Genomic DNA, 57,671 nt, shown 5'->3' with positions numbered 1-57,671 from the left:
CATCGCCACCAGAATCAAACCGGAAGCCGTAAACCTCAGGCCCATAAACAGCAACGGGGTCAACCCAGCAAGAGACTCTTTCGAAAAGATCCAGCCAGCGCCGGCCAGCAGTGTGGTCAGCAGCAGCAAAAGGTCCGCCTTAACAGGGTTCGACAGGGGCATACGGGGCGCTCATACAGTTTCGGGCTGCAAACTATGACTGATTTTGTATCTAGATCAAAGGGATGGCGCTCGTTTTTGCAAATCTGCAACGGTCTTACTGACACCTTTTGTAAAACCAGCTTTACTAAGGATAGAAATCAACGTCCGAAGGAAAAGGAGCAAGCCGATGAGCAAAGTCAGAATCGCCATCAACGGTATGGGCCGGATTGGCCGCAATATGGTCCGGGCGCTCTACGAGGGGGGCTATAGCGATCAGATCGAAGTGGTGGCTATCAACGACCTCGGTGACGTGAACATCAACGCCCATCTGCTCAAATATGATACGGCCCACGGTCGTTTCGGTGCCGATGTCAGTGTCGAGGACGACTGTCTGGTTATCAACGGCGACCGTATTCGGGACTTCACGGAACGCGACCCCTCCAAACTTCCCTGGGGCGAGCTGGGTATCGATGTGGTCTGCGAATGCACCGGCCAGTTTAACAGCCGCGACAAAGCCGCCGTTCATCTGAATGCCGGAGCAGATAAGGTTCTGTTATCGGCGCCCGGAAAGGATGTGGATGCGACCATCGTCTTTGGCATTAACAGCGAAGTGCTGAAACCCGAACACCGCATCGTCTCCAACGCTTCGTGCACCACCAACTGCCTCGCGCCTGTGGCCAAGCCACTGAACGATAGCATCGGCATCAGCCATGGTCTGATGACCACAATCCACGCCTATACCAACGATCAGCGTCTGAGCGATGTTTACCACTCCGACCTCTATCGAGCCCGGTCGGCCACCCACTCCATGATACCCACCAAAACCGGGGCTGCCGCCGCTGTCGGACTGGTACTGCCGGAGCTTAACGGTAAACTCGACGGGCTTGCCGTGCGCGTCCCTACGATCAACGTCTCCATGGTCGATCTGACGTTCACCGCCAAACGCCCGACCAGTATTGAAGAGGTGAACGGTATCATGAGCCAAGCGGCGGCCGGGCCGTTAAGCGGTATTCTCGAGGTCAACGAACTGCCTCTGGTATCGATCGATTTCAATCACAATCCCGCTTCCTCGATCTTTGACGCCAACCATACCCGAGTGAACGGCGACCTGGTTAAGGTCATGGCCTGGTACGATAACGAATGGGGCTTCTCCAACCGTATGCTGGATAATGTCATCGCCCTGGCCCGGTGCAAGTAGCCTGAAACTACGCGGGCCTGGCCTGGATCAAGAATTGGGACTCTTGCGATGTACCCTGTTAAATTAGCGCTCCATAATACAGTTATCGATGGACAGGTTAGACAAATTCGCAGGTCATCGATGCAGTAACGGCCCCGGCCGTCAAGGAGCGAGACTGTGAAAGACTGGGATATCGAGCGAAGTCGGTTACGGGTAATGGCCCTCGCTGTTATCGGTATTCTTATCACCGGCGCCGTAGTCGGGCTGGGTACGGCGCTGCCCCATTACGTCTCCATGCGTTCGAGTCTTGAACATCTCAATGCGGTGCATGTGCAAGCGCAACGCGAATCAGTCGATAACCTACTGGTCGGCTATGAAAATATCACCCGCCAGATGACCAGCCGGTCGGAGATCCGCAAACGGCTGGCCGCATTTGTGCGGGGAGAAATAACGCTTGAACAGGCATCGCAGTACAGCCAGCCCCGTCTATTTGACGCCTGGAGTAAAGCTCCGGACCTGGAGGCCGCTCAGCGCCTTGGGCCTCAAGGCGAAGTGATCGCCACGTTCGGCACCCCACCAGCACCGCCCCTCGAGCCGGGGCTGGCACTGAGAACCGCTGAGGATTCCGGCAAAGTATGGATAGAGGCCAGCGCCGCGATTCATGATCAGGAGACCGTTGTTGGCACCGATATCCTCTATTTTGATGCCGACGCCCTGGCCCAGAAATTAAGCGATAGCAAACGGTTTAATCGCGACACTCAACTTGCGCTTTACAGCGCCGACAATCAGCTCTATATGCTCAGCGCAGGGGGTGAACTCATGCCCTCGCCATTGCCAAACGACCTGGCCCGGTTGTTGGGCGACCTGCAACCCGGTGACGCCGGTCTGAAACAGCTGGGCGATGATAGCCGGGTGTTCTATCAACCCATCGCCGCTCTGCATAATACCTACTTGCTGGTAATCATCCCGAGCCGGGTCCTTTACGGCCCCGCGTCTCAGGACCTGACCTGGGTACTGGTCAGTATTCTCGTGATGATGGGCTTGGCGGCCCTCAGTGCCTATTGGGTGCTGAAACCCATGGTGGATCGGATTACTCGCCAATCCCGGCAGATCGAAACCGCCAATGCAGAAATGCTGCTGGCGGCAAGCGTATTTGAAAGCTCCCAGGAGGCGATGGTTGTCACCGATGAGCACTGCCGCATACTCAGGATCAACGACGCTTTCACCGACGTCACCGGATATGAGTCAGGCCCCGTAACCGGCAAAAACCTGTCGGACTTACTCAGCCGCAGGCAGTCTCCAACCTCGCTGATGGCAACAATTTGGGATACCCTCGACCGGGAAGATGTCTGGCAGGGAGAGATCTGGTATCGCTGTGCCGACAGTTCCGCATTGCCGGCCCTGCAAACGATCAGCGCCGTCCGCGATGACCGCAAACGCATCACCCGCCTGATCCATATTTTCAACGACATCAGCGACCACAAAGCGAGCCAGGAACGGCTGGAGAAGCTGGCGCACTACGACCCGCTGACAAGCCTGCGTAACAGGGCTACCGTCCTTCATGAGATCGACAACAGCATCCAGAGATCCAAGGAGCACTCACGCCAATCACTGGCACTTCTGTTTATTGATCTGGACAAATTCAAGCAGGTCAATGATACGCTGGGACACAGCGTTGGCGATGAAGTGCTTAAAGCGGTGGCTCGGCGACTGTCCAATACCGTTCGGCAAAAAGATCTGACTGGGCGGCTCGGCGGCGATGAGTTCGTCGTTTTGCTTGATGTACCGGATACGAAGCGATACGCGGTGCAGATTGGCGAAAAGATCGTCCATGCGTTGTGTGAACCGTTTAGGGTCGCCGACCACGAAATCCATATCGGTGCTTCTTTGGGCATCGCGCTGTTCCCGGATGATGCCGGCTGTGCCAGCGACTTGATTGAACAGGCGGACCGCGCCATGTATAACGCCAAACGACGGGGTGGCAACACCGTGGCTCAAACCAGCGACCACGAATACCCCTCAACGCTAAACTAGGTTACTGGAGATTCGATTGAAACTGTTCAGTTGTACCGCCTGCGGGCATCTGGCGTATTTCGAAAACACACGCTGTACTCATTGCGGCAAAACCCTGGGCTTCTTGCCGGGGCAGCTACGCCTGGTTGCCCTGGAGCCCGATAACAACCTGTGGCGTATCAGCCATAGCGATGATCCTCGCCGCTGGCGGACGTGCCAGAACCAGCTTCAGCACAACGTCTGCAACTGGATGCTGGACTCGGAGGAGAACGATGCCTTCTGCCTGGCCTGTCGACTCAACCGTACAATCCCGGATCTCAGTATCGCCGGTAACTTACAGCTCTGGCGCAAGCTGGAAACAGAGAAGCGCCGCCTGGTCTACTCCCTGCTCCGTTTGAATCTGAAAATTCAACCGCTGGGCGAATCACCCGAGGGACTCGCGTTCGATTTTCTGGCAGACCAACCCACGTTCAACGAACGCGGCCGTGTCCTGACTGGTCATGCTCAGGGCGTTATCACTCTCAATATCTCCGAGGCTGATCCGGTATTGAGAGAAAAGATGCGCTCTGAGATGGCCGAACCCTACCGCACGGTTTTAGGCCACTTTCGCCACGAGTCCGGCCACTTTTACTGGGACCGGCTGATCAGGGACAGTAACGCCCTGGAGTCATGGCGTTCACTCTTCGGTGACGAACGTCTGGATTACAGCCAAGCGCTTAACAACCACTACACTCAGGGCCCACCCGGCGATTGGCCCGAGCGCTTTGTCAGCGCCTATGCCGCAAGCCACCCGTGGGAAGACTGGGCCGAGACCTGGGCTCACTTTCTACATATCGTGGACACACTGGAAACGGCTCACCAGTTCGGGCTGCGCACGGCACCACCCAATGGCGATGAGGAAAACCTGAGCCTGGATGAGCCTTTGAATGCCTATCATGAACCGGACTTCAATAAAGTGTTCGACCATTGGCTGGCACTCACCATCGCCCTGAACAGCCTGAACCGCAGCATGGGACATGACCACGCCTACCCGTTCGTGCTGACCGAGACAATCAAACAGAAACTGGCATTTGTGCATGCCCAGGTCCGTTACGCCGGTAGCGAGTGAACCACCGCTTTAGAGGCCCGGTTGACCTCCCATAACCCGAGTGTTGCATCGATCAGCGCCGCCAATGCAGGTTCATCGCGGCGCTGTTTACGCAGTACCAGATTGAGGGATACGTCAGGCACCTGCCCCTCCCAAACAACACCATAGCCCTCCTTGCACGCCCTGTCCGCATCCGCGGCTTTAACCAGGGACAAACCGACACCCGATCGGATAAGAGCACGGATCGCATCCTCGTTGTCACACCAGACGATCTCCGTAGGCGGCTGTTCACCGGTCTCAAACAGCTGCTCAAACAGCAGAAAAAACGGACAGCTCGGTGTGGTGTAAACCCAGGGTAGACGCGCCAACTCAGACAACGAACGCCCCCGGATACGATCCACCCAGTCGCTCGGCCCCACAACCCGCATGGGTACCTGAGCCAGATGAAACTGCGTCATATCGTCAGCCCGGCAGGGACCGAACATAAACCCCGCATCCAACTGATCATCACGCAGCTCACGCAGCACCGTGGCGCTGCTGCTTTGCAGAAAATGGGACACCAGTGCCGGGTACTGCTGAGAAATCAACCGGTACAGCTCACCCAACCGCAGATAATCGTAGTCAGTGTGCATTCCGATACGAAGCTCACCAATCAGCTCGTTCTGGAGCGATTGCGCCTGACGCTTAATCTGATCGGCAGCGTCCAGCGTAACCCGCGCCTGCTGATACAACTTGCGACCGGCCGGCGTAAGCAGCATTCCCTTTGAATTACGCACAAACAGCTGTATGCCCAGCGCCTCTTCCAGCGCTTTGATCTGTCCACTGATGGCCGGCTGGCTGGTGTACAATGCCTCGGAAGCCCGGGTCAAATTACCCTCGTCCGCCACTTTGACGAAGGTCTTCAGCTGGTATAGCTCCATCTCCCCCTCCTGAATCGCTCACTGAGACCATTAAACCACACACAATCCGATTGGGCTTATCGGAATCGCTGAAGGCTGCCTTTCAAAAATACGATTGGATCGAATATCGGCGCTCACCCTAGCCTGTGCCTACAGTCACAGGAGGAAGGATCATGAAATCGCTGGCAGTCACTCGGATCGTCCACGACCGGAAAAGCGCGGTACGCGCCTATGATCTCTGGCCGCGGGTACGCAAGACACTCTGGCTCTGGTATCAGCGCTATCGGCAGCGCCGCCAGCTCGCCCGGCTCGCACCGGAAATGCTGAAAGATATCGGCATAAGCCGAAGCGATGCGCTGCAGGAGTCAAAAAAGCCGTTCTGGCAGCGATAAAGCCAGAGCACTGGCGTTGCAGCGCAGCATCTCCTAGTCTTTTACAAAAAGGAGACAGCCGGGGGGCTGGTATGGCAGAGGTAATTCCCCAGATTCGCAATGCAGTCAGGGCGTTGATCATCGAGGATGATCACGTCCTGCTGTTAAAGAAAGATGGTTACGAAACGGGGGGCGTGCGCTACGCGCTGCCGGGCGGTGGTCAGGACGCCGGTGAATGCCTGGAAGATACGCTGCAACGGGAGTGTCTGGAGGAGATAGGCACAGCGATCAGGATTGGCGATCTGATCGCCGTTGCCGACTTTCTGAAGCTGCGAGACACCACACCGGTGACTCGACGCCACGTCATGGAGTTCCTGTTCCTATGCCAGGTACCCGAATCCTACCGGGCGCGGAGCGGCCCAGAGCCCGATAAACACCAGGTGGACGTGGTCTGGATGCCGATGGACAACCTTCCGACAATCCAACTGTTCCCGCAGTACCTCTCCAGTTGCATCCCCAACTACCGCAACCCCGAGCGTCCGATCTATCTGGGGTGCTTCAAGGACGAGGGGTTCCCGGCTTGAACAGCGACATATTCTCCTCCATTGCCCGAGCCGCCAGATCCAGCTCAAGCGCAGCCAGGGGGTGAGAGTGTAGCCGCCGGGCGGCAACCTTAAGCGCGCGGGCCACTTTCACCGGGTCATGTTCAAGCCGGGCGATACGCCGCAATACCATTTTCAGCGCGCGCTGTTCAGCCAGATTCAGGTAAGGCAGAAGCGCGTGAACCTGTTCACAGACCAGCGATAGGCGCAGGACTCCCACGCCCCATTCTGCGGCCGGGAAGCGTCGGTCGCCTACCAGGTCTGACCAGCGAACCAGTAGCAGCATCCGGTTGTAAATCCGCTGCCGCCAGACTATCCGTGTTTTTGCATCCAGCGGTTTCTCGGCCATATCCTGAACCTCGTGCAGGATCAGGCGCCGCATCGTCTCAATCCGGGCTCGCGCATTGACCGGATACACAAAGCGATACCCCACCATGGCGATCAGCGGTGCGACCACCACCGCTGCACTGAGCAGCAATGAATGTGCAAAGTCATCAGACAACCCCGGTATCGGCTGCAGCAGAAGCAGCAGAACCATGTTGTAGTCAAAGCCCAACGTCGCTGTGCGCCGATGGCCCAGCACCAGAACGCCGATCAGGATAAACGGAACCATCAGCAACACGCGCCCGCCCGCCCCATCGGCCAGTGGCCAAACCAACCAATGGCACACAAGCGCGCCCGTCGCGCCAGCTACCTGCCCCAGAAAAACCGATCGCATCAATAATGCAGGGCTATCAAACGTCGAAAAGAGCGACGCCATAACCGAAGTTCCCAGCAGCATATAGCCACCCACTTCAGCCTGAGTATAGACCCAGACCAACCCGACGCTGACCATTAGCGTCATTGCCCGCAGCGCCGCCTGCCGCGCGCCGACCCAGTCACGATGGAGAATCAGCTTGCTGGACCCTCTGACCGTTTCCGTGGATTGCGAGTCAATCAACACCCGCTGAAGGTTGGCCTTGAGCTCACGCAGTTTGGGCGTCAAATAGGAAAGCGATGCCAGGGTTTCGGACGTCAGGTTTATATGCTCAAGCTCGCGGTCCAACTCATCGAACCGCGCATTCGTCTCAAGCAACGTCGCGCAGCGCTCAAGCGCATCTCGCATGCGCTCAACGGCATCTTCATCACCGGCTCTGCGCCGCCAGACCAGAACCGACACAATAGCGGGTACCAGCTGTCGAACCCGTTTGGCCCGGGCGTGATCCTGTGCTGAGCTGATCCCCCGCGTCTCAAGCCGAGCATCCAGCCGCGACAACCGCGATAACAGCTCATGACGATACTGTGCGAGCGAAGCCTCCTCGCCGCCTAACGCCTGTGATAAATGACGGAGAACCCCGGCAGTAATTGATCTGAGCTCGGTAAAACTCACCTTGTCGGTGTTGCGCTGCGCAAAATACCAGCTGATACCGATCGCAAGTACGACCCCAACCAGGGCCGTCAGCATGCGGTCTATGCCCAGATCGAGAATATGATCATGTTGCGAGGTATCGACCAACGCGACCAGCGATGCCGAGTAGCCGGCCAGGATCGAGCCGTAGGTTAAAAAGCTCTTGAACAGATGACCCGTGCAGACACAGAAGCCCACCCAGACGGTCAAGCCGACCACCAGCCAGGCGATCTGCCCCTGCGACAGATAAACAATCAGCACGCCCACCAGCGCGCCCAGGATCGTTCCGCCCAAACGCGCACCGGCTTTTGCCAGCAGTTCACCGCGGGTTGGCAGCGAGGCGGCCCATACCGTCATCCCCGCCCACTGGGGATGCTCCAGTCCCATGAGCCAGGCCACGATCACCGCAAGCGCGACGGTAAACCCGGTCCGCGCCAGGAAAGGCAAGCGCGCTGTATCAAATCCCAGCCGAGCAAGATTAGCCTGTTTAGTCACGATGGCGACTCACTCCGCAGGGGTTTCAACCGGCCTTCGACGCGATCCAACGCATCCATCACCTGAGTGATATCCGCATCGGACCGGAGGGGCGATATTGACTAAGAAGGAACGAGATAACGAGGATAACGAGACAACAACTAGTTTTTGGCGTTGCGAGCCGCTTCACTGATTGCTTCGCCCGCTTTTTCAATATCCTTGCCCGCCCCCTCAATCGTGGCGCAGCCGACACCGAACAGACCGACGGCCAGAAAAAGAAGACTCCCCAGTACTCCTGAGCGCAGACGCTTTTCCATTTGGACTTGTTCTCCAAGACTACAAACTTTGGAGAATAATACCGCTGAACAGGACCGACCGCCACGAAACGACACTATTTAGCGTCTTCTGCAGCATCCTCTATGGCGTCACCGGCTTTTTCAATATCCTGACCCGCACCCTCAATCGTATTGCAGCCAGAGATTCCCAGTGAAATGACCATCACCAGAGAACTCAGTGCCGCCATCATTAACTTGCTCATCGCTCATCTCCCTGCTTCATACGTGATACAGAGAGCCTAGTTGATATCCGGGGCCCTAACCAGCCGCCGTTCAAGCAACAACCTGGTTGCGCCCCATACGCTTTGCCGAATAGAGGTTGTCGTCAGCCTGTTCAATCAGCTTCACCGACGCATCACCCTGATCCGGTATCTGAGTCGACACACCGATACTGATCGTCACCCGGTCATTGACCTTTGAAGCCGCATGATGCATGTCCAGCGACTCAATACGGGCACGGCACCGTTCGGCAATCTGCGCCGCAGCCGACGCATCGGTCTCAGGCAGCAGCATGACAAACTCTTCGCCGCCAAAACGACCGAAGAAGTCCGCCGGGCGCCCCGCCATCTTCTCCAGCTCACGCGCGACGCGGATCAGACAGTCATCGCCCTTGATATGACCGTAACAATCGTTGTAATCCTTGAAATGATCGATATCGAAAATGGCCAGAGAGACCGGCTGGCCATTGCGTTGCGCGCGCGCCCACTCTTTCTCCAGCGTCTGGTCGAACAGGCGTCGGTTCGAAACGCCGGTAAGGCCATCCTGGAAGGAAAGCGCCTCCAGCTGCCGATTCAAGCGAACCAGCTCGTCCTCCATCTGCTTACGCTCGGAGATATCGAATATAAAACCCACCAACTCCTTGGTTTTCCCGTCTTCACGGATGACATGGACCACATCGCGAACCCAGGTGTAACTGCCATCGGGCCGGATCGCCCGGTAATCGGCCTCGTGATCCTCCCCCTTCTCGCACAGCTGGATGCAGTAGTTGGCGGTACTTTCGCGTTCCTCGGCATGAAACCGGTCAATCCAGTCCTGAGCCGTTTTCCAACTCTCCTGGGTCCAGCCCAAAAGAGGCTCTATCTGGGGACCGATATATTCAAACTCTTTCGTCTCCCAGTTGATCCGCCAGGGAATCGCCTTGGTTGACTCCAGCAACGCCTTGTAAAAGTTCTCATCATCCGCCTTGGACATACCAGCTCCCGCCCTGAACAACGCACGCTTAAAAACAAACCGCTAAATTAGCACTCTATTCATAGCAAATGTCGCCTGTTCAATACAACGTTTAATCGACCGGTACCACGCCCTCAGCCATGCTCAGGGTGTCGCTGTTATAGACCAGTACGGTGTCCGCCTTTGCCAGCGCACCATCGGCGACGGTGATGCCATAATGCCCGACCAAGGTGCCATCGCCGTGGATCGTACCGGCCGGCGTATACAGCCCCATACCGTATGGAATTTTGAACGCCGTAAAGCAGAACGCTCCATCGTTCAGCGGTTTTCCGATCAGAATGTAGCCGTGACAATCGGGAGAGAGCGGAATATGGATATGGGGGAAGTCGTGAGTTTCAACAAATATTCCACCGCCACCATACTTTTGCATTAAGAAATCATCACGATAATCGGGACTGTAATCGTAATCCATCATCACAGTCTGATACTTCGGTGAACTGACCGCAAAATCAGCACCTGTCTCAAACAGAGTCAACCCGTAAAAGCGCACATTACTCGGGGTCGCGATGACACCCGGCACCTTGAATCCGGGGGGCACCAGTAGCGTCCCCATACTGCCAAAGGTGTTTGCAGAGCCGCCGTGAAACACCTCGATGCCCTGCTCCAGAGCGGCCTGGGCACTCAGCCAACGCGCATCCACCCGGGTATGGGGTGTATCCGGCGTTCCGGGGCTCAGGGTATCGGCGCTGCTCAAATCGAAATGCCAAACCGAAACACCTTTTTCCACGAATGCGATCTCGCGCCCTGTGGTCAGTACCGGATGGGATTTATCCGGCGCCTCACCTTCAACCGCATACCGGGTAATCCGGGCACTTTCCTCGATGGTGCGTTCCAGCAAACTCTTGTTATTGTCCGTCATCATCCTTTTCCTTTTCTCACCGCTTACGATGGAGTAAACCATCTATAGATTGCAGATAATCGTAAGATCAATGAACACCGGTCTTAGAAAACAGGTTCAGCGTCAGCACGCCGGTCAGAATCAATCCCATCCCGATGGCACCCGGCAGATCGATCTTCTGCTCATATACCAGCCAGGCTATTGCCGTTACCAGTACAACGCCCAGCCCGGACCAAACGGCATACGCCACACCCACAGGAATGGTCTTCAGTGTCAGAGCGAGAAAGTAGAAGGATAAGCCGTAGCCGACCACCACAACCACAGAGGGCCACAGCCGCGAAAAGCCATCGCTCGCCTTGAGCGATGTGGTCGCAACCACCTCTGCCGTGATAGCAATAACAAGAAACATCCAGCTTTTCATAGTGCTCCCGATTCTCCGTACCCGTTCGCTTCAACCCAGAGCAGACTACCACGGAAAGATCGAGAAAGGAGAGCGAGGCTGCACACCGGCAGCCTCACGAGAGGAGAAGCCTGAACCGAGCGATCAGGCCTTTTTAACAAACTCCGACTTCAACATCATAGGGCCAATACCGTCCACTTTGCAGTCGATATTGTGATCGCCATCCACCAGGCGATTAATACGCACCTTGGTGCCCACTTTAATGGTTGAAGAGGATCCCTTCACCTTGAGGTCCTTGATCAGCGTAACATTATCGCCATCGGCCAGCTGATTACCGTTGGCATCGCGTACGACAAAGCTATCTTCCTGCTCTACAGGCTCATTGGCTGCCCATTCATGACCGCAGGACGGACAGACATATAAGCCCTGATCTTCATAGGTATAGTCGGCAGCACATTGGGGACATGCAGGCATATCAGCCATGAGAATACTCCATCAAAAACACAAAAAGCCCGGAAACAACCGGGTAACGGGCGGCCATTTTACACTAAAAACCAACCTCACTCGGGTGAGCGGCGCTTTTTGTATCATCCCGTAACGCTCAATGGCGCTTCTGACCTGTTAAAGCCGATGCTCAACCAGCCCCTCAGCTCCCATCATTCAGAGCCTCGCACTCGGCGATCGGCTCATCACTCATCAGCTCACTGCAACTCGAAGAGAGGATACGGTCTTCGCATTTATCGAGCTGCTGGCCGGTCGCGCCGGGCAGACTGTATACCCGGTTCAGAGACTGACACATGCCATCAATCTGCGCCTGCATCATTTGCTGGATATTAGGTGGAATATCCTCGCCGGCCATTTCCTCCTTCATAACCTGAGTGATGCAAGCCTGAACCTTCTTACAGACGGCCTCTTCATCCCAGGCAACAGCGTCCATAGAAAACGCCAAAGGCGCCAAGAGTGCGACAAAACTGAGTTTTTCCTTCACGATATTCTCCCTGATAGTGTTCATTCTGGCGTATGGCACACAGCCTCAATACTGTTCCAATCCGGATCGATCACGAACGCGCCTTCAACCAGTTGGCGCGATGCCGCGTCTTAACTGATAGCGATAAACAGGCGACGTATACAGATCATCAATCTTGATGACATTGTCAGCCTCAAAAGATGGTAACGCAAAAAAATTACTGATTAAGAAGCCATCCCGGGATCGTTCTGCACTCAGCTTATGGGAAATCGCCCGCATATTTCCGGTATCTAGAAAGCATACAAAAACATCGGCGGCAGATAGGTCGGCCAGCAGAAAATTCCGTCTATAGATCACCAGGTTACCCAACCCCAGTACTCGTTTAACAACAACCGAAACCAACCATGGGAAGAAAGAAACCTCATACCCGACTATCTGTCGATTGGGGTATTTCTTTGCCAACCCGATTGCGAGGCCTCCCCAGCCACTGCCCAGCTCATACACCGGGCCGCTCCCTGTATCCGCAAGCAGCTCGGCCATTGCATTGCGGGCCTGCCTGGAACTTGGCATAGGCGATATCCCACATTTATAGGTACTCCAGACAATAGAGCCGCCTATAAGTAAGGTACCCACGACTAACGCGATCTCTACGATAAACAAAAGAACTCTCTCACCGGTGACTTAAAAACCGACAGCGCTAGCAGTTCCTGAGCTTTAGGTTTGAGGCCACTGCAGGCCAACTTCTCTGCATCTTTCTGGGTCTGCTTGGTGTAAACCAACGTCCATGTCACCAGTCCAGCTCCTCATCGCATTCATCCACCGGGGTATCCATCCCCTTACGAATAGACTCCCGCATACCCGGTACGGAGAGCAGGTAAAGTGTTTCCTGAATTGCAGACCAGTCTTCCTCGTATACCAGAACAGCTTTGTTCCGCTTACCCATGATAATGATCGGTTGGCGGGACTCGGCGGTCACGTCAATCAACCGATAAAGGTTACTGCGCGCCTCAGTTGCTGTGATTCCGGTCATGACGCACCTTTTGCGTGTTCAACATTGCATCAATTGTACGCTTTTAGGTACGTACCTAAAGACGAGCGTCTACGTGACGCCGCCAACACGCGAAGCTTTGTAGTGAAGCCGAAGGCGCTAAGAAAAAGATGTCGCCGTGCTTGGCCTTGTTTGGGCCTCTAGTGTATATTTGTACGGCATTCCCGTACACAAAGGTGGCCTCATGGACACAATCAGCGTGAACAAATTTAGAGACAACCTTAAAAGCGTCGTAGAACAGGTAGTTAGCAGGCACGAACCGCTCAAGGTGACTCGGCGTGCCGGTGAGGATTTTGTTGTAATGAGCGCTGACGACTGGGAGCGAGAGCAGGAAACCCTGCACGTTCTCCAAAGCAAGAACCTCATGCAACAAATTGCCGATTCCCTTGATACGCATACCCGTGGTCAAGGCTACACGCCGACTGACGAGCAGATGAATGAGATCACTGGTATTTGAGGGCAATACTTGGGAAGCGTATGAAAGCATGCGCGAAAAGGACAAGCGGCTGCACAAGGCGCTCTGTAAATTACTCAAGGAAATCCTCAGATCCGATGATCCGTCATCCGGCCTAGGCAAGCCTGAACAACTCAAGCACAATCTCTCTGGCCTTTGGTCAAAACGAATCTCGCAGAAAGACCGTTTGATATATCGTTTCGATGATAAGTCCATTTATATCTTCGCTATTGGTGGGCACTACGATCAGCCCTAATCGGGATAGGGAGGCGCCTCACAGTGCCCCTCCTCCCACACCACCGGGCATACGGGTCACGTACCACGGCGGTTCATCCCCTCATCGTTCAGTCACGCTGCCAGTGACGGCAGCCCCAAGCCAGTAAAATATCGGTTCGGCAATGCCCTGTAGAGTGCAGGACTCTGGCTCAGGCGCCAAGGCCCGTGCGCGGATTTCGCCGTATTCCAGGCGGTCCATCTATCTACGCCCAACCGGCGCAGTTTCCGGTAGCCGCTACGACCCCATTGCTTCCAGATATAACACCGCAACGTCCGTCTGATCCATTTGTCGATGTCGCGCAGCGGGCTCTGCACCTCGGCTGTGCCAAAGTACGCTTTCCAACCAAGCAGGTATTTTCTTAACTCTGCAACAACATGCGCCAATTGATGGCCTCTTGTGCGACGGCTCAGTTCCCGCACGCGCTGCTTCAGTTTCGTCAGTGCCTTGTCGGACACCTTGATCCTGTTGCCGCGTCGCGGGCTGAAGGTAAACCCCAGGAAGCTCCTGTTCCAGGGGCGGTCTACCGCGCTCTTGTCGTCATTCACCTTGAGCCGGAGGTGACGTTCGATGTAGCGCTGGATACCGTTTTTGATGCGCTCGGCCGCGCGACGACTGCTGGCGAAGATCAGGCAGTCGTCGGCGTAGCGGCTGAAGCGATGGCCTCGTCGTTCCAGCTCCCAGTCCAGCTCGTCCAACACGATGTTGGCCAGTACCGGCGACAGCGGGCCGCCTTGCGGTACGCCCTCGCGACTGGCGGTTCTTTGACCACCATTCTGTATCGGGCTTGTCAGGGATCGCCTGATCAGCTTCAGCAGTGTCGGATCTTGGATGCGGGTGCTCAGTCGTTCCATCAACCTATCGTGATTGACGGTATCGAAGAACGCCTGCAGGTCCAGGTCGATCACCCAGCGCTGCCCGTTCAGGATGATCTCCTGTGCATTCCGGACGGCCTGCTGCGCGTTGCGCCGGGGCCTGAAGCCGTAGCTGTTGGGGTGGAAGGTCGGTTCCCAGAGGCCGCTGATGACTTGGGCTATCGCCTGCTGGACAAAGCGGTCTATGACCGTCGGGATACCCAGTTTGCGCATTTTGCCATCAGCTTTGGGGATCTCGACCCGCCTGACCGGCTGCGGTCGATAGTGACCGGTGATCAGGCTCTCCTTGAGTGTCGGCCAGTGGGCATGCAGGTAGAACGACTGTTGTTCTGTCGTCATACCGTCAACGCCCGCTGCGCCTTTGTTGCGTCTGACTTGTTTCAGCGCGCGTACCAGGTTTTCCTTGTCCAGTACTTGCGCCATCAGTGATGGTTCGATAATTGGCAGTTGGATCGGAGTGTCGGCAACATGGGCTTCACCCATCGCCGGTGGCGATGCCTCGTCCGAGGGTCGGTCAGGTGCCATGTCCATGTTCTTATCCTCTATCCATGCCGGTGATGTTCGGGCCTTCGGTACCAAGAGCCGTACCTACTATGCCCTCTGCTGACTTCTGCACTGCGATCACGCTGAATTGCTTCCGCGTCAGTTGCTCCCTCAACACAGTGCAGACCTCCCAGGGTAAGACATTTAACTGTCTTCGCGCAGGCGCCGAATTTATAAAACGTGAGCCAGTCACAGATGGAAGGCTTCATCGTCACGTGCCGACTCGCCTCACTCACGTCACACCTCATATCCGGTTCTTGTTCATCGCCCCGCGAATTTGCCTTGGGCTTCCTCCAGCCAGCCCCTCGCGGGACTAACCTTGCCCTTTGGCTAACCTTCGGCTCTGCGAATACCTGGTACGAGGACTTTCACCTCGCTAGTTAAATGCCATGCCTGGCACACACGCTTTGCACACCGGACGAAATAAGCGTAGCTTATTTAGGTCCGAGCCGCGTAGCGGCTGAAGTGCTGCAATTTGTTATGATAATGAATACATTTCTGAAGCGGTTTCTGAAAATTTTGACAAAAAACGTTGAATACATAAACCTTCTTCTATCATTGCTTTTAAAAAGACTTCAACATTTTCTTTTAATACATCTTGAATTTTCCATACCTTGCCGGTTTTTTTATCTTTAAAAGCAACTCCAATCTCTGCTGAACCCAAAACAAAATTCATATCAAAATGACCTTTCCCAGACCATCCTGGATGCCCATGAACCATCGAATTTCTTATATCAACTGAGGCATCGAAAATGACTGAGAAAGCTTCCCTTGCCCCCTTAATTTCTGCTTTTTCAATTTTTCCAAGTTTATTAAGACCGCTAAGAAACTGATTTAAAATATCTCTTAATCTATAGACTTCATTGAAAAACGTTTTTATCAATAAATAGAAACGAACTCTTGGTGGACCACGAAAGGCAAGATAATTTTCACCTAGCTGAGACAAGTCAGCCAGAACTATATTCATATTATCAATTGAACTATTTGTACTATTAATCCAGAAAAAGAACAAATAGACAAGTTTTTCATTTTCATTCAGTCCACCTATGTCTATTGCCCCTGTTTCGATGGGAGGCCCGTCTCGCTCTACAGCTTCCACTATCTTGCTACTGAAGGTTTTAAGTATCGGCATATAGGATATTGGGAATTCAACATTTGGAATCTCCCAAAAATCTTTGTATTGCGATTCAAAGTCCATATCGTTACTCATAACGCTCCGCTAAACGGCGAGCGTTAGCGAGTCCGGTGGAGGCCATGCTTTTTGTGGCCGGAACGAATTTGAGCGGCTTGTTATATGCTTTTATCGAAGAGTTTTTTACCATGCAATTTAATAAAATTTAACAGCTTCTCAAACTTAGGGTCTGTATATTTGTTTACACTACGAAAACAGCCGTTTAGTTCCTTCACAAGAAACGGCAGGTCGTTGTCGTTGTGGCATAAATAAATAGTTGGAAGAGTCTTCCGGAATGCATAACCGGCTTCAAAAATTGCACTGGTAGGGATTTTTCTGGGCATATATAAGATGAGTCGTTTGCTTTTCTTAAGAGCTTTTAAATCATCAATAGCCGCATGGTTGGCGGCTGTGAAGGACTCTTTGGTCTCTTTGTCATGCGCAGCGTAATATATTTTTTCAAAAGGTGTATGCTCTTTCAAGCTATCAATAATTTGCAGGCAGCAATTTCTTACCGCTTGATACTCTTCTTCGGTATCAAATGACATCGGTGCCGACAAGAAAATATCATACGTTTTAAACTTGGATAAAAATAAGACAATCAACATTACCGAGACAAGAAATATGACTAGAGAAATAACAATAAATGAATTCAGCTCTATTGATGAGCTTATTAGTAGGCTAGAGAAACTCTGACCTTCAGAGCCAGTTGTGGACCAGTATTTATAAGCCGCCGTTGCAGACAAACTAATACCGCCCAAAATTAATCCCGCGATTACTTTACTTCCTACAGGGTCATTCCATATTCTTTTCACCTGATTCTCCTTTAATTCTACGCACTCACTTCCTGCATATAACGCCGTGGTTTGGGGCCGCAGTGGAGCGCCAGCGGAACGGAGGTCCCAGCCGCAGGCGACAACACCACCTTGTTATGAGTTCGCATGCAGCACCAATGTTTTAACTATAACAGCAAGGAGTGGTGATAAAAGCATGGCTGCGCCTACTTTAAAAGGCAGAGCTTCGGAAGATGACATTTCTTTAAACATGCTTTTTGTTGGAACTACTAACCCAATGATTCCTTCGTTTTTGAACATAAAACGTATCTGACTTACAGCAAGCGTAATGGCACCCGTGACTGCAAACACAACAGACAACTTAGGGCTAACAACGAACAATAATACGCCTACTATAAAAACTATTACTGGCACTTTGCTTTTCACTTGATTACTCATAACGCTTCACATCAGCCGACCCAAAAGCAGAGCGAAGCGGCGCTTTTGAGGGTCGGCTGGATGTGATTGTTATGTGTATTACAACGCGCCATCTTCTAGTGCTGCAATTTCCTTATCGCATGCTTCCTTGTTTGAAAACGAATATTCAATTGACAGATACCCTTTATCCCGCCCACCGGGGTTAGCTAGAAGACCTACACTGTCAAGATTGTCGCTGAGAGTAGATCCTTTCTCTCCATCCCATATAGCCATCAAGAACCTTTGTTTCTTGATCATTGCCATCATAAACTCATCAGGTTCATTCCATATGCTACCAGGCAGCAAGACATCTGTTGTTTCGTGTTTTCCGTAAGCCTTCTCCAACTTTCCCTTCATTGCATTGAACTCTGATTTAAGCTCTATGCCATATGCGCTGGTACCAATATCTTTTCCTATTGCCTTAACCCAACACAATCCACTCTTTGGGCCTATTTTTAGCGCATATAACTCAAAAGCAGAATGCGGTTTGGGTACTTTGGAGGTTGTGTAGACATTTGGCGCCGCTTGTTTTGCATCTTTATCAATCTGTGTTAGTGATTGCCCCATTTCAAGACCAAATGGCCCCGCATTGGCGGCTGTAAAGCTCATTACCGAAGCAATCCCGATGGCTGCAATAAATAATTTTCTCATCATTTTCCCTCTCTGGTTTTACACATAACGCCAGCCAACATGCGCGCCTGCGAAATGGAGGCGAAGCCGCAATGTAGTAGGCGTTGATCTTCCCCCGAAAAAACGGACACCTTCGCTGCTCACACCGTCGTTGCTTCATATTCGACCGGACTCAGGTAGTTTAAACTTGAGTGCAATCGAACGCGATTATAGAAGTGCTGGATATAGCCAGCCAATTTATCTCTGAGATGCATTTCGCCATAGAAACTACTGCCCTTGATTAATTCGCCTTTCAAAGTGTGAAAGAAGGACTCCATCTCAGCGTTGTCAGTGCACATTCCCGGTCGGTTCGCGCTTGCGCGGATACCGTGCTGTTTCAGCACGGACTGGATCTCGTGCGCCCGATACTCCACTCCCCGATCCGTATGGAAGATAAGTCCCGGCTTTGGCCGACGGTTTCTCAACGCCATCTGCAATGATGACCGCGTCAACGATACTGTCTTTTGCTTACCTAAAGACCATCCCACGATGCGCCGGGAATAGAGATCAATAACAGCTGCCAGATACAACCAACGCTTGCCAACCCGGATGTATGTCAGGTCTGCTGCCCAGTGCTGGTTTGGCGCTGTCGGTTTTGGAAGGTCCTTTCGGATGTTGGGCGCGCGCTGATAGAAACGGTGCAGCCCCGCCAGTTTTCGATAGACACGGGCAACCCGGGCTTTCAATCCCGCTTCCCGCATTAGCCTCTCCACTCGCTTCTTCCCCACATGGACTCCTTGTCGCTTCAGGGCTTGATGGATCCTGGGACTACCATAGGTTTCACGGCTCCCCTCAAAGATCTGTGTGATCTGCTCTGTTAGTACCGCATCACTGCGAACACGCTGACTCACTCCTCGTTTCAGCCAGGCATAAAAGCCACTGGCCGACACATCCAGGAACCGACACAACCGCTGTACACCATAGCGCACACGGTGTTGATCTATGAATCGGAACCTTTCTTGCGTTCCTCCGCGAGAAACCGTTGCCACTTTTTTAGCAGGTCATTCTCCTCTTTCAGGTTCGCTACCTGCTTTTCCAGCTTCCGAATCCGCTCGCTCTCACTCAGGCTCTTTGGCTTACTGATCACTTTCTTGCGCTTATCAGTCACGATTTTGCCTTCCCGGTACTCCTTACGCCAACGTGACAGCATGAAAGGGTGGATATCCAGCGCTTCCGCTACACCCTTCACACTCGCCCCGCTCAGATGGGTCAGCTTAACAGCCCTGGCTTTGAATTCGTTCGTATACTGTCGCGTCTTCTTCTGGTTCTTGTAAGCTGGCATGTTCCACCTCGTCTGAATTAGATCGAGGTATCCACTAAACCGGGGGAACTACACGTCGCCGTGATTGGCCTTGTTATGAACTTTCGGTGTCTCGACAAATAGATATTCCTACCGCCTCGTACCTAGCAAACGGATTTTTTCTATCCCAATCTTCTGGCATATTGATGTTGAGGCCATTCCGCTTCAATCTTTGATCTTCTTCGGAAGTTATTTTTGTAACCACATGAAACTTTTCCAAAACATTTGAGACTGATTCAAAGTTAACATTTTCGAGATTCATCAATTTATCACGAAGCAATCTAAACGGAAATGTATGCTCATGAATAGTTTTTTCACCCGGATTTTTAATCACAGCCTTTGAGACCAACAATGAATCTTTTTCCAACTCATTTAAAGCGTATCGAAAGTATGTAGACCAAACTCTGCTTGGTGTTCCCATTTGTTTGTGTTCTTGGCAGTCTTTGATGACTTTAATCATCATATTGACATTCTTTTCATTTTTGCTCACTACACCCACCAAAGATAATCCTATTTCATAACAGTGTATTAGACCGCATGCCGTATAGGTCGTAACTAGGCGGCGTGCCGTATAGTTCTTACTTGGGTTATTACGCTCTGCGCCCAACTTGTTGAAAATACACGGGGCCTGAACGGGGCGGTCTGAATGATCCGATCTATACGGCAACGGCAAACCCGCAGAGGTAAAACGATGTCGTGGTAAAAGCTGGGTGGGGCTGACTGTTACGGTCATCGTGGGAACGATCTCCATATCGTTTTAGCGGCTGACTTCCTGCCTGTAATAGGTAAAGACTGCCGCAGTGCGGCGCGGTTGGCAAGGTGATGTGAAGTGTTATCCGGTTGGTATAAAGAAAAACGCCGCCCCTCCTGAAGAAGGGCGGCGTTCTCGATCAGCCGACGCGACTCGTCATCAAAGACTTTCAGTCAAAGGAGACGGGACGGTCGCCCTCTTCGTCCTTGATACGGGTCGGCAGGCCGATTTTGTTCAGCACGTTGATGAACGGGCGCGGGTCCAGCTCTTCCACGTTGACCATGGTTTTGGCATCCCACTCGCCTGTGGCCACAAGCATGGCGGCAGCAACCGGGGGAACACCTGCGGTGTAGGAGATGCCCTGGCTGCCCACTTCGTTGTAGGCGTCTTTGTGGTCGGCCACGTTGTAGATGAAGACCTCTTTCTCTTTACCGTCTTTGGTGCCCTTCACGAAGTCACCGATGCAGGTTTTACCGGTGTAGTTCGGGGCGAGAGATGACGGATCGGGCAGTACGGCCTTGACCACTTTAAGCGGCACCACTTCCTGGCCTTCGGCGGTCATCACCGGCTGCTCGGAGAGCAGACCCAGGCTTTTCAACACAGTGAAGACGTTGATGTAGTGCTCGCCAAAGCCCATCCAGAAGCGCACGTTGGGCACGCCCAGGTTCTGGGACAGGGAGTGTACTTCATCGTGGCCGCTCATGTAGGTGGTCTGCTCGCCTACGATCGGCAGCTCATCGGTCCGGCTCACTTCGAACATCTTGTTGGACTGCCAGGCGTTGTTCTGCCAGGAGTACACGGTGCCGGTGAACTCGCGGAAGTTGATCTCCGGATCGAAGTTGGTGGCGAAGTACTTGCCGTGGTTACCGGCGTTCACGTCGACGATATCAACGGACTCAACGGTATCGAGCATGTCGCAGCCCAGACGCGCGTATGCGTTGACCACGCCCGGGTCGAAGCCAACGCCAAGAATGGCGGTCAGGCCCTTGGCCTTGAACTCGTCGCGACGCTTCCACTCGTAGTTGGCGTACCAGGGCGGCTGCTCGCAGATCTTGTCCGGTTCTTCGTGGATCGCGGTATCCAGGTAGGTCACTTCCGCTTCGAGACAGGCGCTCATTACGGACATGTTCAGGAACGCGGTACCCACGTTGATCACGATCTCGGAACCGGTTTCGCGGATCAGCTCAACAGTGGCTTTTACATCCAGGGCATTCAGCTCATGAGCGGTGAGCTTGCCGTCCACCTTCATGGCGCCCTTTTCTTTGACACTGGCAACAATCTCTTCGCACTTGGACAGCGTGCGCGATGCGATTGCGATATTCCCCAGTACGTCGTTGTTCTGGGCACATTTATGGGCGACAACCTGTGCTACGCCCCCGGCCCCGATAATCAACACGTTTTTGCTCATCGCGTTCCTCAACTTCTTCAATCGCTGGGTGAATCCTCAAGAGAGGTTAGATACAAAGTCCTGATAATCAAAATCCCGTACCAGACGCACGCTGCCATCAAGCTCGCGCACGGCAATCGCCGGCATCTTGACTCCGTTAAACCAGTTTTTCTTTACCATCGTGTAACCGGCGGCATCTTTAAAGGAGAGACGGTCGCCGATCTTGAGTTCATTCGGGAAGTTAAACTCCCCGAAAATATCGCCTGCCAGGCAGGATTTGCCGCACACCTCGTAGGTATGCGGGCCTTCGTTGGGTTCCATCTTGGCGGTTTCGCGGTAGATCAGAAGATCCAGCATATGCGCTTCAATGGACGCATCCACCACCGCCAGGTTCTTGCCGTTGAACAGGGTATCCAGCACCGTGACTTCCAGTGAGGTGGTCTTGGTGATGGCTGCTTCGCCCGGCTCCAGATACACCTGGACGCCGTAAGTTTCGGAGAAACTGCGCAGTCGGTCGCAGAACCGATCCACCGGGTAACCTTCGCCGGTGAAGTGGATGCCGCCGCCGAGGCTGACCCAATCCACCTTCTGGAGAAGGTGACCGAAGCGCTCTTCGATCTGACAGAGCATCTCATCAAAGCGCTCGAAGCTGTCGTTCTCACAGTTGTTGTGGAACATAAAGCCGGAGACCTTGTCGATCACTTGCTCGATCTTCTCCGGGTCCCACTCGCCCAAACGGCTGAACGGACGGGCCGGATCGGCGATGATGAAGTCGGAGGTGCTGACCTTGGGGTTGACGCGCAAGCCACGGATCACGCTTGCCGACTGTTCGCTGAAGCGCTCCAGCTGGCTGATGGAGTTGAAGATGATCTTGTCGCAGTTGGCGATCACCTCTTCGATCTCGTCATCGGCGTAGGCGACACTGTAGGCGTGGGTTTCACCGGCGAACTTTTCCCGGCCCAGCTTCACCTCAAACAGGGAGGATGAGGTGGTGCCGTCCATGTACTCCTGCATCAGGTCGAACACGGACCAGGTCGCAAAGCACTTAAGCGCCAGCAACGCCTTGGCACCGGAGCGTTCGCGCACGTAGGCGATCTTCTCCATGTTGGCTTTGAGGCTGGCCTTGTCGATCAGGTAGTAAGGTGTCTTGAGCATCTCGATCCGGGCTGAATTTTAAAAAGCGTGCATTGTAGTTAAGCACCGACGCCGGGGCCATGCTTTCCGCGACAATTTTGTCGTTTTCAGGCTATTCGTTGAGCTTAGCCGATTCCGGGTGGCCTTGGGAAACACGCCAACCGCTGTCAGCCTAAGCCATCGCCTTCAGGGCATCAGATCGGCTGGCAGATGGATCAGGTCGGTAGGTTCATCGATATCATGCATCACTTCAAGCTCATGAAACTGCCAACCCAACTCGCGCAAGCGCTTTCGAGTCAGTTCAGCAACCCGTTCAGTACTCCAGGGAATAGCCTGGAAGACCTCGGACGCATAGGCATTCAAGCCCAGTGCCACGTAACCGCCATCGTGCGCGGGCGCCAAAACGGCATCCCGCCCCTGTAGCTGCTGTGCGATCTCCCGTAGCCGGTAACGATCCAGTGCCGGGCAGTCAGTCCCTATCAGTATGACCGGCCGTGGCTCTGCCGTTACTCGGTGAGCGATACGCGCCATGCGCTCGCCCAGGTCACCGTCGCCCTGTCCGGTGAGTACGTCACTCGGCAGGTCTTGCCAATAGCTGTCATCAGAATCCGGCGTAACGCTGAGCTCCACCGGGCCTATGTCGGCGGCTCTCGCTTCGTTCAGGGTATGGAGCAACATGCGTTCTGCCACGCGGGCAGCGCCCTCGGCTCCCAGCGCAGGGATAAGACGGGTTTTCGCATAACCCGGCAGCGGTGCTTTCGCCAGAATCACGATCTTCGGCGTCATCGGTATCGCCTCGCCAAGGTTTCGGCAGTGGTTCCTCGCCAGTAGGCCCAGCGCAGCTGCCACATCAGGAATATGGTTTTCCAGGCGCCGTTCCGATCCCAGCGTCTCCCGGAGGTGAACACCGGCCCCGGTAAACAGGTGGGCGGCGCCAGCTTTCGCAGCCGCGATGATATCTCTATATCTTCCATCAGCGGCTGATCAGGAAAGCCACCCACCTGATCAAACGCAACGCGACTGATGAAGATCGCCTGATCGCCGGTGGCGATACCGCTCAGTCGAGAACGCAGGTTCATCAGTCTGGCGATAATCGGGAGCATCACTGAGCGGCCGCTTATTCGTACATTGAAGCGCCCCCATACAACGGGCGTCAGGTTGAGGTGGTGTTTCAGTTGTTCCAGGCACTGATCAGAGAGCCGGGTATCGGCATGCAGAAACAGCAACAGTTCTCCGGTGCTCTGCGTAGCACCTGCATTCATCTGCCGGGCCCGGCCCCTGGGAGCCGCAACAACCTTGAACCCACGGGCGTGAACCAAGGCTACCGAGCCGTCGTCGCTGCCGCCATCCACCAGCACCACTTCACAACCCTGGTTCTGCAAACGGGAGCACTGATCCAATAGCCCCGGCAGCGCTTCAGCCTCATTCAATATCGGTACGATGATCGAAAGACGCACCGGCTATCCTCGCCGCCAGTCATGGTAGCGTTCGATCCACTTGAGTACTGTGCCCGGCGCGTGAGCACGCTTCCACTCTCCCGCTGCGTATTTATTGGCTTCGGTCCAGGTGGGGTAAGCGTGGATGGTGCCCAGGATCTTGTTCAGCCCCAGGTTATGTTTCATGGCCAGCACAAATTCCGCCAGCAACTCGCCCGCATGTTCACCCACAATAGTGACGCCCAATATGCGATCTTTACCCGGGGGTGTCAGCACCTTCACAAAACCCTCTGCCCGGCTCTCGGTAAGGGCACGATCCAGCTCTGCCAGTTCAAAGCGTGTCACCTCGTATCGCACACCCTGCTCTAACGCCTCGCGCTCGGTTAAACCGACGGCGGCCACTTCAGGATCGATAAAGGTGGTACGCGGTATGACCCGGTAATCGGTCGCAAACCGCTTCAGATTGCCAAACAGCGCATTGACGGCCGCGGACCACGCCTGATGGGCCGCCACATGGGTAAACTGGTAAGGGCCCGCCACATCACCCACCGCATAGATATGCGGAAAGCGGGTTTCCTGAAACTCATTGGTGGTAATGGTTTGAGTGGTATCGATGCCCAACTGCTCCAACCCGTAACCGCTCAGTCGTGCGCTGCGCCCGACGGCGACGATCAGATAATCGAACGCCAGTGGTTGCTCTGAACCCTCACGCTCCACAACCAGAGTTTCACCACCACTATCCTGCTCGCAACGCACGGCTCGGGTATTGAGCAGCACCTCGACACCGCTGTTTTCAAGCCCTTTCAAGGCGAGTGCCGAAACATCATCATCTTCACGGGGCAGCACGCGTTCTGCGCGTTGTACCACAGTGACCCTGGAGCCTAGCCTTGCGAAAGCCTGGGCCAGTTCACAACCGATGGGGCCGCCCCCCAGCACCACCAAACGCTCAGGTGGTGTATCCAACTCGGCGAATCTGTCCCAGAGGGTATCGCTGGTGACATAGCTGGCCTGCTCCAGGCCCGGCAGTGGCGGAATGGTGGGGCCTGCCCCGGTGGCCAGAACAATACTGCGCCCGGTTAACCGTTTTGTGGCGCCGGCAACATCACGGACTTCCACCGTCCAGGGATCGACCAGAGTGGCATAGCCCTGAACCACATCAACACCGAGCCCGCTATAGCGCTCCACACTATCGTGAGGTTCCACCGAGGCCACCACCGCCCTCACCCGTGCCATGATTTGTCGAAATGAGAACGCAGGCTCACCGGCTTCCAGGCCCAGACTAGGCGCGTTGCGGATATCGGCAGCCAGGCGCGCGCTGCGAAGCAACGCCTTGCTGGGCACGCATCCGGTATTCAGGCAATCGCCGCCCATCCGGTTCGCTTCAATCAGGGTGACTTTTGCTTTAACCGCTGCAGCGATATAGGCACTGACCAACCCTCCGGCTCCTGCGCCAACCACAATCAGGTTTCTGTCGTAGCGATCGGGACGCGTCCATCCGGCATAAACCCGGCGTTTCTGGACCCCGCGCACCAGCTTGCGGGCGATCAACGGAAACACCCCAAGCAGCGCAAACGAAAGAATCAGGTCGGTCGAAAATATGCCCGACAGACTCTCTATCTGGCCCAGTTGAGTCCCCGCATTCACGTAGACCAGTGTTCCGGCCAGCATCCCGACCTGAGACACCCAGTAAAAGGTTCGCGCCCGAATTGGCGTCAGGCCCATCAGCAGGTTAATCAGAAAGAAGGGGAACAACGGCACCAGACGCAGCGTGAACAGGTAAAACGCACCGTCTTTCTCGACGCCCCGGTTAAGTGCCTTCAGGCGGTCGCCGAAACGGGTCTGGACCCAGTCATGCAAGAGATAGCGCGAGACCAGAAACGCCAGCGTGGCGCCGATGGTGCTCGCGAAGGAGATCAGCACCAGGCCCCACAACAAACCAAACAGCGCACCGCCCGCCAGAGTCATCGCTGCAGCGCCCGGAAGTGACAATGCGGTCACCAGCACGTAGAGAATGAAGAAGCCGCCGGAAACCAACACCGGATGGCTATCGCGCCAGCCATGAAACGTATCCAGGCTGGATTTCAGCGTATCCAGCGTCAGCAACGACTGACCGCCGGATAGAAAAAACGCGCTGATCAAAACAATAATCAGCGTCAATAACAGCAGTTTGTTTTTCATTGACCGTCCCTGTAGCGCCCCACTAAAGCGCTCCGCCACAACTGGAACCCTGACCTGCCGTGCAGCCGTAACAGTGTTCGGCAACACGGATCGAGTCCCCTGCCCGATCCGTTTCCAACAGCGTTGTCAGCGTGTTAGGACCAGGCGTCACCATTCCTAAACCCAACTGCTGATTGAAGTCGCAGTCATAGAGCTTCCCCTGCCAATCCACGCTGATCAGAGAGCGGCACATAACGCCCGGCAGATTAGACGCTTGATAGTTGGCTTTGAGCAGGTCCATGTAAGGTTCAAACTGGCCTTTGGAGAGCAGTGTGGAGCCAAAGCGTTGAATCGGCATGTTGGCCAGGGCGTATAGCTCGTTGAAGACGATACCAAAGTGCGCCAGCAGCTCGCGCTTATAATCCGCCTCCAGCTTCTGCTGATCCGGCGGCAATGAGGGCCCCTGGGGGTTATAAACCAGATTAAGATGCAAGGCGCTGTCAGCGTGACCATAGCCCAGGGAGTTCAGGCGCTGAAGGCCCTGAATACTCTTATCAAACACGCCCTTGCCCCGCTGGCGATCCACATTTTCCAACGAATAGCAGGGTAAGGATGCAACCACGTCTACGCCCTGATCGGCGAGAAACTCCGCCAGTCCCTCCTGGCCGGGCTCAAACAGAATTGTCAGGTTGCAGCGGTCGATCACCTTAACGCCGAGCGCCCGCGCCTGGGTAACCAGCTTGCGAAACTCTGGGTGCAGCTCGGGCGCACCACCGGTCAGGTCCAGCGTCGTAATATCCCGCTGCTTGAGCACTTCAATGACCTGATCGATCAACTCAGACGCCATCATCTCCGTACGATTGGGGCCTGCGTTCACATGACAGTGCAGGCAGGTCTGATTACAGCGATATCCCAGATTAACCTGGAGTGTTTCGGTTGTGCCGCGTTCAATGGATGGAAAGTCGGTCACATCCAGCAGGGGCAGTGTTTCCAGCATGTTCGCTTCACTCCGGTTTCGAATGGTGCAGCAGGTGGTTGAGCGGCAGTAAGTCCACCATCTGCTCAATCGTTCTTTCTATCAATGCATGATCCGCCTCTGGCTCCAGGTCAGCGGGCGTCCCGGCCTCACCGGTGGGTATCGCAATGAGACGCGCCTCGTCGAGCTTGAGCTCAAACGCTCCGCCGCAATTCCGACAAAAGACCGCCTCGCCCTTTTTCTGTTCTCGCCGGACCACCAGTGTGGGGCCGCACATGGGACAGTTCTGCAGGGGGATACCTTCATCGCTATGCCCCACCACCTCTTCAAGTACGCCCTCCTTGCCAAGGTCCACAAACCTCAGCGCCAGGGCCTCGTCGAACTGCTTGCCCGCTTCTGCCCTGATGATACCCAGTGCCTTCTCAATCGGCATGCCCGCGCGGTAAGGGCGGTGGCTGGTCATGGCATCAAAAGCGTCACAAATCCCAACAATACGGGCTTCCAACGGGATCTTGTCCGCAGACAGCCCGGACGGGTAACCCTTGCCATCCGGCCGTTCATGGTGCATGCCCACCGCATATTCGGCCAGCGGCTTCAACGGATGCCCTGCCAGCATTCTTAATCCGATACGAGGATGGGTTTTAATGTGATCATACTCCTCATCGGTCAGCTTTCCGGGCTTGCGCAGAATCTCATCCGGCACCCCGACCTTCCCCAGGTCATGCAGAAAGCCCCCCAGGCTGATCTGCGCACTTTCTGCCGCCGACATCCCCGCCGCATCGGCCAAGAGGCGCGACAGGCGCGCTACACGCCAGAGATGACCTCCGGTGTATGGGTCTCTTGCTTCTACGAACCAGGCCATGGCGAGCAGGCTTTGCATCAGCTTGCGGGCATAGACTGAATCATCATTGGTTTGCTTACGTTTCCAGAACACGCTTTCTCCCTAGCCGCTGAAGCGGTCGATAAATGCCCGATCAATTCGATCTTTCCAATGCCACACCCAGCCGCCGGATGCATACAGGGGGCCCCAACTGGCAACCGCTCGCCGATCACCGCAGGAGATCAGATAGAGCACGTTACGCCGCGGCCTGAACACCTTTAATGGATCCCCATTGCGTGCTGCAAGCAGATTATGCGCCAGTATCGGACCTACCCGAACCGAATGAACCCCCGACTTCATCAAGGGCGTGCCGGGCCTGGCGCTGATATCACCCACGGCATAGATATCCGGATGCGAGCAGCTACGGTGATACTGATCCACCCGCACAAACCCCGCATGATCCAGTTCCAAATCGCTGCCTGCCAGCCACCGGGGGGCTTTCGCCCCGCTGGTGGCGATAATCAGATCGGCCTGAAGCTCCGTCCCATCATCCAGCTTCACACGTCCGCCCTCGGCCTGCGCTTTGCCGTGATAGGCCCTGACATCCAGACGTTCCAGTTCACGTTCCACCCGCTTACGCACCGCCGGAGGGAAATCGGCAACCACGCCGTTGGATGCGATCAATGTCACCGGCAGGCTGAAGCCGGACTTTCGCAGTGATGTCCGTGCGGCCATGGCCAGCTCCACGCCAGCGGCTCCTCCCCCAACGACGACCATGCGCCCCTCGCGACGGCGTCGGGCGGTATCGCTGAACGCCTGCCAATCGGCCAGAAAACGATCCATGGGCTTCACACTGATCAGATGATTACCCGGTTTACGAATCCAGCTCAGATCGGTCTGGCTGCCAATATCCAGTGACAGCTGCTCGAAGCCGAGCGTTCGACCGCTTGCCAGCTGGAGTGACTTGCGGTCGGCTTCGAGCCCACAGGAACTATCGATAATCATCACAATGCCTGCCTGCTCACAGAGCGCTTCCAAGTCGATGCGGCACTGCTCAGCGCGGTAATGACCTGCCACCAGTCCCGGCAACATCCCGGAGTAGTATTGCCAGCGCGATGGCGATACCAGGGCCACCCCGTCTGAGGGCAATCTGCCCTGAATGATCGCTTCCAGTACAAACAGATGGGCATGACCTCCCCCGACCAATAACAGCCTGAATAACTCCGCCTGCTCGCTCATATCCATTTCAACCTCCCCACATCCATGGGTAGCAGTATGGTTTGTGTATCTGTCGAGAGACAAATCGAAACCTTACACTTCAAATGAAAATTTTTTGTCCTGATCATTTATTCTGTGCGACTCTGACACGGAACTGGCTCAGGAGACAGGCATGACACAGGCATTAATCGGCATCATCGGTGGCAGTGGGCTTTATCGGATGGAAGCACTGCAGAACGCACGTCAGCTCGATCTAGTTACGCCCTATGGCGCTCCCTCCTCACCGCTGACACTGGGCGACGTTAACGGAACACCGGTTGCGTTTCTGGCACGCCACGGCAGCCGCCACAGCCTGTTGCCGGGAGAGGTCCCCTACCGTGCCAATATCCACGCGATGAAACAGCTGGGTGTGCGCTACCTGCTCTCTTTTTCAGCCGTGGGTTCACTCAAGGAGGAGATCGCACCGCTGGATATGGTGATTCCCGATCAATACATCGATATGACACGCCAGCGACCCAACACCTTCTTCGGTGAGGGCGCGGTGGCTCATGTATCGCTTGCTCAACCGGTTTGCCCAGCGCTCTGCGACCTGCTGGCACAGGCAGTGAAACAGCTGCCGGCAGAACGTTCAGTTAACCTGCATAACAATGGAACCTATCTGTGCATGGAGGGCCCCCAGTTCTCCACCCTGGCCGAATCCAACTTTTACCGCAGCCTGGATGCCTCGGTCATCGGCATGACCAATATGCCCGAGGCCCGGCTCGCCCGGGAGGCGCAGATCGCCTATGCATCGTTGGCCATGGTGACCGATTACGACTGCTGGCACCCGCGCGAGGCGCAGGTAACAGCAGAGCTTGCTATCCGTAATCTGATGGAGAATGCCGAAAAAGCTCAGCTCATCGCTCAAAACGCAATAACGCTGATTTCGAAAGCCTCACCGAGCTCAGCTGCCCATGACGCCTTAAAGCAGGGCCTGGTTACACCGCTGTCTGACCTGACCAGCGAGCGGCGGGCACTGGTTGAACTGCTGTTGAGCTGATCACAGGGATGAAACAACTTAACTTTCGCCATCTCTACTATTTCTGGCTGACAGCACGCGAAGGCTCCATGGCACGCGCCAGTGAGTTACTTGATCTGGCACCCCAGACCCTCAGTGGACAGATCGGGGAGCTGGAGAGTCAATGCGGCGGCCTGCTGTTCCGCCGACGGGGTCGCGGACTGGAGCTATCGGAGCTGGGCCGCACCGTGATGCGCTACGCCGACGATATGTTCACCATCGCCGAGTCACTGGACCGCGTCCTGCAGCTGGCACCCTATGACCGACCGGTGTCGCTGGCAGTCGGATTATCAACCAGCATCCATAAACTGATCGCCTACCAGCTGCTGGAACCCGCTTTTGGCATCGGCCGCGAAATCGAACTGGACTGCCGTAGCGGGCAACCCGACAACTTGGTACGCCAGCTCAAAAAACAGCAGCTGGATCTGGTGCTGACCGACCGTATTCCCCCGGAAGACGCAGAAAGCCGCCTGCATCTGCATCGGCTGCAATCGTCCCCCATCGCGATTTTCGCGGCCCCGCCACTAGCCGAGCAGTTGCGCATGGATTTTCCCGCCAGCCTGCACGGCCAGCCTTTCCTTGCCAATGCCACCGACACTCCCTATTTCAACCGGCTACGCCAGTGGTTTGAGGAACAAAAAATCCGTATTGAGATTCGGGCTCGAATCGATGACAGCGCTTTGATCAAGGTGTTCGCCAATCACGGTCATGGGATATTTGCAGCGCCCCTGTCGATCCGGGATGAGGTGTGTCGTCAATACCGGGTCGAGATGGTCGGTGAGATTGCTGCAGTCATGGATGACCTTTACGCCATCACACGGGGTAAGGATCTGATTCACCCGGCCGTGGCTTCGATCTGCCAATCATCGGATTAAACGATGAATAAAACCGCTTTAATCTGTTTTTATATGTGACTTCTTCGGCCAATCTTTATCAGACCCAACAATGGAGGCCGAACCATGAAAGCGATCCTGAAATACCGGCTTGAAATCAGTGATAAGCCCATCAGCTTGTCGTTGGCTCAGGGCTTTCGTCCTGTCCGTTTTGAATATGTGGTATCGGAAAAAGCGCTGTTCCTCTGGACCGAGGAGAGCCTGCGCGCGGACATATCGCGCCAGAACGTACAATTCCGGATTACCCGGACCGGTGAGCCGATACAGGAGGGTGCACAGCACCTGATGACCGCGCTGGATGCGTTCGGCCCCGAGGCCTATCACCTGTTCCTGCTTGAAGGTGAGCCCTGCACCATGGAACCGCGGCCGGTCAAAAACCTGGATATCCGGGCGGCTTAACACTCACAACATTCAACACGGTTACGGCCCCTCGCCTTGGCACGGTAGAGGGCGCCGTCCGCCTGACGCAGAATATCGGTCACCTCCCGATGCTCGGCGCGTAGCGGACACAGGCCTATCGACAGCGTCATGTCCACGGTAAACCCATCGCCGACCGTCGGGCTTGCAGCCACCGCCTGGCGCAGGCGCTCAGCCATCACCTGCCCGCCCTCAACATCCGTGTCCGGAAGCAGCACCGCGAACTCCTCCCCACCCAAACGACCGATGGTATCGGTATCGCGCAGACAGCGCTCTGCAATCTCGGCGAAGTGCTTCAGAACCTGGTCACCGGCATCATGGCCATAGGTGTCGTTGATCTGTTTAAAGTGATCAAAATCCACCATCATCAGCACACCATGGCTGGAGCCCCGGTGAACCAGAGCCAGCTGGTGAGCCAATGCCTCAAGAAATGCACGGCGGTTCAAAAGCTCGGTCAATTCGTCGGTCCGGGCCAGATGCACCAACCGATTCTCCATCCGCTTGCGCTCGGTAATATCCCGGAACACGGACACGACGCCCACCACCGAATCATCTTCAAACAGCGGCCGGCTCGCCAACAATACGGGGATATGCGCGCCATCCCGGTGAATCAATGTCTCCTCGCCATCATAGGGTTGCGCGCTACGCAACGTTGCCATGATCGGACACTGAGCTTCAGGAACGTCCACAAGCCGCCGGATATCGAACCCCATCAACGCCTGCCGGCTGTAACCGGTGATCTCAACCGCTCCCGAATTCACGTAGATTGTCTTGCCTGCACTGTTGCTGACTACAATGCCCTCACCCACCGCATCACTGATCGCATCGAGGCGATTCATCTGCAGTTCCATAATCGCGTGCTTGCTGATCAGCGTCATGATCAGCCCGCCAATGATGAAAAAACCGAGCAGTACGATCACAAAGTCGTTGTAAAAGTCCTCGTTGATACTCCGCAGCAGGGGTGCGTAGCTATATGACACCAGATAGGCCGCCAGGGAACCGTCGATGGCCTGAATAGGGACGAAACTCGCCGCAAAGTGCCGCTGATGAGCCACTATCGCCAGCGAAAATGGCTGACGCGACGCCAGCTTCTGATCCAGCGCCGGGTGAATCTGCAAGGCCGACTCCAGCGAGGACAGCGTTGCCATCTGGACTTCAGGCTCTGCATCCATAGACTCTGACAGCACCAGATAATCAGCGCCGAGCCGCGAGGGCTGCATATCAAACTCTCGCCGATATTGATCCAGTGTTACGGTTTCTATCGGCCCGCGCCGCAACAGAAACTGGTAGATGCGACTGTCATCACCCCGTCTGAGTACTTCTCTCAGGCGCTGGACCGACACCGCTGTCTCGACACTACCGACAAACTCGGCCCCATAGTAGATTGGGTGCAGTTGACGAAAACCGATAAAGGTACGCCCTGCCTCAAACACATCAAATACCCGAGGCTCCTGGCGCATGCTGATCAATGAGGGGCGATAGGGAAGCAGGAAGTCACCATAGCGGTCCGGCGCATGAAAACGCAGAAAGCTGTAACCATCGGCGCTGTGAAACTGCCACTGATCAATGCCGTGAGCACGCAACGTATCGTAAGCACTGCTTAAGCGCTTATGCATCAGCTCACGCAGACGCTGGCGCTCCATTCCTGTAGCCACCACGCCCTGTGCAAACAGACTCGCTTCATGATGGCCCACGCTCTGTTCCAGAAACAGGTCCATACCGAGCGAGAACTGCTCAAGTGCTGCATTCAGCGCAAGACGGTGTAGCTCGGTCTCATGCGCCAGATACTGTTGTACATTGACATCTCGCAGCCGCTCCAGATAGGCGAGAGTTCCTGCGATAAGCGCCAATATGATGGAGAAAAAGACAAGCTTGCGCATGCGCCATCCAATAGCCGCGAACTTTTTTCAGTCTAGTCAGCCTTTGGGGAATGCGCACACAAACAGTAACGTTTTTATCGCTGTCGATGGTCCAAACTAAAGAGCCCCTGCGTAAGGCGACAGGCGTCTGCCGGAAGCGCTTAGCGAGTTGCTGATGCAAGCCTGGCCCTGGGATGGAGCTGTCATTATTATTGAGCAGCCGGGTACCGGTCAGGATACAGAATACTGTTACGCTTTATGAATAACCCGTCGCTTCAACGGCGTCATAACCTCATGATCGAGCCGCTTTGAACACGCTTCCCCCATCAACAGCAGTACCCGTTCCAAGGGCCAGTCTGGAAGACCCACTCTACTACCTGCAGAACTTTACGACGGTTCTGGAGTGGGTGGTGTGTTACCACCACGATCTTCTGACGGCGATGGAGCGAGTCCGTCTGCAAAACTGGCACCAGCTCTCAGAGCCGGCCCGAGCGCTCCTGGTCCGCATGATCATGCGTAAGGGCGAGCTTTTTTGGCGCCGTCAGCTGAATTATGCCGAGCTCGGCGATCCAGCCCCTTACTTCGACGAACTGATTCAACACGGCTGGGTCCTGAACGATCCTCCGATCACCGTTAGCACCCTGGGGCAGCTATTAACGGCTAAAGCGCTAAGAGCCCATTTTTCGTCGTGCCAGCCACTTCCATCAGCAGACTCCAAAGGTGCGTTGATCGACAGTCTCAACAGGCATTACAACGATCAGTTACGACCCGCTTCACACTGGTGCCCCGACATGCCCGACGAATTGGTCGCGCTGTGCGACGCTGATCTTTTTGTCCGCATTCGATTGATGTTTTTCGGTACCCTGAGCCAGGACTGGAGCAGCTTCGTGGTCGCGGAGCTGGGCCACCGTCGGTTCGAAACGGTTCCGCTCTCGCCACAGTCACGCGCCTTTACCGAGCGCGCGGAGGTAGACCTGTGGCTTACCATGGACCGTGTCAGGGAAGCACTGGAAAACGACCCTCAGCAGTGTGACCTCCACGCCGAACAGATCCCGGCCTCAACGTTACCCACACCCTGGCTGGAACACCGGCGCGCCCGACTCTTATTCGAAGCAGGGCGTGCGGCCGAACGTTTCGAAAAGCCCGAACTGGCCATGCGGCTGTATCAGGAATCGACTCATCGAGAAGCACTTATTCGCCGCTTCCGTGTGATGGAGCGCACCATGCCGGCCGCCGAAACCTTAGCCACACTGCACACTCATCGACAACATAAAGACCTGATGAATACCCAGCTGACCGCACTGAGCAGGATAGAGAAGCGACTGGCTAAACAGTGTGGACTGCCGATTAAACCTCAGGCTAGGCAACCTATTAAAACGCTAGAGCTCCACCTCCCCTATCATCAATCGGTTGAACAGGCGGTGGCGGATCATCTGGCTACACCGGACGCGCCGGTTTTTCATCTGGAGAACAGCCTGTTCAACGGGTTGTTGGCACTGCTGTGCTGGCCTGCATTCTACGCCCCCTTGCCCGGCGCTTTTTTTCATCCGTTCCAGGCCGGCCCCAGGGATCTCATCCATGAAAACTTTGTCTCCCGCCGTCATGGGCTGTTCGAGGCGTGTCTTGCACAGCTCGGTACCCGGGAATGGACACACACTGTGCGGCAACGCTTCCATGAGAAACGCGGGTTGGCCTCTCCCCTGGTGGATTGGCAGCGCCTGACGGAAGAGGTTCTGGAACTCACACTGGCCTGTATCCCGGCTACCATGATTGAGGCTGCTTGCCGCCGTATATTGACGGATATCGCTGTTCACCGGGCCGGACAGCCTGATCTGGTTCAGTTCTACAGAGAGCAGGCGAGCTTCAGGCTGATAGAAGTGAAAGGCCCTGGCGACCGGCTACAGGATCACCAGCGGGAATGGCAGCATTTCTGGACTCAGCAGGGTATCGATATCAGTGTCTGTCACACCGTTTGGCAAACGCCGCCCGCCTCAAAGCGATAGGCCTGCTCTCTGACCGCCCTTTCAAACGCCTCTGGTGAGATAGCCCGGCTAAACAGATACCCCTGCAACTCGTCACAGCCTTTCTCTGCCAGCCAGCTCTGCTGCACCGGGGTCTCAACACCTTCCGCGACCACTTCGATGCCCATGGAATGCGCCATACTGATGACATGGCGGACTAATTCACTTTGCGCCCGATCTTCGGACAGGGCATCCACGAAACTTTTATCGATTTTAAGCGTATCCACGGGGATGTGGCTCAAGTAACTCAGCGACGAGTAACCGGTACCGAAGTCATCCAGCGCGACAGAGATGCCCTTTCGGCGCAGACCTTCTACAAGCATGCTGCTACGGTGAATATCTTCAACCAGGAACGTTTCGGTGATCTCCACCTGCAGATCAGACACATGCAAGCCGTTACTGGAAATCAGCAGCAGAATGCGCTCCAGCAGCGTCTCGTCCTGGAGTTGATAACCGGAAATATTAACGGCCACGGGTACAGCGGGCATGCCAGCAGCGCGCCAACTGGCGATCTGTTCGCACACTGAGCTGAGTACCCAGTCACCGATCAGCTCAATTAAACCGATCGATTCCGCCATCGGTATAAACAGATCCGGGCTGACCAGACCCAGCTCCGGATGCCGCCATCGTAACAGCGCCTCCGCCCCACGAACTTCACCGCTTATAGCCGATACTTTGGGCTGGTACTCAATGAAAAACTGTTCTTTCTCAAGCGCCTGGTAGAGCTCCGACCGGAGCATCAGCTGCTGTTCCGCCTTCGCGTTCAGCGATGCGAAATAGCTCTGCGGCATCAGACACCCCTTCAACTTGGCATAATCGGCGGCGGCCTGAGCGTTACGCAGTAGATGCTGGGCGTCGCTCCCCTGTTCAGGGCCCCGAGCAAACCCCATTTTGACCTGCAACCGAATTTCGCGATCTCCCAGCTTGAAGGGCTTTCGGGTAGCATCCATGACCGGCGCCAAAAGATCAGGAATCGTCTCCAGCCCAGGAGGATCAGGGATTACCAAGACCAGCTCATCGCCACTCATGTGTCCGACCCAACTGCCTTCAGGCCTGTTGCCAACCACCCGACGTGCCAGCTTCTCCAGCAGCAGATCGCCCAGCTCATAGCCCAGGGAGTCATTGATCGTCCTGAACCGAAGTACATCCAGATACACGACCAGCAAGCGCTCGCCCTGGCTGAGCGACGACGATATATGCTTGAGCAGTGCCTTTCGTCCGATAACTTCGGTCATCCGCAAGCTGTCAGGCTCAAAGGTCCGATGTCGAATCGAGATCGACCAGCTTTCTGCATCCTGTTTATGGGACACAAGCTGAAACTCCTCTCCGGTCGAGCCATCGCAGAGCACCATCCGCCTGGGGACGTCGGCGAACAGCAGCGCCATCCGATCCTTTTGCAGCAGCGGCAACAGTTTGGTAAGCGGGACACCTACGCCTTCGTGCGCCCGGATATCCAGAACAGCCGCGGCTGATTCATTAATACTGCACACAACGCCATCAGCTTTAACGTCAATCACAGCACTGCTCTCCAGCGCACCGCGCATTCTGAGCAGCGCCTCCGTCGTCGTTCTTGCCGCCAACTCGAAAGCGCGCTCAATCTGTTCGAGTAAGAAACCGTCATCCCAGGGCTTGGTCAGAAACTTAAAAACGGAGCCGTTGTTCAGGGCGTCTACAACACACTCCAGATCCGCCTGACCGCTAATCAACAGAGAGATCAAACCGGGTCGAATCTGGCGAGCCTGTTCAATCAGCTGCGTCCCGTTTTTGCCGGGCATCCGAAAGTCGCACAGCATCACCTGAATAGCTTCATTCCGGCACAGCAGATCCAGCGCCTGATCGGCATCATCGGCCTGAAGGACCTGATAGCCGCGACGGACGAGCAAGCGACGCATAGTACGGAGAATCAGTGGCTCATCGTCCACTAGCAGCAGGGTTTTATTCACAAGTCTACCGAGCAAAGTGAGGGCACTCGCCCTCTTGGCCACAACGTCCCGCTGCAGCGGGACACGCGTTAATTGACCAACTCTTTCACGGCAGTGAGCAGTTGCTCGTTACTGAAGGGTTTACGAAGCACTTTGTCAGCGCCTCTTGCCAGCGCCTTGTCCAGCGCGTTCTCGTCCAGTGCCGATACAACGATCACTTTCGTGTGAGCGATCTCGGCCGTGTTTCGAATAAAATCCAGCACCTCATACCCATCCATGCCAGGCATACTGAGATCCAGGGTCACCAGGATCGGGCGCTCCTGCAAAAGCAGCGTTCCGCTCTGAAAACCGTCGTTCGCGATGGATACTTCGTAGCCTTCCGCCCGCAGTACCCGGCGAATCACCCGCGTTATCGCCGGCTCGTCATCGATAACCAGAACACGCCGGTTACCTTCACCCGCCAGATCCGGCGGGACAGGCATCCCGTTCTCGTTCAGAAAGGCGATAAAGTCTTCGATCATGACACGGTTGTTGCCGCGCCCGGGAAGTTTAAACCCCTTAAGCGCCCCACGATCGATCCAACGAATCACCGTTCTCAGGTTAACGTCGCAAAGCTTGGCAATATCACCGGTGGTTAACGTTTTCATTGCGTCCCAGTCCGAAACATCATGCCAGTTTTATATCATAACCTGCGATTAATGTAATTGCGACCTTTTTGACTTACGTGACACTTATGACAAACCTAATGAAGAATTGGTCGTTTATCCGCTACGGAGGCGTTTAAAAACACTTTTTCCATATGGCTTTACTTGTGGGCGGGCTTTGCGATAATGCGGACTTACGTTTTCGAGCCGACCCTAAGAAAAATCTGATGACGGACACGAACAAAGCGGGCAACAACACGCTGCTTGCGGCCCAGCCGATTTATGATCGGGACAGCCAGGTGGCGGCGTTTGAGTTGCTCTACCGGAATGACCTGGATCAGTCAGCCATGGAAATCGGCGATGCCCAGGCCACCAGCGAATTGTTGGTTAATCTCTGTACCGGCATCACCGATCAGGTTGAGCACTACCGAAAACCCGCTTTCATTAATGTTTCCGCAGATTTCCTGCTATCGCGCGCGTTTCTTCCCATTGATCCAAGCAAGGTGGTTATCGAACTGGTAGAGCGCATTGCGCCCACCCGCGAAATCATCGATGCCGTCGCCGCATGGCATGCCAAAGGTTTCCGCTTTGCGTTGGATGATTTCGAGTTCGGCGACGACTGGCGCCCGCTGCTCGAGTTTGCATCGGTCATCAAAGTGGATGTGATGGTTACGCCCATTGAACAGGCTCTGGAGTATCGTGAACGCCTCAGGCTTGAACACCTCCAGTGGCTGGCCGAACGGGTTGAAGATCAGGCAACCCATGACGCCTATTTCGATGCGGGCTTTCAACTTTACCAGGGCTACTTTCTGGCGCGTCCCAACAAGATCTACGGTAAAAAACTGAATCCGGCAGCACTGCAGCTGACCCGTGTGATCGGCGAGCTCTATAGCGCAGAACCGGATATGACCAAGGTCGTGGAGATGATTAATGGCGACCCGGGCCTGGCCATGAGTCTTCTCAAAGTGGTGAACAGTCCACTTTACCGGGCGAAAGAGCCCATCAGTTCAGTTCAGGGCGTGGTAACCCGGCTTGGCCTGGAAAACCTGCGTCGCTGGTTGACCCTGATCGCCGCCGTGCAGGCCAGCTCACCGGAGGTTGCCCGTCTGGTGCTGGTGCGCGCACAGTTCTGTATGGAACTTTGTCAGTTCAAGCAGTTTAAAGAGGTCGACAAAGACCAGGCCTTCCTGGCCGGCCTGCTGTCAGGCTCCGGCATCCTGCTTTCAGTTGAGCCTGAAAACTTTTTGGCTGAAATCGATATCGAACCGGCGGTCAAGAACGCCGTCCTCCAGCGCGAAGGCGTGATGGGCTCACTGCTTGGCAACGTGCTGAAAATCGAGCGATCGGTGGCAATGAAGAGCAACATGGACAAGATCCCGCCGATCCTGCTCAGCCTGTATCAGGGCGTATCGCAAAAGATTCAGATACTGTTATCTGACGCCGGTTAACCACCGTCTCCTCGTTTTGGCAAACCACCGCTGGCTTGTGCAAAACAAGCCATTATTGTCTACGCTGATCCTCAGTGCTTACAGGTATGTACCTGCGATTGATATCGTAGGCCTCGACCCGGGAACTCAGGTTATGCGTGCAAATCACGATAAACTGGAAACGGGCGAGCGAATTGAGCAGGATCGTTCGCGCAGTATTTCCACACAGTCCACTACTCTCTCCACGCCTCATCGGAGGAGTGTCACTTTCGTCCTCCTGTTAGCACTGGTGACAGCCCCACTGTTGACCCATTATCTATCCATTCTTTGGGGCATCGTGACGGCCGGTCTTGGATTGATAGCACTCTTCTACCCCTATGTTGTCCCGTTTGCTGCAAGTAAAAACCTACAAGAGGCGGCCCCCTCAGACCCTGAAAAATCAGCCGATGCCGACCAAATCCAAGTGTTTGAACAGTACTGTGACGCGATTAGCCAGGTATTACCCCTGCACCGTAAGCTACTGAGTGAAGGCCGCGATCAGATGGAGGTAGCCGTTGCCGATATCAGCAACCACTTTCATCAGATGGCCGAACTGCTGAATCTGGCGCTCAGTACCGACGAGGATCGTGGATTCAAAGGACGGGAACAGGCGCTCAATAACGTGACAGACACGGCCCGTGAAGCCTTCCAGGATTTAATCAGTGCTTTGTCCGAAATAGAGCGCCGCGACACGAAAACCCATGCCTTGGTCGATGAACTCGCAGCTCAGAATGAAACACTGGTGAAGTTTTCCGACGTGGTGCGCGATATTGCCAATCGCATTAACCTGCTGGCACTTAATGCGGCCATTGAAGCCGCCCGAGCCGGCGATCAGGGGCGTGGGTTTGCCGTCGTTGCCAGCGAAATACGAAATCTGGCACAACAGTCCTCGGAAGCCGGTGACGAAATTCAGAAGGTGATTGCGGAGGTCGACAACCAGATACAACGGATCCTTTCCCTCTCCCAAGAGAATCTGGCGCACTCTCAGGAGTCACGTCAGAGCAAAAATGAGACGATCCACCGAATGATCGGTAAGATCGATCATCATGTCGGCATTCTCACTCAGGATGCTCAGGCGCTATTGGATTTGAAGGGCAGCATTCAGACCGAAGTGAATACCGTTATTGTTCAACTTCAGTTTCAGGACGAATTCAGCCAGACGCTTGATCATGTAGACGGCTCTATTGGCGATGTACTGGAGCAAATCGGGAAAATCGATGACTCAAACGCAGAGCTAAACTGTGCCGGCCTGGCCGAAGCTCTGCGCAGACGCGCCAGTACTGACCTGGAACGCCGTGTACTGGTACCCGGATACCAATCTGCCGCCACCGCTTCGGCGCGAGACAGCAACGTTACCCTGTTCTAACTCGATACGTCGGATAAATAACCGCATACAGCCATTTTAATCAATAACTTACAAAACCTGCCCGATAATAGCCGCGGGTATTTCGCTCAGGGGCAATTCCTTGTCCACGGCACCCAGCTTGAACGCCTCCTTGGGCATGCCGTAGACCACACAGCTGGCTTCGTTCTGGCCCAGGGTCCTGGCTCCGGTCTGGTGCAGCTCCAGCAGCCCCCGGGCACCGTCATCCCCCATACCGGTCATTATAATGCCCAGCGCATTACGCCCGGCGGCACTGGCAACGGAGCGGAACAACACATCCACTGACGGTCGATGGCGGCTCACCAGCGGACCATCTTTTACCTCGACCCGATACTGTGCACCGCTGCGACGCAGCAGCATGTGACGCCCGCCCGGTGCAATCAGTACCTGACCCGGTATAACGCGGTCATTGTTCTCCCCCTCCTTCACGCGAACCTGGCACAAACTGTCCAGACGCTGCGCGAAGGCGCGGGTGAACTGGGCCGGCATATGCTGGACCACAACTATGCCCGGTGCTGACGAGGGTAACCGAGTCAGTACCGCTTCCAGCGCCTGGGTTCCACCGGTGGAGGTGCCTATAGCCACAATACGGTCGGTGGTCTCGATCACACGGCTGGATGCCGGTGGTAACACTCGATCTGCGGTCAATTTAACCGATCGATCTTCGGCCGGGCTTGACCCTTTCATTCGGGACATTCGCGCAACTGCAGCACCGCGTATTGCGCTAACCAGTTCGGTTTTGGAATCCTGCAGAAAGCCTTTCAACCCCGACTTGGGTTTGGTAATGATGTCCACGGCGCCGGACGCCATCGCCTGCATGGTGACTTCCGCGCCACGCTCGGTCAGTGTGGAGCAGATCACTACGGGCGTTGGTCGCTCCGCCATCAGCTTTTTCAAAAAGGTGATGCCATCCATCCGGGGCATTTCGATATCGAGTACGATGACATCGGGCCAGGTCTGCGCCATTTTCTTCATGGCAAAAATGGGATCGGAGGCGGCGCCAATCACGTCGATATCGCGTACTTCCGACAGCAAGGAAACCAACACTTGCCGGACGACCGCTGAATCATCAACTACAAGAACCTTGATCGCCATTATTACCCCGTCACAAATAGGTCACCTTGGATTCATCACGCGAATGCTCCTGCTGCTTGACCGCCTGCTCCAGATAGCGTTTCTCGTTCGCAATGATTGTCTGCTCTTTTTCTTCACCCAGCGTTCGCACAAACACTGAAAAATCACGTCCCTGAAAGTGGATCTGCCGTCCCTGATGACCGCCCAGATCAGACGCAACGATGGGAATCTTTTCGTTCTCCAGATAGGACAGTATAAATTTGCTGTTCACATCACCAATCGCAAAAGCACCCCCGGCAAGGTGGGTCAGTACATTCGCGCCTCCGAACACCTTGGCCCGGAGCCGGTCACGTTCCGCCCCGGCGTGAAGCATATCGTTGATTAACAACTCCATGGCATAAAGGCCATAACGACCGCTCTGACTCTCAAAGGACAATGCATCGCGGGTATAAGAGCGCGCCGCCAACAGAAAGTGGTTCATGCCAAATATCCGGTGAACCGGATCGTAAAGACACGCCGACACGCAGGAGCCCAACAGGGTGGAGACAGTCACCGATGGGTCGCCGGAGATGTGCAACTCTCCGGGATGGAGCACAATTCGTTTCACGGTTATTAGCGATCCTCTTTCCTGTAAACAGAGGGTCGAACCATCCTGATCGAACTGTTTACACCGTGCAAGCTCTCGGAGTGGCTGGTAATGATATATCCCCCCGGCTTCAACGCCTTGAGAACATTGGCAACCACCTGTTGTTTGGTCGGCTGATCAAAGTAGATCATCACATTTCGGATGAATATGAAATCGAAACTACCAATCGACGGTAACGCCTCCGTCAAATTGATCTGCCTGAACTCGATACCCCCGCGTATCTTGCGATCGATCGTGAAGCTGCCGTCATACTGCCCCACGCCCTGCAGACAATAACGTTTAAGGTAGTAGGGCGGAATACTGAGATTATCCTCTTCGGGATAGATCGCTTTTCGCGCCCGTTCCAGCACCCGCGTACTAATATCGGACCCCAGCAGCTGCCAGCGCCCCGCTCCCAGCACATCATCCAACACCATGGCTAGCGTATAAACCTCCTCGCCCGAAGACGAGGCGGCACACCAAACCCGGCAGCGCTCAAAGCGTTGTTCACGCAACGTATTGGCAAGAAAACGAAAATGCTCCGGTTCGCGGAAAAAATGAGTCTCGTTGGTGGTCAGGTGATCGATCATCACCTGAAGCTCGTCGTGACCGTCACTGGACGTGACAAGGCGGTAATACTGGCCAAAGCGATCAAACCCGTAGTGGTTCAAACGACGCTCGAGCCGAGTGGCCAGCATCACTTTTTTGCGTTCGGTCAGATGAATACCGGCACGCGCTTGCAGCAAGCGCGCAAACTTCTCAAATTCATCATCCGAAATGTCGTGCATACGCGTTCCAGGCGAGAGAGGCGGAGGAGAAGCGGCGCGTCAGACGCCCGCCTCTTCCAGTTCCGTTTTGGCTTCCTGATTGAGGGAAAGTTCATCGATATCCAGAACACGGGCGAGATTCAGCAATACGATGAATGCATCATCTACCCGTGCCATGCGATCGATATACTCACGCCGGATGCCGGCACCGAACTCCGGTGCCGACTGAATGTGGTCATCGTTGATTTCGACAATCTCGCTGACTTCGTCCGCCAGCATGCCGATGGTCTGGCGCTCGCCGTCCCACTCAAACTCCACAACCAGAATCACCGAGCGACGACCAAACCGGAGTGTTTGCCCCCGGAGTCTGTGAGCAAGGTCAACCACCGGTGCCACGTTCCCGCGAAGGTTCATCACGCCGTGCACGGAGGCATGTGCCTTGGGTACACGGGTCATCGATGTAACCTCGATTATCTCCTTAACATCGAGGATATCGATGGCGTAACGATTATTAAGTACCCGGAAGGTCAGGTATTGCCCGGCCCCTTCCGAGCCCTTCGCCTCTTCAACGCCTGTCGCTTCGGCTTCTCGCTGTTCCATAAACCCAGCTCTCAGTAACGTTTGAAGTCGCTGTCGTTGTAGTCATCGTCATCGCTGCGCGTGCTGGCCTTTTTCTCAGCCGCCTTGTACGCGCCACTGCGCTCCTTGGCAGCGGGTACCGCTTTGGTGCGCTTTTTCTTACTTTCCGACTGAAGCTGGAAGAAGGCAACAGCATCCTGCAGCGCTTCGGCCTGACTGCTGAGCTCTTCCGCTGTGGCTGCCAGCTCCTCAGAAGAGGATGCGTTCTGCTGGGTTACGCTATCCAGCTGTGACATGGCACCGTTGATCTGGTCGATACCGGAGGCCTGTTCAACAGAGGCGGCCGTAATTTCCTGAACCAGGTCTGCAGTCTTGGTAATGCTGGGTACCATCTCCTCAAGCAGTTTACCGGCCTCTTCCGCAATGGATACGCTGTTGGTGGCCAGTTCATTGATCTCCTGAGCGGTCACACGGCTGTTTTCAGCCAGCTTGCGCACCTCTGCCGCGACTACCGTGAAGCCCTTGCCATGCTCACCGGCACGGGCCGCTTCAATCGCCGCGTTCAGAGACAACAGGTTGGTCTTGTAGGCGATATCTTCGATCAGGCCGATCTTGTTCGCGATCTCCTTCATCGCCGCGACGGTGCGCTTAACCGCTTCGCCGCCCTTCTCTGCTTCGCTGGCCGCTGTAGTAGCCATCTGGTCGGTTACTCGGGCGTTCTCGGTGTTCTGCTGTACCGAGGCGTGGAGCTGCTCAACCGAGGAAGTCGTTTCTTCCACACTCGCCGCCTGCTCGGTGGCCGCCTGACTGATGGTCTGGGCCGAGGCATTCAGCTCGTTGGATGCACTGGCCAGGCCATCGGCACCGCTGCGCACCTGCTCGATGGTCGACGTGAGGTTCTCGACCATGTTGATCATCGCCTTGTACACGCCGGTCGCCTGCTCGCGGTTTTCAAACTCAACCTGCAGATCACCTTCAGCGATGCGGTTAGCGATCCTTTCCATATCACGGGGCTCGCCGCCCAGCGGTTTCTTGACGATACGTACCAGGAACCATGACATGAAAATCGCGACAATGACGGAGCCCAGGGAAACCCAGAACACCACCGACATGGTGGTCATGTTACTGGCCTGCACACGCGGACCCAGCTCGTTCTGCTCGTCAATGATCGAGAGCTTCACATCCTCGGTGGCATCGGCGATCACCGGACCGATTCGGGTCATCTCCGCGACCGCTGTGTCTCGCTCATGCAACGCCACGCTGATCTCATCCAGGTTGCGGCCGTACGCTTCCATATTCTCAGTAAAGGTACGTAGCATGGCTCTGAGTTCAGAGTCGTTCAGGGCCCGATTCAACTGCTGTACGGCGTCGGCAAGGTTATTATCGATCTCGTCGTGAGCGCGCGCGAGGTCCGCTTCGCTGCCGGTATCGATGTACTTCATCACATACAAACGCGCCAGCAGCAGATACTCCTGAGCCCGCCCGGCCAGGTAGGTCCCACCTGTGTTACCGGCCCGGTTTGTCGCCTCGATGATATCGGTCATCGCGACCTGCATATCCGTACCGATTCTGGCCAGCTCCTCGTTTAGGATTTCACTGGAGCGGTCAATTTGACTGACGGCTGCCTCGAATGCGCGCTCGTAATTATCCAGCTCACTGTTTACCAGCTGCATTTTCTCAAGGCGTTCGGGCTCATCGATCATCTCGAGCGACTCGTCGGTCAATTTGCGCAACGCGGAGAAACGGTCGTTGAACCGCTGGATATCCTCCTCGCGCTGAGTCACCAGGTAATCTTTGGTCAACAGCTGCGCCATCAGCATATTTGCCTGAACCCGGCCCGCCTGATTCGCATCCCGTGCGGAATCCCGGTACTGGGTAAAGCCATCCACTGAGGTGGTCAGGCCCAAATACGCCGTAGTGGATACGATCAGCAGCAATACAACCACTGCCGCGTAACCAAGACCGATCTGTGCGCTGAGCTTAAGGTTCTTAAACATTGTTGTGCTCCGCTTCCTTGAAACGTTTGAATGCCATGTTTGTTATGAGCCCTGCCAGTTGGCTGCCTCGCAGCCCACCCACGTATTGGGTCAGTTTTTCGAGGGAGACTGCGCAATATCCCCCGCCTGAGTCACCTCGTGCCGGGAGAGCACCTGATCGGTGTCAAGCAACACGATTAAATGCTCGTTGACCTGGGCCATGGCTTTAATAAACCCGGTGTCCACCGCATCGCCCAGAGACGGTGGCGGTTTTATATTGCTGGCCTGGACATCGACGATCTCACGAACCTCGTCGACCAGCAGCCCCAGTGTCTGTTGTCCCGGACCGCTGTACACGGTCACCAGAACCACACAGCTGCGTGGTGTCAGGTCGCTGATATTGCCCGTCAGTTTGGCCCCCAGATCAATCACCGGAACCACCCCTCCACGCAGGTTGATCACTCCACGGATCAATACCGGTGCTTTGGGCACGTGGGTCATATCAACGACTTCGATAATTTCGTTCACCACCAGTATGTCGACGGCGAACAGCTCCTTTCCGGAGAGAAAGGTTAAAAACTGTCCGCTGCCACTGGCCTGCTCACCGAAATCAGGCACCGTACTCTGTGTGTCGTCCGTTTCTTTCGCCAAAACCGACTTCGCCTCCTGCAACAACCTAATGGACGCCCATCTGCGCCATGGCAGTATGAATCAGCCCCTGCACGTCGAGAATCAAAGCGACTTCCCCACTGCCTAACACGGTCGAGCCACTGATACCCTTAAAACCCTGAAATATCTTGCCCAGAGGCTTGATTACGGTCTGCAACTCGCCATGCAGTTCATCAACCACAAAGCCCGCTTTGTTATTGCCGATCCTTACAATCACCAGGCTTTCGCGCTTATCTCTCGCCGAGTCGGAAGTGGGGATCTCCAGGAAACTGGTCAGCCGCAGGTAGGGAAGCACTTCACCCCGAAGGTTGACGTATCGCCGCTCTTCACTGAGTTCCCAATCCCCGCTGTCCATCTCGACACACTCTTCCACCATTGACAGCGGAATGATGTAGCGCTCATTTTCAGCACCCACCATAAACCCATCGATGATCGCCAGGGTCAGCGGCAGGTGGATCGTGACCGTGGTACCTGCACCCAGTTCAGTATCGATATCGATAATGCCGCGCAGTGCTTCAATATTCCGCCTCACTACGTCCATACCAACACCGCGACCGGAGAGGTTATTCGCCTTCTCTTTGGTGCTCAGCCCCGGTGCAAAGATAAGCTGATAGAGCTCCTTGTCCGACAGAACCTGATCCGGCTTAATCATGCCGATGGCTTCAGCCTTAGCGCGAATCTTGTCCTTATCGAGGCCCGCTCCATCATCCTTGATCTGGATAACGATATGCCCGGAGTCGTGATAGGCGTTAAGCTCAAGGGTCCCTTTAGCGGGCTTGCCCTGGCGGGCACGCTCGCGAGGGCTTTCAATTCCATGATCCAGGGCATTCCGGACCAGATGGGTCAAGGGATCATTGATCTTTTCAACGACCGTTTTATCCAGCTCGGTGTCGCCGCCGTTGATCACCAGCTCGATCTCTTTATCCAACTCTTTGCTGACATCGCGCACGACACGACGGAACCGCGAGAAGGTCTCACCGATCTGTACCATTCGCAGTTGGAGTGCGTTATCCCGAATCTCTTCGATCAGATGCTCAGCGGACGCGATCACCTCATTCATATCATTGAGGCCATGCTTCTCGGTCATCAGCTTGATGGCGGCGTTGGAGATCACCAGCTCGCCAACAAGGTTTATCAGACGGCCCAATTTGTCCGAGTTAACACGGATCAGGCGCGCTTCCTGGGTCGCCTTTTGACGCTCCTGCGCCTGTCGGCCGAGCGCCTTGTTAACGACCGCTTCACTCACAGCTTTACGCTGTACCAGAATTTCTCCCACCGGCGCCGAGGGTGGCTTCTCGCTCTCCTCATCCTCAGGTGGCGTTCCATCCTGAGTAATCTGAATCTGAAGACTTTCGCTCAGTTCGTGGGACGTGATCGCTCCAACCTCCAACAACATCTCACCCAAGCGGCGCGTGTGATCTTCCGGGAGCTCATCAACCAGCTCAAGAAAGTGTTGTTCGATATCATCCGGTGGCAGGATACGGATATCACAGTCATCCTCGGCGAACTCGAACACGGAGGCTATGTCGGACTTGGCAACCTCGCCACGGAAAACGATATCAAAGCCCAGGTAACAGCTCTCCGGGTCCGCTTCGTCAGCCGGAGGCAGACGATCATCATGCAGAACCAGATCCACTACCTCCCCCATGTTTGAGAGATAGTTGATAAAAGACACTGGGTCGATACCGTTGCGGAAAGCATCAGCCTTGAACTCCAGTGAGATCAGCCAGTTTTCGTTGGCCGGCCCCGAGGCCTCCTCTGCTGCTCCTTCCACCTGATCTTTTACTGAGGCGGGTGCCTCTCCTGTCAAACGGTGCAACAGCGCTGCGCCCTGCTCCAGGGTGTCGTCACTTAACTCGCTGGCGGTTACCTCGGCGACCAGGCGTGCCGTATGGTCCTTACACTCCAGCAACAGCGCCGAAAGCTCAGAATCGATCGAGCGAGCCCCACTGCGCACTGTATCCAGCACCGTTTCTACCGGGTGGGTGAAAGTGACAATAGGGTCAAAACCGAAGATACCCGCCGCACCTTTAATCGTATGCATGGCGCGAAAAACACTGTTGATCAGCTCTTCATTACCCGGATCATCTTCAAGCGCAAGAAGGGCGTCCTCCATCTGCACCAGAAGCTCATCAGCCTCCTGGATAAACGTCTGAGTCGCGTCATCCATGGCTGACTCCTTCACTGGACGACTCTTCGGTCACGGCCAGACGTTCGCTCAGCCTCAGCAGCGTCAGGACGCGGCTGACCGCCTCATTGGGGCTGACAAGTTCAAGCTTGCCGTGCTGGTGCGCTACTTCGTTTTTCAGCAGCAATAACAGCTGTACACCGGCGCAGTCGATCTCGGATACTTTATTGAGGTCGAGCTTTAGACTGCGAAACTCACGGGCCCATGCAAACAGTTTCTCCGCATGCATCGCCGCCGTGTAAATGGTCAGCTCATCATCGACAGTTACGTAGCCTACATTGTCAACTTTTGTTATATCCAGGCTCACCGCGCTTCCTTACTCGCTGTTACATGATCAGTTTTGAAACGGCATCCAGCATCTGGGGTGGCTGAAACGGCTTGACGACCCAGGCTTTGGCACCCGCGGCCTTGCCCTCTGCCATTTTGTCTTTACCTGCCTCGGTGGTCAGCATGATCACGGGCGTAAATTTGTAGCGGGGATTTTTCTTCAACTCTTTAACGAAGGTGATGCCATCCATATTGGGCATGTTCACATCACTGATAATCAGGTGGATCTTGTCACCGGTCAGCTTGCTTAATGCATCACGCCCATCACGCGCTTCAATGACCTGGTAGCCGGCCCCCCGCAACGCGATTCCCACCACCTGGCGGATCGATGCGGAATCATCAACAACCATTATCGTTTTATCCATGGATCTTTAACGCCCCTTGGCAAACTCGCTTCAGAAAAAACTGATTGAACCGCTCTCTGCGGTTTCTTCATCTTGCCTTTGTGCCTTGCCTGCACCGTCATGCTTACGATGCTGCTCAACAGTGGTGTAAGTCGACTTCATCTTAGCCAGCAAACCCTCAATATCAATTGGCGACAAAGTATCGCCGCGGTCATAGGCTGCCTGACGCTGTTCTACCTCTTCACCAATCTCGGTCATACTCAGTGTGACCTGCTCCAGGATCTGGCTTACGCGGTCCTGAAACTGTAGCTCAACCAAGACCTGCTCAACTTCACGGCGCACCTCGTTATTGACTTCCAGCAGACGTTCACCATCGTCGATCAATGCAGCTGCGCGTGCTTCCAGGTGAGCAATCACCTCGTTGATAAAGTTCTCACCCTCATCGATGGTCTTGTCTTCCTGCTCTCGAGTTGTCGAGGCGTGCCGGATAATCTCCTGCATCGAGCCTTTAACCAGTTCCAGCTTGTCGGAAATCTGCTCGCCGGTACCCCGGGACTGATCGGATAACTTGCGCACCTCATCTGCCACCACCGCAAATCCACGCCCGGCGTCGCCGGCACGGGCCGCCTCGATAGCCGCATTCAGCGCCAGCATGTTGGTCTGCTCCGCAATTTTACCCACCGAGGATGCCATCTCATCCAGATCTGTCGCTAGCGTATCCAGGTGCTCAATTTTTTCGAAAAGACGGTCGGTGACTTCATCGTAGGATTTGAGTTTTTCGAACAACATGGTCAGGCGGGCTTTATCATTCTGCAGCTCAGCGCCATCATCACCGCCACCAAGACCACCCTGTCGGGAGCTTTCGATCAAGCTGACCAACGCACCGAAACGGCCCGACAGGTTATTAACGTTTTCATTACCCAGTTCGCGGCAGGTCTCGATATGGCGATTCCAGACCGGCACGATGCGTCGCCAGAGCGTGCTCAACTCATCCCGTGCGGTACGAAGCACTACCTCCGGCTCCGGTTCATCCGAGGGCTGCCCGGAACTGGCGGCTTTATCGGCGACCAGCGCTGTTTTCTGCAGCCACAACGTACCCATTGCCAAAACAACACCAATGACGATATTTAACCCCAGAACGGGGTACAGAAGGCCCGGTGACGAATGGACCAGATAAATGGACGCCGCACCCGCCAGTCCCATCAGAAGCGGAAAGGTGGTTACGAGTATGGGTCTAAACCCTGTCATTGTTCTACATCTCCATATGCGGTCGGAAACCCGCCAAACTCCAGTCATGATAGGCCGGTTTTCTGAAAACCCACAACCGTACCGTTCCATACTGACTTCGAACGGCAGCGGTAACGGACGACCCCTGAGCCAAGGTTCGTACCAAGTGTTCGGGTCAGGCTGAAGAATACTTACCGAACAAACCTGAAAATCATGTTATCAAAAATGTCCCTTTTTACATCCACCTTGTGCGAATTTCCTTACCCAGATCAATCCACTGATACCCATTTTCCAACGCCGTCGATCAGCCTATAAGGGATTGGAAGTATTCGATTACGATTCTCTATGATCCGATCGCTGTGCACCCTTTTCTTCTGCATGGTGAACCACAGCCCGAACAGGCTTGGCAGAATCGGTTAGCTCAGATTCCTCCTCAAGTGGAATATCCCCAGCCACTGCCCATGGCTCTGCCGGGCCTGCTTTCTTCTCACCCCTTCGAGCAGCCCAACGCTCGTGTTTAAGCGCATGTAAAAGCCCCGAAGCCATCATCAGCACAATAACCGAGAACGGCAGAGCCGCGGCGATGACCGCCGACTGCAGAGTCTCCAGACCTCGGGCCAGTAACAGGACGGCAGTCAGCAGACCGAGGAAAATGCCCCAGAGAATCCGGTGACCAGCCGGAGGATCGGTATCGCCTCCAGAAAGAATGGTCGTGATCACCAGAGTGCCGGCATTAGCCGACGTGATCAGATAGGTCGCAATTAACAGGATCAACAGGCCCGAGACGTAGGGCGTCATCTCGCCCAGTGCCATACCATCAATGGTGACAAAGAGCGCTGAGGACGCATCCCGATAGACAGCCTCGATAATGCCGCCCTGGCCAAACAACTCCTGATGCAGTGCCGTTCCACCAAACAGGCCGATCCAGATAATTGTAATCAGTGTGGGGACCAGCAGAACACCGGTAACGAACTCCCGAAAGGTTCGCCCACGTGAGATCCGCGCAATAAACATCCCCACAAAGGGGCTCCAGGCCAACCACCACCCCCAGAAAAACACCGTCCACTGCGCCTGCCATTCACCGTTATGGGTGGCATTCGTATGGAAAGTCAGGCGCAGAAGGTTCTGTATATAGTCACCGGTCGCTTCAATGGTGATGCCTATCAGATACTGTGTCGGCCCCAACAACAACATGAACAGAACGGCGGCAATACTGAGCCAGAAGTTCATCTCCGAAAGCATGCGTACACCGCGGGAAACGCCGGAGACGACAGAGGCCGTCGCGATAAACATCAATGAGGCGATGACTATCAGTTGCAGGTTGGTGGAGCGTTCAATACCGAACACCTGCTCCAGTCCCGAGTTCATCTGCTGGACACCCAGACCCAGGGTTGTCGCAATACCGAACACCGTACCGAACACCGCCAGCAGATCCACGGCATCACCTGCGCGCCCTTTGATATGGTCTCCCAGCAGGGGCTTAAGTGCAGACCGTACTGTCAACGGCAGGTCATGACGGAAGGCGAAGTACGCCATCACCAGCCCAACAAAGGAGAAGATCGCCCAACCGTTTATTCCCCAATGAAAGAAGGAGAGCCGCATGGCCACGATAGCGGCGTCACCATCCACGCTGCCAAACTCGACAAACGGATTGTTCTGAAACTGCATGATAGGCTGAGCCACGGACCAGAACAGAATGCCGACGCCGGTGCCGGCCGCAAACAGCATGCTGACCCAGGAAAAGAAGGTAAATTCCGGGCGTTCATCATCACGCCCCAGGCGCACATTTTTATAACGACCGGTTCCGAGCCAGATCATAAAGAAGAGTAGAAACGCGACCAGGAGTACGTAGTACCACTCCAGAAACGGATTTAAAAAAGCACGAAGTTGCGCCAGTGACGAGGCACTGGCCTCCGTAAATAGCGTTCCCGCCGCCAACGTCCCGATAACGATCAACATCGCTACCAGGCTCATAACCGGATTCATCCCCTTGAAAACACCGGACTGTGCCTGGTTGTACACGCAACCTCCTTTGACTGACTGCAAATATCGACAATAGCGGAACAAATACTATTTGAAGGATTTGTTTTTGCAACAGTAACGGCACCCTGAGCCGTGGAACTCCCCGCTACACATACGGGTATAAGAATGCAAGAATAGCGACGAGACGAAAGGATAATAACGCCCGCCGGGCCTCGGCACTGCATGGAGCCATACAGTGGCAGTAACAACAGAAGATTGGCGCAGCAAATATAGATCGTTGGCGCATGAAGTCGAACAAAGTCAGCAAGCGCATGACACAGCAATTGAGGATATGCGCCGCCTGGTCACCCAGGTTGATGTTGCTGTCCATGGACAATCCCCCGATCTTGATCAGTTACTTGGGACACTGGCCGGTGACCTGCAGTCCGGCAAGCTCGCCCGTGTATCCGAATTAATTCGGAAAACCGAACCGCTTGTCCGCCAACTTGACGAAGCCAGAGCGACTCATGCCAATGAACTGATCTCCCGAATCAACGACTGGGTATCGTTTTTATCCGCTGAGGTAACCGAACAACAGGCGGTCGAGCTCAACTCAATCAGACAACGTCTGGTAGACGAACCGGAGACAACGCAACACCTGCCGGAGGTGATTGATCGGCTTATTAAACTGCAGAAAGCACACCCCGGTCGTGACGTTCGAACGATCGACTCGGACGACCTGTCTCAACAAAGCGATGTCATAAGCAGCCGTCTGGCCAAGCGTTTGCTGGAACTGATTCAACAGTTAAATATACCCGCAGAGCATAGAGCCAGTGCTCATAAACTGGTCGAAAAGCTGGAAGCCAACCCCGATGTAGCCGAGCTGGAGCAGTGTCTCGAAGAGGCTTCTGCGCTGGCCAGGGTATCCGGCGGCACTATTGAAACTGAGATTCAGGACTACCTGCTCAAGCTGAATGACCAGCTCGCCTATTTGAGAACCTTCCTGGATAAAACCGAAGAAAGCGCAACCCAGCAGCTTAATCGAAATAACCTGCTGGATCAGACTGTCCGACACGACGTAAAGAAAATCAGCCTGACCGTTAAGAACTCCAATGATCTTAATGAGCTCAAAGCGGCAGTCAACGAACAGTTGGCCAGTCTTATAAAAGCGGTTAACAACCACAAAAAACAGGATAATCAGCATATCGAGCAGCTGCAAAAAGAGCGCAAGGAGCTGTTAAGCCGCCTGGACCAAATGGAGCAGAAAGCAGATCACTTCCGCCAGGCCGCCGAAGAGGCCCATGTAAAATCGCATACGGACCCGCTGACCGGATTACCCAATCGACTGGGCTATGATCAACAGCTTTCAAAGGAAATAGAGCATTACAAGCGGTATGGCATCGCCTTTTCCCTGTGTGTACTCGATATCGATCTGTTCAAGGGAATAAATGACAAGTACGGCCACATGGTTGGTGATAAGGTCTTAAGATTAACGGCCAAAGTGATACGCGGTTGCCTTCGAGGCTCGGATTTCGCCGCACGGATCGGCGGCGAAGAGTTCGTTGTAATTATGCCGTCAACCAGCGGAGACGCAGCTCGCCAAGCCGCCGAGAAAATCCGCAAAGCGATTGAAAAGAGTCCGTTCAATTTTCAGAGCAATCCGGTAAAAATCACGATTTCTATCGGCCTTACCGGCATCAGGACGGACGATACCGCCGGTTCATTGTTCGGCCGTGCGGATAAATACCTTTACAACGCAAAGCACGAAGGAAGAAACCGGGTTATTGGAGACTGAGACGATGAACGCGATGCTTGCCCAATGCCTTGGCTTTGTACATGGCGTCATCAGCCTGCGTCAGCAAGCCATCGGCACTGGTGGCGTCATCCGGGAAAATAGCCAGACCAATGGAGGCGGACACCATCAGCTCCAGAGCCCCCCGGACCACCGGCTCACTGAGGCTACGAAGGACCTTGCGAGCCACCCCTTCCGCCGCGTCCGGCGAAGATAAGGTTTCAAGAATCACCACAAATTCATCGCCGCCGATCCGTGCACAGATATCGCTGCCGCGTAACTGCTGGGTCAGGCGCGACGCCATCACCTTCAGTAGATCATCACCCGCATCATGACCGTGCTGGTCATTGATCTGCTTAAAGCCGTCCAGATCGATAAACAGTAGCGCGAACTGGTGCCGCTCCCGCTCGGCAAGGTGTACAGCCTGGCTCAGATGTTCATTTAACAGACTGCGGTTCGCGAGCCCGGTGAGCGGATCATGCATCGCAAGGTAGCGTATCCGCTCCATCTGGCGGTTGCGCTCGACGGCAATACTGGCCAGATGCGCAATTCGTTCGAGCAGTTGCCGATCCTGATCGGAGGGCGATCCCGTGGTACAGGGGTAGACCGCGAAAACACCCAGCGTCTCTCCCTTAGGCGCGATAATCGGCATAGCCCAACAAGCCGCAACACCGGCCTTTTCCGCCAGTTGTCGCCAGGGCGCCCAATTCACATCCATGGAAACATCGGGGCAAACCGCCAGTGTCTGCCTTAACGCTGCATAACCACAGGTGGCGTTTTGTAACAGCTTTGGGTCTTCCTGTCTGGCCCGGGTGAACTCCAGATGAAGGCTGGGCGCACTTTTTATGGCTAACTCTTCACCACGTTCGTTACTGAGAAAGACGGCCGTCGTTGAATGCGGTATCAACTTTTCTGCGGTGGAGCACAGCGTATCAAGAATATGCTCCAGCGAATCACTGGCCGCGATCAGCTCAAGCACTTTGCGCTCCAGCTTTAAAATTCGCTCACTGGCCCGTAGATGCTTTTCCCGCTTCACGGCATAGGTGATGTCCACGCACTGCAATAGAGTCAGATCCGAATTGGTCTGAGGCCTCAACATGATCGACTGATAGACGGGCTGCAACTCACCACTGGGCAAACGGCGGCTCAGAGGCAACAGTTTCTTATGCATCTGCCAGGACAGGATGCGGCTCATCCGCAAGCGGCAGGCGTTTTCGACCGCTTCGGTCAAGGCATCAGGCAACGCCTGCTCAAAGACCTGTTCAAGCGTTCGATTCAACGCACTGTCTGAACCGATTCCGGTTAACTCAGCGAACCACCGGTTCCATAGCTGAATACGGCCCTGATCATCAAGCAGTAATACCCCGCCCTCCAGACTGTCCATCAGTTCCAGACAGTCCAGATCCTCACTGCATCGGGTTCCAAAATGCGACTGTTTATCCGGTGAGGTCTGCAAGATAACTCCTCAACGACTTCAAAAAGATATCCGCTGAATTAAGGTCGATGATGAAGGCGAGATAGCCTCTTAATGCACTGTTGCGCAAACTGAAATTAATCTGAACCAGCATGACCAGCGAGTCGGTGGCCGGCGGATCATAAAGGCTCAACTCGCTGGACAGCTCCTTCGAGCTCACATTAAACGCCCTTGGGATATCCGTTTTGATACTTTCCTTGAGCTGATTCGCCAGTGTCGCCAGGCAGTGATTCAGGAGGATATTACCGAGCTCCGCCAACGTCTCGTGTTCGAGCTCGGAAATCTCATCTGCACTGAGCTCCTCGCCAATGATGGCATTAACGAGCTCCAGGCTTCGCGCTTCCGGAAACAGCAGTGCTGCCCGGCCGTTAATAAAGCCCTCGAAGTCCTGTGAAACACCCGCTAAGTGGGGCGGCAAATCCTTGCGGAAAGCCACCTGGGCTTCAGGCACAGAGATAAATTCGAGCCGGGGAACAGACAGCAGAACTTCATCATTCACAAGCTGAGAAAGCGCATTCGCGGCGCGCCCGACCCCCAGGTTCATGAGTTCTACGATCAGATCGTGCTCATCGGGCGTGAACAGATCCATTACGCCTCTCCCCGGATAAACAGGCCAAGCTGGTCTACGTTGATCGGTTTGGGTAGAAAGGCAAGCCCAATGGACCGCGCCCGAGCCGCCAGGGCATCCTGAATATTAGCCGTTACCAGTGCCATACGTGTGTCGGGATACTTGGCTTTCAACGCCTCAGCCAGCTCAAGTCCATCGCGGCCCGGCATATTGAAATCGATCAGCGCCACATCCGCAGGTTTCGACTCGCCAGCCAGAACCGCTTCCGCCTCATCAGCGGAGCTGGCCTGCAGCATTTCCATATCGATGGAAAGTGACTGCAATATACGCATTAATGTCAGACGTGCAATCCGGCTATCATCAACCACCAAAACTCTTAAAGCCGCTTCATTTGCCATCGTTCAATGCCACCTACACGCCTGAAACTAAACCTCCGATTGTAACAAAAAACCATCAGAGTGATACGTCTACGTTAGGCTACATTCGAACGTTTTTTTCATATAACTCCTTTACATACATGGATCGAGGCCCAGCAGACTGGGGCCGGTGCGGCCCCAAACCCCATGCTTTTGACGTCGATTTCGCAGGGTTGAGTCAAGGGACAGCAGGGTTTCTGTTCACTGACCGTCTGCCGCCAGGGACGGCGGCAGACGAGCCCCCATGGACGGGTTTATGGCGTGTCAGGCAGGGGGAGTGCCGCCGACGGCACCGGTCTCCAAAAAGCTTACAGGCTTCTATCAGAGCTTTGACTCCAACTCCGGCAATACCTCAAACAGATCCCCTACCAGCCCGTAATCGGCCACCTGGAAGATCGGGGCTTCCTCGTCCTTGTTGATCGCCACGATCACTTTGGACTCTTTCATCCCCGCCAGATGCTGTATGGCACCGGAGATACCGACCGCGATATAGAGCTCGGGGGCTACGATCTTACCGGTCTGGCCCACTTGAAGGTCGTTGCTGACAAAACCGGCATCCACCGCCGCGCGGGAGGCACCGATGGCGGCACCCAGTTTATCGGCCACTTTTTCCAGCAGGGCAAAGTTCTCGCCGTT

Annotated in this window: 59 protein-coding genes (1 of these 59 running past the window's edge); 14 read left to right on the top strand and 45 right to left on the bottom strand. The window is 54.9% G+C overall.

Annotated elements, in window-relative coordinates:
* Nucleotides 1–162 carry the beginning of a DMT family transporter gene (locus G403_RS0116670; protein ID WP_027854991.1) on the bottom strand. The gene continues 729 nt to the left of window position 1, outside the view, so 162 of the gene's 891 nt are visible here — the first part of the coding sequence; the start codon lies at nucleotides 160–162; the stop codon falls past the left edge of the window.
* Between the two features lie 166 nt (nucleotides 163–328).
* On the opposite strand from G403_RS0116670, the gene gap reads away from it, so the two are divergent.
* From gap to G403_RS0116655, 3 genes are all read left to right on the top strand, one after another.
* Nucleotides 329–1,339, top strand: coding sequence for a type I glyceraldehyde-3-phosphate dehydrogenase (gene gap, locus G403_RS0116665; protein ID WP_027854990.1), 1,011 nt, complete (start codon nucleotides 329–331; stop codon nucleotides 1,337–1,339).
* Nucleotides 1,340–1,495: 156 nt separating this feature from the next.
* Entirely contained in the window at nucleotides 1,496–3,352 is a 1,857-nt protein-coding gene (locus tag G403_RS24635; protein WP_051299176.1) for a diguanylate cyclase domain-containing protein, read from the top strand.
* 16 nt (nucleotides 3,353–3,368) lie between these two features.
* Nucleotides 3,369–4,439 (top strand): zinc-binding metallopeptidase family protein, encoded by a 1,071-nt coding sequence (locus G403_RS0116655; protein WP_027854989.1) that lies wholly within the window; start codon nucleotides 3,369–3,371, stop codon nucleotides 4,437–4,439.
* On the opposite strand, the gene G403_RS23720 is transcribed toward G403_RS0116655, so the two are convergent.
* Nucleotides 4,421–5,338, bottom strand: a complete 918-nt coding sequence (locus tag G403_RS23720; RefSeq protein WP_051299174.1) for a LysR family transcriptional regulator — start codon at nucleotides 5,336–5,338, stop codon at nucleotides 4,421–4,423. The two genes, G403_RS0116655 and G403_RS23720, sit on opposite strands and share 19 nt — an antisense overlap.
* A 152-nt stretch (nucleotides 5,339–5,490) precedes the next feature.
* Here G403_RS23720 and G403_RS0116645 point away from each other — a divergent pair, with 152 nt between their 5' ends.
* Entirely contained in the window at nucleotides 5,491–5,709 is a 219-nt protein-coding gene (locus G403_RS0116645; protein WP_027854988.1) for a DUF1127 domain-containing protein, read from the top strand.
* Nucleotides 5,710–5,780: 71 nt separating this feature from the next.
* The gene (locus tag G403_RS0116640) at nucleotides 5,781–6,272 is read left to right on the top strand and encodes an NUDIX domain-containing protein (RefSeq protein ID WP_027854987.1); all 492 of its coding nucleotides are present in this window, start codon (nucleotides 5,781–5,783) and stop codon (nucleotides 6,270–6,272) included.
* Here G403_RS0116640 and G403_RS0116635 read toward each other — a convergent pair.
* From G403_RS0116635 to G403_RS0116585, 10 genes are all read right to left on the bottom strand, one after another.
* A complete protein-coding gene (locus G403_RS0116635) occupies nucleotides 6,247–8,172 on the bottom strand; it encodes an FUSC family protein (protein WP_027854986.1) in 1,926 nt (641 codons plus the stop codon). The genes G403_RS0116640 and G403_RS0116635 overlap by 26 nt on opposite strands.
* A 140-nt stretch (nucleotides 8,173–8,312) precedes the next feature.
* The gene (locus tag G403_RS25045) at nucleotides 8,313–8,468 is read right to left on the bottom strand and encodes an entericidin A/B family lipoprotein (protein ID WP_084404081.1); all 156 of its coding nucleotides are present in this window, start codon (nucleotides 8,466–8,468) and stop codon (nucleotides 8,313–8,315) included.
* A gap of 74 nt (nucleotides 8,469–8,542) precedes the next feature.
* Entirely contained in the window at nucleotides 8,543–8,689 is a 147-nt protein-coding gene (locus G403_RS25040) for an entericidin A/B family lipoprotein (RefSeq protein ID WP_211232707.1), read from the bottom strand.
* A 70-nt stretch (nucleotides 8,690–8,759) separates the two neighbouring features.
* A complete protein-coding gene (locus G403_RS0116620; RefSeq protein ID WP_027854985.1) occupies nucleotides 8,760–9,677 on the bottom strand; it encodes a sensor domain-containing diguanylate cyclase in 918 nt (305 codons plus the stop codon).
* Between the two features lie 91 nt (nucleotides 9,678–9,768).
* The gene (locus G403_RS0116615) at nucleotides 9,769–10,575 is read right to left on the bottom strand and encodes a hypothetical protein (protein ID WP_211232706.1); all 807 of its coding nucleotides are present in this window, start codon (nucleotides 10,573–10,575) and stop codon (nucleotides 9,769–9,771) included.
* 67 nt (nucleotides 10,576–10,642) lie between these two features.
* Nucleotides 10,643–10,975, bottom strand: coding sequence for a DMT family transporter (locus G403_RS0116610; RefSeq protein WP_027854983.1), 333 nt, complete (start codon nucleotides 10,973–10,975; stop codon nucleotides 10,643–10,645).
* A gap of 123 nt (nucleotides 10,976–11,098) precedes the next feature.
* Nucleotides 11,099–11,437: a zinc ribbon domain-containing protein YjdM gene (locus G403_RS0116605; protein ID WP_027854982.1), complete on the bottom strand. Its 339-nt coding sequence runs from the start codon at nucleotides 11,435–11,437 to the stop codon at nucleotides 11,099–11,101.
* Between the two features lie 163 nt (nucleotides 11,438–11,600).
* Nucleotides 11,601–11,942: a hypothetical protein gene (locus G403_RS0116600; RefSeq protein ID WP_027854981.1), complete on the bottom strand. Its 342-nt coding sequence runs from the start codon at nucleotides 11,940–11,942 to the stop codon at nucleotides 11,601–11,603.
* Between the two features lie 84 nt (nucleotides 11,943–12,026).
* Complete coding sequence (locus G403_RS0116595; protein WP_245578382.1) at nucleotides 12,027–12,461, bottom strand: class I SAM-dependent methyltransferase; 435 nt, start codon at nucleotides 12,459–12,461, stop codon at nucleotides 12,027–12,029.
* A gap of 247 nt (nucleotides 12,462–12,708) precedes the next feature.
* Entirely contained in the window at nucleotides 12,709–12,951 is a 243-nt protein-coding gene (locus G403_RS0116585) for a type II toxin-antitoxin system Phd/YefM family antitoxin (protein ID WP_027854979.1), read from the bottom strand.
* Nucleotides 12,952–13,153: 202 nt separating this feature from the next.
* On the opposite strand from G403_RS0116585, the gene G403_RS0116580 reads away from it, so the two are divergent.
* Together G403_RS0116580 and G403_RS0116575 are read left to right on the top strand one after the other, a co-directional pair.
* Complete coding sequence (locus G403_RS0116580; protein ID WP_027854978.1) at nucleotides 13,154–13,426, top strand: type II toxin-antitoxin system Phd/YefM family antitoxin; 273 nt, start codon at nucleotides 13,154–13,156, stop codon at nucleotides 13,424–13,426.
* Nucleotides 13,407–13,679 (top strand): Txe/YoeB family addiction module toxin, encoded by a 273-nt coding sequence (locus tag G403_RS0116575; RefSeq protein WP_027854977.1) that lies wholly within the window; start codon nucleotides 13,407–13,409, stop codon nucleotides 13,677–13,679. Before G403_RS0116580 ends, G403_RS0116575 begins: the two co-directional genes overlap by 20 nt.
* Before the next feature lie 92 nt (nucleotides 13,680–13,771).
* Here G403_RS0116575 and ltrA read toward each other — a convergent pair whose 3' ends face one another.
* From ltrA to G403_RS0116500, 15 genes are all read right to left on the bottom strand, one after another.
* Nucleotides 13,772–15,103 (bottom strand): group II intron reverse transcriptase/maturase, encoded by a 1,332-nt coding sequence (gene ltrA, locus G403_RS23710; RefSeq protein WP_211232705.1) that lies wholly within the window; start codon nucleotides 15,101–15,103, stop codon nucleotides 13,772–13,774.
* Nucleotides 15,104–15,593: 490 nt separating this feature from the next.
* On the bottom strand, nucleotides 15,594–16,325 hold the full coding sequence (locus G403_RS0116565; protein ID WP_027854976.1) for a hypothetical protein: 732 nt from the start codon (nucleotides 16,323–16,325) through the stop codon (nucleotides 15,594–15,596).
* Nucleotides 16,326–16,405: 80 nt separating this feature from the next.
* The gene (locus G403_RS0116560; protein WP_027854975.1) at nucleotides 16,406–17,101 is read right to left on the bottom strand and encodes a hypothetical protein; all 696 of its coding nucleotides are present in this window, start codon (nucleotides 17,099–17,101) and stop codon (nucleotides 16,406–16,408) included.
* Between the two features lie 114 nt (nucleotides 17,102–17,215).
* A complete protein-coding gene (locus G403_RS25025) occupies nucleotides 17,216–17,518 on the bottom strand; it encodes a hypothetical protein (protein WP_211232704.1) in 303 nt (100 codons plus the stop codon).
* Nucleotides 17,519–17,596: 78 nt separating this feature from the next.
* On the bottom strand, nucleotides 17,597–18,190 hold the full coding sequence (locus tag G403_RS23705) for a hypothetical protein (protein ID WP_051299171.1): 594 nt from the start codon (nucleotides 18,188–18,190) through the stop codon (nucleotides 17,597–17,599).
* Nucleotides 18,191–18,306: 116 nt separating this feature from the next.
* Nucleotides 18,307–19,487, bottom strand: a protein-coding gene (locus tag G403_RS25020) for an IS3 family transposase (protein ID WP_425411708.1) whose coding sequence is annotated in 2 segments (ribosomal slippage) — nucleotides 18,307–19,191 and nucleotides 19,194–19,487 — 1,179 coding nt in all. Because the reading frame shifts where the segments join, the coding sequence is not laid out codon by codon here.
* A 73-nt stretch (nucleotides 19,488–19,560) separates the two neighbouring features.
* Nucleotides 19,561–20,238 (bottom strand): hypothetical protein, encoded by a 678-nt coding sequence (locus G403_RS25340; RefSeq protein WP_156899727.1) that lies wholly within the window; start codon nucleotides 20,236–20,238, stop codon nucleotides 19,561–19,563.
* Between the two features lie 187 nt (nucleotides 20,239–20,425).
* Nucleotides 20,426–21,664: a saccharopine dehydrogenase family protein gene (locus G403_RS0116535; RefSeq protein ID WP_027854971.1), complete on the bottom strand. Its 1,239-nt coding sequence runs from the start codon at nucleotides 21,662–21,664 to the stop codon at nucleotides 20,426–20,428.
* Nucleotides 21,665–21,700: 36 nt separating this feature from the next.
* Nucleotides 21,701–22,798 (bottom strand): carboxynorspermidine decarboxylase, encoded by a 1,098-nt coding sequence (gene nspC, locus G403_RS0116530; RefSeq protein ID WP_027854970.1) that lies wholly within the window; start codon nucleotides 22,796–22,798, stop codon nucleotides 21,701–21,703.
* Between the two features lie 165 nt (nucleotides 22,799–22,963).
* Nucleotides 22,964–23,563 carry a TIGR04282 family arsenosugar biosynthesis glycosyltransferase gene (locus G403_RS0116525; protein WP_027854969.1) on the bottom strand — a complete coding sequence of 200 codons (600 nt, stop codon included), beginning with the start codon at nucleotides 23,561–23,563 and terminating at the stop codon, nucleotides 22,964–22,966.
* The gene (locus G403_RS0116520) at nucleotides 23,560–24,234 is read right to left on the bottom strand and encodes a TIGR04283 family arsenosugar biosynthesis glycosyltransferase (RefSeq protein WP_027854968.1); all 675 of its coding nucleotides are present in this window, start codon (nucleotides 24,232–24,234) and stop codon (nucleotides 23,560–23,562) included. Before G403_RS0116520 ends, G403_RS0116525 begins: the two co-directional genes overlap by 4 nt.
* Nucleotides 24,235–24,237: 3 nt before the next feature.
* Nucleotides 24,238–26,391 (bottom strand): FAD-dependent oxidoreductase, encoded by a 2,154-nt coding sequence (locus G403_RS0116515; protein ID WP_027854967.1) that lies wholly within the window; start codon nucleotides 26,389–26,391, stop codon nucleotides 24,238–24,240.
* Between the two features lie 22 nt (nucleotides 26,392–26,413).
* A complete protein-coding gene (gene arsS / locus G403_RS0116510; RefSeq protein WP_027854966.1) occupies nucleotides 26,414–27,367 on the bottom strand; it encodes an arsenosugar biosynthesis radical SAM (seleno)protein ArsS in 954 nt (317 codons plus the stop codon).
* Nucleotides 27,368–27,374: 7 nt separating this feature from the next.
* Nucleotides 27,375–28,280, bottom strand: coding sequence for an HD-GYP domain-containing protein (locus G403_RS23700; protein WP_245578381.1), 906 nt, complete (start codon nucleotides 28,278–28,280; stop codon nucleotides 27,375–27,377).
* A 9-nt stretch (nucleotides 28,281–28,289) separates the two neighbouring features.
* Nucleotides 28,290–29,411 (bottom strand): FAD-dependent oxidoreductase, encoded by a 1,122-nt coding sequence (locus G403_RS0116500; protein WP_027854965.1) that lies wholly within the window; start codon nucleotides 29,409–29,411, stop codon nucleotides 28,290–28,292.
* A gap of 145 nt (nucleotides 29,412–29,556) precedes the next feature.
* On the opposite strand from G403_RS0116500, the gene mtnP reads away from it, so the two are divergent.
* The 3 genes from mtnP (at nucleotide 29,557) to G403_RS0116485 (ending at nucleotide 31,733) form a co-directional block, all read left to right on the top strand.
* Complete coding sequence (gene mtnP, locus G403_RS0116495; protein WP_027854964.1) at nucleotides 29,557–30,423, top strand: S-methyl-5'-thioadenosine phosphorylase; 867 nt, start codon at nucleotides 29,557–29,559, stop codon at nucleotides 30,421–30,423.
* Between the two features lie 8 nt (nucleotides 30,424–30,431).
* Nucleotides 30,432–31,316, top strand: a complete 885-nt coding sequence (locus G403_RS0116490; RefSeq protein ID WP_027854963.1) for a LysR substrate-binding domain-containing protein — start codon at nucleotides 30,432–30,434, stop codon at nucleotides 31,314–31,316.
* 84 nt (nucleotides 31,317–31,400) lie between these two features.
* Nucleotides 31,401–31,733: a DUF7352 domain-containing protein gene (locus tag G403_RS0116485; protein WP_027854962.1), complete on the top strand. Its 333-nt coding sequence runs from the start codon at nucleotides 31,401–31,403 to the stop codon at nucleotides 31,731–31,733.
* Here G403_RS0116485 and G403_RS24630 read toward each other — a convergent pair.
* Entirely contained in the window at nucleotides 31,730–33,631 is a 1,902-nt protein-coding gene (locus G403_RS24630) for a sensor domain-containing diguanylate cyclase (RefSeq protein WP_027854961.1), read from the bottom strand. The genes G403_RS0116485 and G403_RS24630 overlap by 4 nt on opposite strands.
* Nucleotides 33,632–33,918: 287 nt before the next feature.
* Between G403_RS24630 and G403_RS0116475 the strand changes: the two genes are divergently transcribed.
* Nucleotides 33,919–35,613 (top strand): VRR-NUC domain-containing protein, encoded by a 1,695-nt coding sequence (locus tag G403_RS0116475; protein WP_027854960.1) that lies wholly within the window; start codon nucleotides 33,919–33,921, stop codon nucleotides 35,611–35,613.
* On the opposite strand, the gene G403_RS24625 is transcribed toward G403_RS0116475, so the two are convergent.
* The gene (locus G403_RS24625) at nucleotides 35,574–37,574 is read right to left on the bottom strand and encodes a putative bifunctional diguanylate cyclase/phosphodiesterase (RefSeq protein ID WP_051299166.1); all 2,001 of its coding nucleotides are present in this window, start codon (nucleotides 37,572–37,574) and stop codon (nucleotides 35,574–35,576) included. The two genes, G403_RS0116475 and G403_RS24625, sit on opposite strands and share 40 nt — an antisense overlap.
* Before the next feature lie 68 nt (nucleotides 37,575–37,642).
* Nucleotides 37,643–38,200, bottom strand: a complete 558-nt coding sequence (locus tag G403_RS0116465) for a response regulator (RefSeq protein ID WP_027854959.1) — start codon at nucleotides 38,198–38,200, stop codon at nucleotides 37,643–37,645.
* Between the two features lie 224 nt (nucleotides 38,201–38,424).
* On the opposite strand from G403_RS0116465, the gene G403_RS0116460 reads away from it, so the two are divergent.
* Nucleotides 38,425–39,645: an EAL and HDOD domain-containing protein gene (locus G403_RS0116460; protein ID WP_027854958.1), complete on the top strand. Its 1,221-nt coding sequence runs from the start codon at nucleotides 38,425–38,427 to the stop codon at nucleotides 39,643–39,645.
* A 133-nt stretch (nucleotides 39,646–39,778) separates the two neighbouring features.
* Entirely contained in the window at nucleotides 39,779–41,029 is a 1,251-nt protein-coding gene (locus G403_RS0116455; RefSeq protein ID WP_027854957.1) for a methyl-accepting chemotaxis protein, read from the top strand.
* A 48-nt stretch (nucleotides 41,030–41,077) separates the two neighbouring features.
* Here the strand turns inward: G403_RS0116455 and G403_RS0116450 are convergent, their stop codons facing one another.
* From G403_RS0116450 to G403_RS23670, 11 genes are all read right to left on the bottom strand, one after another.
* Nucleotides 41,078–42,142: a protein-glutamate methylesterase/protein-glutamine glutaminase gene (locus G403_RS0116450; RefSeq protein ID WP_036234244.1), complete on the bottom strand. Its 1,065-nt coding sequence runs from the start codon at nucleotides 42,140–42,142 to the stop codon at nucleotides 41,078–41,080.
* 10 nt (nucleotides 42,143–42,152) lie between these two features.
* The gene (locus G403_RS0116445) at nucleotides 42,153–42,728 is read right to left on the bottom strand and encodes a chemotaxis protein CheD (RefSeq protein WP_211232703.1); all 576 of its coding nucleotides are present in this window, start codon (nucleotides 42,726–42,728) and stop codon (nucleotides 42,153–42,155) included.
* Nucleotides 42,729–42,733: 5 nt separating this feature from the next.
* Nucleotides 42,734–43,534, bottom strand: coding sequence for a CheR family methyltransferase (locus tag G403_RS0116440; protein WP_027854954.1), 801 nt, complete (start codon nucleotides 43,532–43,534; stop codon nucleotides 42,734–42,736).
* Nucleotides 43,535–43,573: 39 nt separating this feature from the next.
* The gene (locus tag G403_RS23685) at nucleotides 43,574–44,113 is read right to left on the bottom strand and encodes a chemotaxis protein CheW (protein ID WP_051299165.1); all 540 of its coding nucleotides are present in this window, start codon (nucleotides 44,111–44,113) and stop codon (nucleotides 43,574–43,576) included.
* Nucleotides 44,114–44,124: 11 nt separating this feature from the next.
* Entirely contained in the window at nucleotides 44,125–46,089 is a 1,965-nt protein-coding gene (locus G403_RS0116430; RefSeq protein ID WP_027854953.1) for a HAMP domain-containing methyl-accepting chemotaxis protein, read from the bottom strand.
* A 90-nt stretch (nucleotides 46,090–46,179) separates the two neighbouring features.
* Nucleotides 46,180–46,719, bottom strand: coding sequence for a chemotaxis protein CheW (locus tag G403_RS0116425; RefSeq protein WP_036234241.1), 540 nt, complete (start codon nucleotides 46,717–46,719; stop codon nucleotides 46,180–46,182).
* Between the two features lie 25 nt (nucleotides 46,720–46,744).
* Entirely contained in the window at nucleotides 46,745–48,907 is a 2,163-nt protein-coding gene (locus G403_RS0116420; RefSeq protein WP_027854951.1) for a chemotaxis protein CheA, read from the bottom strand.
* A complete protein-coding gene (locus G403_RS23680) occupies nucleotides 48,900–49,232 on the bottom strand; it encodes an STAS domain-containing protein (RefSeq protein ID WP_051299164.1) in 333 nt (110 codons plus the stop codon). The genes G403_RS0116420 and G403_RS23680 overlap by 8 nt, the downstream gene beginning before the upstream one ends.
* A 19-nt stretch (nucleotides 49,233–49,251) precedes the next feature.
* On the bottom strand, nucleotides 49,252–49,617 hold the full coding sequence (locus tag G403_RS0116410) for a response regulator (protein ID WP_027854950.1): 366 nt from the start codon (nucleotides 49,615–49,617) through the stop codon (nucleotides 49,252–49,254).
* Nucleotides 49,618–49,647: 30 nt separating this feature from the next.
* Entirely contained in the window at nucleotides 49,648–50,844 is a 1,197-nt protein-coding gene (locus tag G403_RS25695) for a methyl-accepting chemotaxis protein (RefSeq protein WP_051299161.1), read from the bottom strand.
* 312 nt (nucleotides 50,845–51,156) lie between these two features.
* Nucleotides 51,157–52,845, bottom strand: a complete 1,689-nt coding sequence (locus G403_RS23670) for a BCCT family transporter (RefSeq protein WP_084404079.1) — start codon at nucleotides 52,843–52,845, stop codon at nucleotides 51,157–51,159.
* A gap of 196 nt (nucleotides 52,846–53,041) precedes the next feature.
* On the opposite strand from G403_RS23670, the gene G403_RS23665 reads away from it, so the two are divergent.
* Nucleotides 53,042–54,580 carry a GGDEF domain-containing protein gene (locus G403_RS23665; protein ID WP_036234238.1) on the top strand — a complete coding sequence of 513 codons (1,539 nt, stop codon included), beginning with the start codon at nucleotides 53,042–53,044 and terminating at the stop codon, nucleotides 54,578–54,580.
* Here the strand turns inward: G403_RS23665 and G403_RS0116390 are convergent.
* From G403_RS0116390 to G403_RS0116375, 4 genes are all read right to left on the bottom strand, one after another.
* Nucleotides 54,567–56,033, bottom strand: a complete 1,467-nt coding sequence (locus G403_RS0116390; protein ID WP_027854949.1) for a diguanylate cyclase domain-containing protein — start codon at nucleotides 56,031–56,033, stop codon at nucleotides 54,567–54,569. The two genes, G403_RS23665 and G403_RS0116390, sit on opposite strands and share 14 nt — an antisense overlap.
* Nucleotides 56,014–56,640, bottom strand: a complete 627-nt coding sequence (locus G403_RS23660) for a chemotaxis protein CheC (RefSeq protein WP_036234235.1) — start codon at nucleotides 56,638–56,640, stop codon at nucleotides 56,014–56,016. Before G403_RS23660 ends, G403_RS0116390 begins: the two co-directional genes overlap by 20 nt.
* Entirely contained in the window at nucleotides 56,640–57,017 is a 378-nt protein-coding gene (locus G403_RS0116380) for a response regulator transcription factor (protein WP_027854948.1), read from the bottom strand. Before G403_RS0116380 ends, G403_RS23660 begins: the two co-directional genes overlap by 1 nt.
* A gap of 339 nt (nucleotides 57,018–57,356) precedes the next feature.
* Nucleotides 57,357–57,671: FAD-binding protein (locus G403_RS0116375; protein ID WP_027854947.1), on the bottom strand; the 315-nt coding region annotated here is incomplete at its 5' end.

Origin of the sequence: Marinobacterium litorale DSM 23545, from assembly GCF_000428985.1 — a bacterium.
Lineage (GTDB): Bacteria > Pseudomonadota > Gammaproteobacteria > Pseudomonadales > Balneatricaceae > Marinobacterium_D > Marinobacterium_D litorale.
This window is presented reverse-complemented; position numbering and strand designations above follow the sequence as displayed.

Excerpts from the sequence above, each read along its gene's own strand:
- gap (WP_027854990.1), top strand. The coding sequence starts at position 329 with ATGAGCAAAGTCAGAATCGCCATCAACGGTATGGGCCGGATTGGCCGC.
- G403_RS23720 (WP_051299174.1), bottom strand. The coding sequence starts at position 5,338 with ATGGAGCTATACCAGCTGAAGACCTTCGTCAAAGTGGCGGACGAGGGT.
- G403_RS0116645 (WP_027854988.1), top strand. The coding sequence starts at position 5,491 with ATGAAATCGCTGGCAGTCACTCGGATCGTCCACGACCGGAAAAGCGCG.
- G403_RS0116640 (WP_027854987.1), top strand. The coding sequence starts at position 5,781 with ATGGCAGAGGTAATTCCCCAGATTCGCAATGCAGTCAGGGCGTTGATC.
- G403_RS25045 (WP_084404081.1), bottom strand. The coding sequence starts at position 8,468 with ATGGAAAAGCGTCTGCGCTCAGGAGTACTGGGGAGTCTTCTTTTTCTG.
- G403_RS25040 (WP_211232707.1), bottom strand. The coding sequence starts at position 8,689 with ATGAGCAAGTTAATGATGGCGGCACTGAGTTCTCTGGTGATGGTCATT.
- G403_RS0116620 (WP_027854985.1), bottom strand. The coding sequence starts at position 9,677 with ATGTCCAAGGCGGATGATGAGAACTTTTACAAGGCGTTGCTGGAGTCA.
- G403_RS0116615 (WP_211232706.1), bottom strand. The coding sequence starts at position 10,575 with ATGACGGACAATAACAAGAGTTTGCTGGAACGCACCATCGAGGAAAGT.
- G403_RS0116610 (WP_027854983.1), bottom strand. The coding sequence starts at position 10,975 with ATGAAAAGCTGGATGTTTCTTGTTATTGCTATCACGGCAGAGGTGGTT.
- G403_RS0116605 (WP_027854982.1), bottom strand. The coding sequence starts at position 11,437 with ATGGCTGATATGCCTGCATGTCCCCAATGTGCTGCCGACTATACCTAT.
- G403_RS0116595 (WP_245578382.1), bottom strand. The coding sequence starts at position 12,461 with ATGGCCGAGCTGCTTGCGGATACAGGGAGCGGCCCGGTGTATGAGCTG.
- G403_RS0116585 (WP_027854979.1), bottom strand. The coding sequence starts at position 12,951 with ATGACCGGAATCACAGCAACTGAGGCGCGCAGTAACCTTTATCGGTTG.
- G403_RS0116580 (WP_027854978.1), top strand. The coding sequence starts at position 13,154 with ATGGACACAATCAGCGTGAACAAATTTAGAGACAACCTTAAAAGCGTC.
- G403_RS0116575 (WP_027854977.1), top strand. The coding sequence starts at position 13,407 with ATGAGATCACTGGTATTTGAGGGCAATACTTGGGAAGCGTATGAAAGC.
- ltrA (WP_211232705.1), bottom strand. The coding sequence starts at position 15,103 with ATGGACATGGCACCTGACCGACCCTCGGACGAGGCATCGCCACCGGCG.
- G403_RS0116565 (WP_027854976.1), bottom strand. The coding sequence starts at position 16,325 with ATGAGTAACGATATGGACTTTGAATCGCAATACAAAGATTTTTGGGAG.
- G403_RS25025 (WP_211232704.1), bottom strand. The coding sequence starts at position 17,518 with ATGAGTAATCAAGTGAAAAGCAAAGTGCCAGTAATAGTTTTTATAGTA.
- G403_RS23705 (WP_051299171.1), bottom strand. The coding sequence starts at position 18,190 with ATGATGAGAAAATTATTTATTGCAGCCATCGGGATTGCTTCGGTAATG.
- G403_RS25340 (WP_156899727.1), bottom strand. The coding sequence starts at position 20,238 with ATGACCGTAACAGTCAGCCCCACCCAGCTTTTACCACGACATCGTTTT.
- G403_RS0116535 (WP_027854971.1), bottom strand. The coding sequence starts at position 21,664 with ATGAGCAAAAACGTGTTGATTATCGGGGCCGGGGGCGTAGCACAGGTT.
- nspC (WP_027854970.1), bottom strand. The coding sequence starts at position 22,798 with ATGCTCAAGACACCTTACTACCTGATCGACAAGGCCAGCCTCAAAGCC.
- G403_RS0116525 (WP_027854969.1), bottom strand. The coding sequence starts at position 23,563 with ATGACGCCGAAGATCGTGATTCTGGCGAAAGCACCGCTGCCGGGTTAT.
- G403_RS0116515 (WP_027854967.1), bottom strand. The coding sequence starts at position 26,391 with ATGAAAAACAAACTGCTGTTATTGACGCTGATTATTGTTTTGATCAGC.
- arsS (WP_027854966.1), bottom strand. The coding sequence starts at position 27,367 with ATGCTGGAAACACTGCCCCTGCTGGATGTGACCGACTTTCCATCCATT.
- G403_RS0116500 (WP_027854965.1), bottom strand. The coding sequence starts at position 29,411 with ATGGATATGAGCGAGCAGGCGGAGTTATTCAGGCTGTTATTGGTCGGG.
- mtnP (WP_027854964.1), top strand. The coding sequence starts at position 29,557 with ATGACACAGGCATTAATCGGCATCATCGGTGGCAGTGGGCTTTATCGG.
- G403_RS0116490 (WP_027854963.1), top strand. The coding sequence starts at position 30,432 with ATGAAACAACTTAACTTTCGCCATCTCTACTATTTCTGGCTGACAGCA.
- G403_RS0116485 (WP_027854962.1), top strand. The coding sequence starts at position 31,401 with ATGAAAGCGATCCTGAAATACCGGCTTGAAATCAGTGATAAGCCCATC.
- G403_RS24630 (WP_027854961.1), bottom strand. The coding sequence starts at position 33,631 with ATGCGCAAGCTTGTCTTTTTCTCCATCATATTGGCGCTTATCGCAGGA.
- G403_RS0116465 (WP_027854959.1), bottom strand. The coding sequence starts at position 38,200 with ATGAAAACGTTAACCACCGGTGATATTGCCAAGCTTTGCGACGTTAAC.
- G403_RS0116460 (WP_027854958.1), top strand. The coding sequence starts at position 38,425 with ATGACGGACACGAACAAAGCGGGCAACAACACGCTGCTTGCGGCCCAG.
- G403_RS0116455 (WP_027854957.1), top strand. The coding sequence starts at position 39,779 with ATGCGTGCAAATCACGATAAACTGGAAACGGGCGAGCGAATTGAGCAG.
- G403_RS0116450 (WP_036234244.1), bottom strand. The coding sequence starts at position 42,142 with ATGGCGATCAAGGTTCTTGTAGTTGATGATTCAGCGGTCGTCCGGCAA.
- G403_RS0116440 (WP_027854954.1), bottom strand. The coding sequence starts at position 43,534 with ATGCACGACATTTCGGATGATGAATTTGAGAAGTTTGCGCGCTTGCTG.
- G403_RS23685 (WP_051299165.1), bottom strand. The coding sequence starts at position 44,113 with ATGGAACAGCGAGAAGCCGAAGCGACAGGCGTTGAAGAGGCGAAGGGC.
- G403_RS0116430 (WP_027854953.1), bottom strand. The coding sequence starts at position 46,089 with ATGTTTAAGAACCTTAAGCTCAGCGCACAGATCGGTCTTGGTTACGCG.
- G403_RS0116420 (WP_027854951.1), bottom strand. The coding sequence starts at position 48,907 with ATGGATGACGCGACTCAGACGTTTATCCAGGAGGCTGATGAGCTTCTG.
- G403_RS0116410 (WP_027854950.1), bottom strand. The coding sequence starts at position 49,617 with ATGGATAAAACGATAATGGTTGTTGATGATTCCGCATCGATCCGCCAG.
- G403_RS25695 (WP_051299161.1), bottom strand. The coding sequence starts at position 50,844 with ATGACAGGGTTTAGACCCATACTCGTAACCACCTTTCCGCTTCTGATG.
- G403_RS23660 (WP_036234235.1), bottom strand. The coding sequence starts at position 56,640 with ATGGATCTGTTCACGCCCGATGAGCACGATCTGATCGTAGAACTCATG.
- G403_RS0116380 (WP_027854948.1), bottom strand. The coding sequence starts at position 57,017 with ATGGCAAATGAAGCGGCTTTAAGAGTTTTGGTGGTTGATGATAGCCGG.